The sequence below is a fragment of the Pseudomonas sp. RIT623 genome (assembly GCF_004519305.1).
Lineage (GTDB): Bacteria > Pseudomonadota > Gammaproteobacteria > Pseudomonadales > Pseudomonadaceae > Aquipseudomonas.
The window spans coordinates 1-56,966 of the sequence record NZ_SOZA01000013.1 but is presented as its reverse complement, the minus strand read 5'-3'; the positions used below and the strand labels follow the sequence as shown (position 1 = coordinate 56,966).

Genomic DNA, 56,966 nt, shown 5'->3' with positions numbered 1-56,966 from the left:
GTGCCGGTCAAGGCGCGCCGGTAATCGGTTCACGATCGCCGGGCCGCTTTGCGGCCCTTTCGCGGCACAAGGCCGCTCCTACAAGAGGCTCTATCCCCTGTAGGAGCGGCCTTGTGCCGCGAAAGGACTGCGCAGCAGTACCATGCGCTCAATTACTTGTAGCGGTGGATGTTGGAGAGCTGCTTGTTCGGCTGCGGATTCTTGCGGTAGATCAGCGCTTTCTTGCCGATGGTCTGCACCAGCTCGGCGCGGCCAGCCTTGCACAGTTCGGCGATGGCTGCGGCACGTTCCTCGCGATCTTCCGAGCGGATCTCGACCTTGATCAGTTCGTGGTCGGTCAGGGCGCGTTCCAGTTCGGCGATGACGCCTTCATTCAAACCATTGCCTGCGACGATCAGAACCGGCTTCAGGTCGTGACCAATCGATTTGTACTGCTTCTTCTGCTCGTTATTGAGCGGCATAATCTGACCCTTTTCGTCTGATTCTGTAAAATTGACGGGCATTTTACCCGAGGGCCTGTGGCTCCGCCCAGTCAAACACGACGCATATCATCGAGGTGCCCCGTGGTACAACGTTCCAAAAGCAGCGCCAACTGGCTGCGCGAACATTTCAACGACCCTTTTGTGAGGCAAGCACAGAAGGATGGCTACCGCTCGCGCGCTAGCTACAAACTGCTGGAGATCCAGGAGAAAGACCGCCTGATCCGTCCCGGCATGAGCGTCATCGACCTCGGCGCGGCCCCCGGAGGCTGGTCGCAGGTGACCAGTCGTCTGATTGGTGGCCAGGGCCGCCTGATCGCCTCGGACATCCTGGAAATGGACTCGATCCCCGATGTGACCTTCATCCAGGGCGATTTCACCCAGGACGAAGTGCTGCAGCAGATCCTCCAGGCGGTCGGCGATTCGCACGTGGACCTTGTGATTTCCGATATGGCCCCCAATATGAGTGGTACGCCCGCGGTGGACATGCCGCGCGCCATGTTCCTCTGTGAACTGGCCCTGGATCTGGCGACCCGCGTGCTCAAGCCCGGCGGGGATTTCCTGATCAAGATCTTCCAGGGCGAAGGTTTCGACATGTACCTCAAGGACGTGCGCAGCAAGTTCGACAAGGTGCAGATGCGCAAGCCGTCGTCCTCGCGGGATCGCTCCCGCGAACAGTACCTGTTGGGCAAAGGTTTCAAAGGAGTGTGAAAGGCGTGCTGCGGGGTTGCCGATAGTTATTTCCAATCGGCCGCCCCGTCTGGATCGTCCGAACTTCGTGTAGTCTAGCTTTCACAAAGGGTTACAGACGGTGCCTGCGGATGCGTGGGTAATGTAGTAAGTTAGGGCGATGAATATCATGCGAGGCACGGCTGCGTCGTGCGCCGGCCTCAGAGGGTAGCGAATTGAACGACATGGCAAAGAATCTGATCCTCTGGTTGATCATCGCCGCCGTCCTGGTGACGGTGATGAACAACTTCTCCAGCCCTAACGAGCCGCAGACCCTCAACTATTCCGACTTCATCCAGCAGGTCAAGGATGGCAAGGTCGAGCGCGTGACCGTCGACGGCTACATCATTACCGGCAAGCGCACCGATGGCGACAACTTCAAGACCGTGCGCCCGGCCATCACCGACAACGGCCTGATCGGCGACCTGGTCGACAATCATGTCACCGTCGAAGGCAAGCAGCCCGAGCAGCAGAGCATCTGGACCCAACTGCTGGTGGCCAGCTTCCCGATCCTGGTGATCATCGCTGTGTTCATGTTCTTCATGCGTCAGATGCAGGGCGGTGCCGGCGGCAAGGGCGGCCCGATGAGCTTCGGCAAGAGCAAGGCGCGCCTGCTCTCCGAAGACCAGGTCAAGACCACCCTGGCTGACGTCGCGGGCTGCGACGAGGCCAAGGAGGAAGTCGGCGAGCTGGTCGAGTTCCTGCGCGACCCGGGCAAGTTCCAGCGTCTGGGCGGGCGTATTCCGCGCGGCGTGCTGATGGTCGGCCCACCCGGTACCGGTAAGACCCTGCTGGCCAAGGCCATCGCCGGTGAAGCCAAGGTGCCGTTCTTCACCATTTCCGGCTCCGACTTCGTCGAGATGTTCGTCGGCGTGGGTGCCAGCCGTGTCCGTGACATGTTCGAGCAGGCCAAGAAGCACGCGCCGTGCATCATTTTCATCGACGAGATCGATGCCGTCGGTCGCCATCGTGGTGCCGGCATGGGCGGCGGTCACGACGAGCGTGAGCAAACGCTGAACCAGTTGCTGGTGGAGATGGACGGCTTCGAGATGAACGATGGCATCATCGTCATCGCCGCCACCAACCGTCCGGACGTCCTCGACCCGGCGCTGTTGCGTCCAGGTCGCTTCGACCGCCAGGTGGTGGTCGGCCTGCCGGATATCCGTGGTCGCGAGCAGATCCTCAAGGTGCACATGCGCAAGGTACCGGTTGGCGAGAACGTCAACGCTGCGGTCATCGCCCGTGGTACGCCTGGCTTCTCCGGTGCCGACCTGGCCAACCTGGTCAACGAGGCTTCGCTGTTCGCTGCTCGTGCCGGCAAGCGCCTGGTGGAAATGAAGGAGTTCGAGCTGGCCAAGGACAAGATCATGATGGGCGCCGAGCGCAAGACCATGGTCATGTCCGAGAAAGAAAAGCAGAACACTGCCTATCACGAGGCCGGTCACGCCATCGTCGGTCGTGTCGTGCCCGAGCACGACCCGGTTTACAAGGTTTCGATCATTCCCCGTGGCCGTGCCCTGGGCGTGACCATGTTCCTCCCGGAAGAGGACCGCTACAGCCTGTCCAAGCGCGCGCTGATCAGCCAGATCTGTTCGCTTTACGGCGGCCGTATCGCTGAAGAGATGACCCTGGGCTTCGACGGTGTCACCACCGGCGCGTCCAACGACATCATGCGTGCCAGCCAGATTGCCCGGAACATGGTCACCAAGTGGGGCCTGTCCGAGAAACTCGGCCCGCTGATGTACGCCGAAGAAGAGGGCGAGGTGTTCCTCGGTCGCAGTGCCGGCAGTCAGCACGCCAGCGTCTCCGGTGAAACGGCGAAGATGATCGACTCCGAGGTGCGCAGCATCATCGATCAATGCTACGCCACGGCCAAGCAGATCCTCACCGACAACCGCGACAAGCTCGACGCCATGGCCGAGGCCTTGATGAAGTACGAGACCATCGATGCCGATCAGATCGACGACATCATGGCCGGTCGCACCCCGCGCGAGCCGCGCGACTGGGACAACGATGCTGGCACCAGCGGCACGCCGGCTTCCCAGGATGATCGTCCGGAATCGCCGATTGGCGGTCCAGCGGCTCAACACTAAGGGTTTCTATGACCTCACAGCAGTACCCGACCCGGTTGCCTTGCGGCAACCGGGTTCTTGATTTGTCCCGTACCCATGTCATGGGTATCCTCAATATCACCCCCGACTCCTTCTCCGACGGCGGGCGCTATAGCCAGCGAGACGCTGCGTTACGCCATGCCGAGGCGATGGTGGCGGCAGGGGCGACCTTGGTCGATGTCGGTGGCGAATCCACCCGCCCAGGCGCCCGTGCGGTTTCACCGACACAGGAGCTGGAGCGCGTGGCGCCGATCGTCGAGGCGATCAGCAGCCGGCTTGATGTGATCATCTCCGTCGATACCTCGACGCCTGCGGTGATGCGTGAGTCGGCCCGTCTGGGCGCTGGCCTGATCAACGACGTGCGCGCCCTGGAGCGCGATGGTGCGCTGGATGCCGCGGCAGATACCGGCTTGCCGGTGTGCCTGATGCACATGCGTGGCGAGCCGGGCACCATGCAGGACAATCCGCACTACGAGGATGTGACTGCCGATGTCACGCGCTATCTTGAACAGCGTATGGCCGCCTGCGCGACAGCCGGCATCGCTGCCGAACGCATCGTCCTCGACCCAGGCTTCGGTTTTGCCAAGACCCTTGAGCACAACCTCAGCCTGTTCAAGCACATGGAAGCGCTCTATCGCCTTGGGCGCCCGCTGTTGGTGGGTGTTTCGCGCAAGAGCATGATCGGCCTCACGCTGGACCGTCCGGTCGGCGAGCGGCTCTACGGCAGTCTGGCCCTGGCCGCCCTGGCCATGAGCAAGGGCGCGAGCATCCTGCGGGTGCACGACGTGGCGGAAACCGTCGACGTGGTGCGCATGATCGCCGCGGTACAGAACGCCGAATAAGAACATTGGAGTCACTATGAGCAGAAAATACTTTGGCACCGATGGTATCCGTGGTCGCGTCGGCCAATTCCCGATTACCCCCGACTTCATGCTGAAGCTCGGCTGGGCCGCGGGCATGGCCTTCCGCAAGCAGGGTAACTGCCGTGTGCTGGTGGGCAAGGACACGCGAATCTCCGGCTACATGTTCGAATCCGCGCTGGAGGCCGGGCTTTCCGCGGCCGGCGCCGATGTGATGCTGCTTGGGCCGATGCCGACCCCGGCCATCGCCTACCTGACCCGCACCTTCCACGCCGAAGCCGGCATCGTCATCAGTGCTTCGCACAACCCGCACGACGATAACGGCATCAAGTTCTTCTCCGGCGCCGGCACCAAGCTGCCGGACGAAGTCGAACTGATGATCGAGGAACTGCTCGATCAGCCGATGACCGTGGTCGAGTCGAGCAAGCTGGGCAAGGTTTCGCGCATCAATGACGCGGCCGGACGCTATATCGAGTTCTGCAAGAGCAGCGTGCCCAGCAGCACCAGCTTCGAAGGGCTGAAGATCGTCGTCGATTGCGCCCATGGCGCCACCTACAAGGTGGCGCCGAGCGTGTTCCGCGAGTTGGGTGCCGAGGTAACGGTGTTGCACGCGGCGCCGGACGGCCTGAACATCAACGAAGGCTGTGGCTCGACCCATATCGAGTCGTTGCAGGCGGCGGTGCTGGTCGGTCACGCCGACATGGGCATCGCCTTCGATGGTGACGGCGACCGGGTGCTGATGGTCGACCACACCGGCGCCATCGTCGATGGTGACGAACTGCTGTTCATCATCGGTCGCGACATGCAAGAGCGCGGTAAGCTCCAGGGTGGCGTGGTTGGCACGCTGATGAGCAACCTGGGCCTGGAGTTGGCGTTCAAGGAGCTGGATATCCCGTTCGTGCGCGCCAAGGTCGGTGACCGCTATGTCATGGCCGAGCTGCTCGAGCGCGACTGGCTGCTGGGCGGCGAGAACTCTGGCCACGTCGTCTGCGCCAGCCACACCACGACCGGTGATGCGATCATCGCCGCGCTGCAGGTGCTGATGGCGCTCAAGCGTCGCGGCGAGAACCTGGCCCAGGCGCGCCAAGCGGTGCGCAAGTGCCCGCAGGTACTGATCAATGTGCGCTTTGCCGCGGGCAAGGACGATCCGCTGGAAAACCCCCTGGTCAAGGAGGCTAGCGCCAAGGCCACCGAAGCCATGGCCGGGCGCGGGCGCGTGCTGTTGCGCAAGTCTGGCACCGAGCCGTTGGTGCGGGTGATGGTCGAGGGTGACGACGAAAGCCAGGTGCGCGGCCATGCCGAAGCCCTGGCCAAGCTGGTCGAGGAAGTTTGTGCCTGAAAGAGGCTTGCCAGCGCAGATCGGGTTGGGTAAGATCTGCGCCCACTTTGACCGACGAGGTAAAGCATGCGTCGCCCCATGGTAGCTGGTAACTGGAAGATGCACGGTACCCGCGCTAGCGTCGTAGAGCTGACCCAGGGCTTGGGCAATCTGTCCCTGCCAAGCGGTGTGGAAGTCGCGGTGTTTCCACCGTCCTTGTTCATCAATCAAGTGATCGATGGCCTGGAAGGCAAAGGAATCAGCGTAGGCGCACAGAATTCTGCGGTACTGCCTGAACAAGGCGCACTGACCGGCGAAGTTGCCCCGAGTCAGTTGGCTGAAGTCGGTTGCAAGTATGTGCTGGTTGGGCACTCCGAGCGTCGCCAGGTTATTGGCGAAAGTGACGAAGTGCTGAATCAAAAGTTTGCAGCGGCGCAGCAAAGTGGTTTGACGCCAGTGCTCTGTATAGGGGAAACTCTCGCAGAGCGCGAAGCCGGCGAGACGCTTGAAGTTGTAGGGCGTCAACTAAGCAGTGTTATCGATGTGTTCGGTATCAAGGCTTTCGCCAATGCAGTTATTGCCTATGAGCCTGTTTGGGCCATCGGTACTGGTTTGACGGCCTCGCCACAGCAAGCTCAGGATGTGCATGCAGCCATCCGCAAGCAGTTGGCGGCGAAGGACGCCGAAGTTGCAGAAGGTGTGCAGCTTCTCTACGGCGGCAGCGTGAAGGCGGCCAATGCGGCCGAACTGTTCGGCATGCCGGATATCGATGGGGGGCTCATTGGTGGAGCTTCCCTGAACGCAGACGAATTCGGTGCAATTTGTCGCGCCGCAGGAAACTGAACAAATGCTGGAAACAGTCGTAGTTGTTTTTCATCTGTTGGCGGCGCTGTCACTGGTAGTTATGGTGCTGTTGCAACAGGGTAAAGGTGCGGAAGCAGGTGCATCTTTCGGCGCAGGTGCTTCAAATACTGTGTTCGGAAGCCAAGGTTCCGCTACCTTTTTGAGTAAAGTTACTGCTATACTTGCTGCCACTTTCTTTTTGACTGCACTTGGGTTAGGATACTTCGCCAAGCAGCAGGCTCACCAGCTGACTCAAGCTGGTCTGCCAGATCCAGCAGTGCTGGAAGTCAAAGAGTCAAAGCCGGCAGTCAATGATGATGTACCGGTGCTCCAGCAGCAGAAGAGCGAAACCACCAACACTGGTGACGTACCTCCTCCGGCCAAAGAGCAGCAGTAACGGGTTTCAAGAAGTAGTATTGCCGAGGTGGTGGAATTGGTAGACACGCAACCTTGAGGTGGTTGTGCCCATAGGGTGTAGGGGTTCGAGTCCCCTTCTCGGTACCAATTGAAGCATGAGAGCCCGCTTTAGCGGGCTTTCTTGCAGGTGGAGGTTGGATTGACCCTGCACAGGGTTCGGTCTTATACTTTCGCCCCAGCTTTGTCGCGGGGTGGAGCAGCTTGGTAGCTCGTCGGGCTCATAACCCGAAGGTCGTTGGTTCAAATCCAGCCCCCGCAACCAGCTTCAGCAGAGCCCCTTTTCAGGGGCTTTTTGCTAGCCGACAGTTTTCGGCGCCGTTGTCCAACGGCGCTTTCAGGGATGGGCGCTTCGCCCATTTTTTATTTGCACAGCATGCACGAGGGGGTTCAGGTGTCGAGCAAGCTAGAACAGTTGCAGGCCTTGTTGGCCCCGGTGGTCGAGGGTCTGGGCTATCAGTGCTGGGGGATCGAATACGTTTCCCAGGGTAAGCATTCGGTACTGCGCATCTACATCGACAAGGATGGCGGCATCCTGGTGGAGGACTGCGAAGCGGTCAGCCGTCAGGCCAGCGCCATTCTCGACGTGGAAGATCCGATCAGCAGTGAATACACCCTCGAAGTTTCTTCGCCTGGCATGGATCGCCCACTGTTCACTCTGGAACAGTTTGCCTCGCATGCCGGCGAACAAGTGAAGATCAAGCTGCGTTCACCCTTCGAGGGTCGTCGTAACTTCCAGGGCCTTCTCCGTGGTGTGGAGGAGCAGGATGTGGTGGTCCAGGTGGACAACCAGGAGTTCCTGCTGCCGATCGACTCGATCGACAAGGCCAATATTATTCCCAGTTTTGACTGAGACGTGCCGGGCCCGGCGGATGTTCCGGGGCCAATGGCTTGCGCAAGGCGAGGCGTACGATGAGCAAAGAAGTACTGCTGGTTGTTGAATCGGTATCCAACGAGAAAGGTGTACCGCCAGGCGTCATTTTCGAAGCGCTGGAAGTGGCCTTGGCCACTGCAACCAAAAAACGTTTTGAGGACGAAGTCGACCTGCGTGTGGAAATCAACCGCCACACCGGTAGCTACGAGACCTTCCGCCGCTGGACCGTGGTCGACGAAAACGACCTGGACGATCCGGCGATCGAGACCTGGCTGGAAAAGATCCAGGACACGCACCCGGACGCCAAGGTCGGTGACGTGATCGAAGAGAAGATCGAGTCGATCGAATTCGGCCGCATCGCCGCCCAGACCGCCAAGCAGGTCATCGTGCAGAAGGTCCGCGAGGCCGAGCGCGCCCAGGTGGTCGACGCCTACCGCGAGCGTGTCGGCGAGATCATCTCCGGCACCGTGAAGAAAGTCACCCGCGACAACGTCATCGTCGACCTGGGCAACAACGCCGAGGCGTTGCTGGCCCGCGAAGACATCATTCCCCGTGAGACCTTCCGGGTCGGCGTGCGCCTGCGCGCGCTGCTCAAGGAAATCCGTACCGAGAACCGCGGCCCACAGCTGATCCTGTCGCGCACTGCGCCGCAGATGCTGATCGAGCTGTTCCGCATCGAAGTGCCGGAAATCGCCGAAGGCCTCATCGAAGTCATGGCCGCCTCCCGTGATCCGGGTTCGCGTGCCAAGATCGCCGTCCGCTCCAAGGACAAGCGCATCGACCCGCAAGGTGCCTGCATCGGCATGCGCGGTTCGCGCGTCCAGGCCGTATCCGGCGAGCTGGGTGGCGAGCGTGTGGATATCGTCCTGTGGGACGAGAACCCGGCGCAGTTCGTCATCAACGCCATGTCGCCGGCAGAGGTTGCCGCGATCATCGTTGATGAAGATGCCCATGCGATGGACATCGCCGTGGCCGAGGACAACCTGGCCCAGGCCATCGGACGTGGCGGCCAGAACGTCCGTCTGGCCAGCCAGCTGACTGCATGGACCCTGAACGTGATGACCGAGAAGGACATCCAGGCCAAGCAACAGGCTGAGACAGGCGACATCCTGCGTAACTTCATCGAGGAACTGGAAGTCGACGAAGAGCTGGCACAGGTGCTGGTCGACGAAGGCTTCACCAGCCTCGAAGAAATTGCTTACGTACCGTTGGAAGAAATGCTCAACATCGATGGCTTTGACGAGGACATCGTCAATGAGCTGCGCGCTCGTGCCAAGGACCGTTTGTTGACCAAAGCCATCGCTACCGAAGAAAAACTGGCAGACGCCCATCCGGCCGAAGACCTGCTCTCCCTCGAGGGCATGGACAAGGACCTGGCGGCGGAACTGGCGGTGCGCGGCGTGGTTAACCGCGAAGACCTGGCCGAGCAGTCGATTGACGACCTGCTCGACATCGACGGCATCGACGAAGAGCGTGCCGGCAAGTTGATCATGGCCGCCCGAGCCCACTGGTTCGAGTAATTAGGCGCGGCCTGAGGAGAGAAGTGCATGACGCAAGTCACGGTGAAAGAACTGGCCCAAGAGGTCGAGGCACCGGTAGAGCGCCTGCTGCAGCAGATGCGTGAGGCAGGTCTGCCGCACACCGACGCCGGTCAGGTAGTGACCGATAATGAGAAGCAGACCCTGCTGACCCATTTGAAGAGCAGCCACAAGAGCAAGGCGGAAGAGCCGCGCAAGATCACCTTGCAGCGCAAGACCACCAGCACTCTGCGTGTCGCCGGTAGCAAGAGCATCAGCGTAGAAGTACGCAAGAAGAAAGTCTTCGTGCAGCGCAGCCCGGAAGAGATCCAGGCTGAGCAGAAGCGTGAGCAGGAAGAGCGCCGCGCCGCTGAAAACGCCGCGCGCGAGAAGGTCGAGGCCGAAGTGCGCCAGCGCAACGAGGAGCAAGCTCGCCGTCAGGCCGCCGAAGCCCCGGCTGCGGCACCTGCGCCCAAGGCTGAACCTGCCCCTGTCGCTGCCCCGGTAGTGGCCAATGCGCCGGTGTCCGAAGACGCCGCCGCGCGTGCTGCCGAGCGCAAGAAAGACGAGACCCGTCGCAACGAAAGCCGTACCCGTGATGACGATCGTCGCGGTGGTGGCCCAGCGGCTGCCGGCCGTGGCGATGCGCCGCGCATGTCGGTCAAGGTCAAGGTCAAGGAGAAGGAAAAGGCTCCGACCCCTCGCGCCGCGCCCCGTACCACCGACGAAGAAAGCGATGGCTTCCGTCGTGGTCGCGGTGGCAAGGGCAAGGGCAAGAAGCGTAATGCGCATGGCTTCCAGAGCCCGACTGGTCCGGTCATTCGTGACGTGACCATCGGCGAGACCATCACCGTCTCGGAACTGGCGCAACAGATGTCGGTCAAGGCCGCTGAAGTCGTCAAGTTCATGTTCAAGCTGGGCACCCCGGTCACCATCAACCAGGTGCTCGACCAGGAGACCGCGCAGCTGGTCGCCGAAGAGCTGGGCCACAAGGTCACCCTGGTCAGCGACACCGCCCTGGAAGACTCCCTGGCCGAATCGCTGAAGTTCGAAGGCGAGACCACCTCGCGTGCGCCGGTCGTGACCGTCATGGGCCACGTCGACCACGGCAAGACCTCGCTGCTCGACTACATCCGTCGTGCCAAGGTGGCCGCTGGCGAAGCCGGTGGTATCACCCAGCACATCGGTGCCTACCACGTCGAAACCGACCGTGGCATGGTCACCTTCCTCGACACCCCAGGCCACGCTGCGTTTACCCAGATGCGTGCCCGTGGTGCCAAGGCCACCGACATCGTCATCCTGGTGGTGGCGGCGGACGACGGCGTGATGCCGCAGACCCGCGAAGCCGTGCAGCATGCCAAGGCAGCTGGCGTACCGCTGGTGGTAGCCGTGAACAAGATCGACAAGCCAGGTGCAGACCTCGATCGCATCCGTAACGAGCTGTCCGTCGAAGGCGTGACCTCCGAGGAATGGGGTGGTGACACGCCGTTCGTCAAGGTTTCGGCGAAGATGGGTACCGGTGTCGACGAGTTGCTCGAAGCTGTCCTGCTGCAGGCCGAGATCCTCGAACTCAAGGCCACCCCGACCGCTCCAGGTCGTGGCGTGGTGGTCGAGTCGCGTCTGGACAAGGGCCGTGGCCCGGTGGCGACCATCCTGGTTCAGGACGGTACCCTGCGTCAGGGCGACATGGTCCTGGTCGGCTCCAACTATGGCCGCGTGCGCGCCATGCTCGACGAGAACGGCAAGCCTGTGAAGGAAGCTGGCCCGTCGATTCCGGTCGAGATCCTCGGCCTGGATGGCACCCCGGATGCTGGTGAAGAGATGTCGGTGGTTGCCGACGAGAAGAAAGCGCGTGAAGTGGCGCTGTTCCGTCAAGGCAAGTTCCGTGAGGTCAAGCTGGCCCGTGCTCACGCCGGCAAGCTGGAAAACATCTTCGAGACCATGGGGCAGGAAGAGAAGAAGACCCTCAACATCGTCCTCAAGACCGACGTGCGCGGTTCGCTCGAGGCGCTGCAAGGCTCGCTCGGCGGCCTGGGCAACGACGAAGTTCAGGTGCGCGTCATCGGTGGCGGCGTTGGTGGTATCACCGAAAGCGACGCCAACCTGGCGCTGGCTTCGAATGCAGTACTGTTCGGCTTCAACGTGCGTGCCGATGCCGGCGCGCGCAAGATCGTCGAGCAGGAAGGTCTGGATATGCGTTACTACAACGTGATCTACGACATCATCGAAGACGTCAAGAAGGCCCTGACCGGCATGCTCGGCAGCGATGTTCGCGAGAACATCCTGGGTGTCGCCGAAGTGCGTGATGTATTCCGTTCGCCGAAGTTCGGCGCCATCGCTGGCTGTATGGTCATCGAGGGTACCGTGTACCGTAACCGTCCGATCCGCGTATTGCGCGACGACGTGGTGATCTTCGAAGGCGAGCTGGAATCGCTGCGTCGCTTCAAGGACGACGCCGCCGAAGTGCGTAACGGCATGGAGTGCGGTATTGGCGTCAAGAGCTACAACGACGTCAAGGTCGGCGACAAGATCGAAGTCTTCGAGAAAGTCCAGGTGGCTCGTACCCTGTAAGGGCCGAGCGTGGTGCAGGCCCCGCCCCAGGGCGGTCGCCGGCACCTCTGAAGGTAGCGCCCGGTCAGGCTTTTCGCTTGACCGGGCGTTTGCCGCTTTAAGATACAGGTAGCAAGAATGGCAAAAGAATACAGCCGTACCCAACGTATCGGTGATCAGATGCAGCGTGAGCTGGCCGAGCTGATCCGCCGCGAAGTCAAAGACCCGCGCGTCGGCCTGGTGACCATCACCGCCGTCGACGTCAGCCGTGACCTGGGCCACGCCAAGGTGTACATCACCGTGATGGGCCAGGACGGTACCGACGCCGTGCCGCAGACCCTCAAGGCCCTCAACAGCGCCGCGAGCTTCCTGCGCCTGCACCTTGGCCGCGTCATGCAGTTGCGCAGCGTGCCACAGCTGCATTTCCACTTCGATGAGAGCGTCAGCCGTGGTGTCCACCTGTCGGCGCTGATCGAACGTGCGGTGGCAGAAGACCGCCTGCACAAGGATGCCGACGAGCCGGACACCAAGGAGTAAGCGGTGGCCCAGGTCAAACGTATCCGCCGCAACGTCAGTGGCATCATCCTGCTCGACAAGCCGCTGGGGTTCACCTCCAACGCCGCCCTGCAGAAAGTCCGTTGGCTGCTCAATGCCGAGAAGGCCGGCCACACCGGCAGCCTCGACCCCTTGGCCAGCGGCGTGCTGCCGCTGTGCTTCGGCGAGGCGACCAAGTTCTCCCAGTACTTGCTCGATTCCGACAAGGGCTACGAAACGGTCATGCAGATGGGGCAGACTACGACCACGGCGGATGCCGAAGGCGAAGTGCTGCAAACCCGTGAGGTGACCGTTGGTCGTGCCGACATCGAAGCGGTGATTCCGCGTTTTCGTGGCGAAATCAAGCAGGTACCGCCGATGTACTCGGCTCTCAAGCGCGATGGCCAGCCGTTGTACAAACTGGCGCGTGCAGGAGAGGTAGTGGAGCGCGAGGCGCGTTCTGTTACTATTGGCCGCCTGGAGTTGCTCGAGTGCGAAGGCACCCGTGCGCGCCTGTCGGTTGGTTGCAGCAAAGGCACCTATATCCGCACCCTGGTGGAGGATATCGGTGAGGCGTTGGGTTGTGGTGCCTACGTTGCCGAACTGCGCCGGACCCAGGCCGGGCCCTTCGCGCTGGCACAGACCGTGACGCTCGAGGAACTCGAACAGGCCCACGCCGAAGGTGGCAACGAAGCGCTCGATCGCTTCCTGATGCCCTCGGACAGCGGCCTGCAGGATTGGCCCCTGGTGGTGCTTTCCGAGCACAGCGCGTTCTACTGGCTGCATGGTCAGGCGGTACGCGCCCCGGATGCGCCACAGTTCGGCATGGTCCGGGTGCAGGATCACAACGCCCGCTTCATCGGTATCGGTGAGGTGAGCGAGGACGGGCGCATTGCGCCGCGTCGACTGATTCGGTCGGAATGACCGGAACCATCGGTGCAGGCTTCGGCTGAAACCGGCGGACTCGAGGGTGGCTGTTATTAGGCACGGTCACACCTCTTCTTATTAATACGGGGACTTGTCCCTGGCCTATTGGAGACCGTTCGCGGGATCCGTTTATCAGGAGAAGCCAAATGGCCCTCAGCGTCGAAGAAAAAGCCCAGATCGTTGCAGACTATCAGCAAGCCGCCGGCGACACCGGTAGCCCGGAAGTACAGGTTGCTCTGCTGACCTTCAACATCAACAAGCTGCAAGGCCACTTCAAGGCCAACGAAAAAGACCACCACTCCCGTCGTGGTCTGATCCGTATGGTCAACCAGCGTCGTAAGCTGCTGGACTACCTGAAGGGCAAGGACACCACTCGTTACAGCGCCCTGATCGGTCGCCTGGGCCTGCGTCGCTAATAGCGGCCTGGCCAGTGGTGTTGCATGGCGTGTCGCATTCCTCGGCAAGGCTGCCTGGCAGCCCTGCCGTTGGACACGCCGCGCGATCTGCGAGGTTGGCAGCCTGGTCTGCCGAGCGGTTCATCCGCCCGGCGCCAGGCTCCCAGCCTCGTGTTGTATCTGGACGGTCGATGGGGCCGATTCCCCGTGCTGCCCAAGAATTCGCAAGAACCAGTTCCCCCAAGAGCCACTGAAAAAGGTAGGAAACCGTGAACCCGGTAATCAAGACGTTCCAGTTCGGTCAATCGACCGTTACTCTCGAAACGGGCCGCATTGCCCGTCAGGCCACCGGCGCCGTGCTGGTCACCGTCGACAACGATGTCACCGTGCTGGTGACCGTGGTCGGTGCCAAGCAAGCCGACCCGGGCAAGGGCTTCTTCCCGCTGTCCGTGCACTACCAGGAAAAAACCTACGCCGCCGGCAAGATCCCTGGTGGTTTCTTCAAGCGTGAAGGCCGTCCTTCCGAGAAGGAAACCCTGACCTCGCGTCTGATCGACCGTCCGATCCGCCCGCTGTTCCCAGAAGGCTTCATGAACGAAGTGCAGGTTGTCTGCACCGTCGTCTCCACCAGCAAGAAGACCGATCCGGACATCGCTGCGATGATCGGTACCTCGGCTGCCCTGGCCATCTCCGGCATTCCGTTCGAAGGCCCGATCGGCGCTGCCCGCGTCGCCTTCCACGAAAGCACCGGCTACCTGCTGAACCCGACCTACGAGCAACTGGCTGCCTCGAGCCTGGACATGGTCGTCGCCGGTACCGAATCCGCCGTACTGATGGTTGAATCGGAAGCCCAAGAGCTGACCGAAGACCAGATGCTGGGCGCCGTCCTGTTCGCCCACGACGAATTCCAGGCCGTCATCAAGGCGGTCAAGGAGCTGGCTGCCGAAGCCGCCAAGCCGACCTGGGACTGGAAACCTGCCGTTGCCAACACCGAGCTGTTCAACGCCATCCGCGCCGAGTTCGGTGAAGCGGTGTCGCAGGGCTACACCATCACCGTCAAGGCCGACCGCTACGCGCGCCTGGGCGAACTGCGCGACCAGGCCGTTGCCAAGTTCTCCGGCGAGGAAGGCCAGCCATCGGCTGGTGAAGTCAAAGACATCTTCGGCGAAATCGAATACCGCACCGTTCGCGAAAACATCGTCAACGGCAAGCCGCGTATCGACGGTCGTGACACCAAGACCGTGCGTCCGCTGAACATCGAAGTCGGCGTTCTGCCCAAGACCCACGGTTCGGCCCTGTTCACCCGTGGCGAAACCCAGGCCCTGGTCGTCGCGACCCTGGGTACCGCCCGTGACGCCCAGCTGCTGGATACCCTCGAAGGCGAGAAGAAAGACCCCTTCATGCTGCACTACAACTTCCCGCCGTTCTCGGTGGGCGAGTGTGGTCGCATGGGCGGTGCTGGTCGTCGTGAAATCGGCCACGGCCGTCTGGCCCGCCGTTCGGTCCAGGCCATGCTGCCGGCCGCCGACGTGTTCCCGTACACCATCCGCGTGGTCTCGGAAATCACCGAATCCAACGGCTCCAGCTCCATGGCTTCGGTCTGCGGCGCTTCGCTGGCCCTGATGGACGCCGGTGTACCGATGAAAGCTCCGGTTGCCGGTATCGCCATGGGCCTGGTCAAGGAAGGTGACAAGTTCGCCGTCCTGACCGACATCCTCGGTGACGAAGACCACCTGGGCGACATGGACTTCAAGGTAGCTGGTACCGCCAAGGGCGTTACCGCGCTGCAGATGGACATCAAGATCAACGGCATCACCGAAGAGATCATGGAAATCGCCCTGGGCCAGGCCCTGGAAGCGCGCCTGAACATCCTCGGCCAGATGAACCAGATCATCGGCGAATCGCGTACCGAGCTGTCGGCCAACGCCCCGACCATGATCGCGATGAAGATCGACACCGACAAGATCCGTGACGTCATCGGCAAAGGCGGCGCCACCATCCGCGCCATCTGCGAAGAGACCAAGGCCTCGATCGACATCGAAGACGACGGTTCGATCAAGATCTTCGGCGAGACCAAGGAAGCGGCAGATGCTGCCAAGCAGCGCATCCTGGGCATCACCGCCGAGGCCGAAATCGGCAAGATCTACGTCGGCAAGGTCGAGCGCATCGTCGATTTCGGTGCTTTCGTCAACATCCTGCCGGGCAAGGACGGCCTGGTGCACATCTCCATGCTGAGCGATGCTCGCGTCGAGAAAGTCACCGACGTGCTGAAGGAAGGCCAGGAAGTCGAAGTGCTGGTACTGGACGTGGACAACCGCGGCCGTATCAAGCTGTCGATCAAGGATGTTGCCGCTGCCAAGGCATCGGGCGTCTAAGCCCTGAGTGGCTGGAAAAAGGACCCTTCGGGGTCCTTTTTTTTGGCCTGCCGCGGCCCCCGGAGGGCTGGCGAAGCAGGCGGCGCGACGATTGGTTCGCCGGCAAGCCGGCTCCTACGGGGTTTTGGCCTTGCATCTTGCATTCAGGTTTGCGCCGCAGCTTGCAAAATGCACGACGCCAAGCATTTTGGTTTTCTTCTAACTTATTGATTTATAAGGAATCAAGCGAAACGGAAAAACTGGCACAACCCCTGCAACATCACTCCTACCTGACGCCAGGAACCAAGGCGCAGACCTTTCGAAAAACAGGAGTGACTCACATGAAGAAGTTCGCCATTGCTGCCGCTACTGCTACCGCTCTGACCCTGACCATGGCCAACGCAGCTTTCGCTGCTCAGTCCACCCAGGCCCCGATGACGCTTGCGGCCGGTGAGGTGACCAAAGCCAAGGAAGCGACTTCCGACACCTGGATCACCACCAAGGTGAAGGCTGACCTGATGACCGAGAAAGGCGTGCCAGGCAGTGACATCAAAGTCGAAACCAACAAGGGTGTAGTGTCGCTATCCTCGGACGTGGCCATCACCGATGCGCAGAAAGAGATGGCAGTGGCCATCGCCAAGAAGATCAAGGGCGTGCAGGCCGTCTCGGCGGATGGCTTGAAGTCCGAATAAGGAATGTCCCGTCGGCCAAAAGGAGTTGGCCACCCCTTCAAGCAAAAGCCCCGGCCATCGCCGGGGCTTTTCTATTGGCGTTCAGGAAGGCGGCTTCAACTCACCGGGTTTCGGGCGATTACATCGCTCTCGAAGCACACCTGCTCTTCGATCAGCGGTTCCACCAGGGGGCGACTGTCGCGAAAATGCGCGGTCCGGGTATGCGCCTCGTACGCTTCATCGTCTTGGTAGATCTCGTACAGGTAGATGACATCGGCATTCTCCCGGTCCTGCGAGACATCGAATACCAGGCAACCCGGCTCGGTGGCGACCGATGCCGCGGCGTTGGTATTGATGGCTGCCAGGAAGGCATCCGCGGTACCGGGTTTCACGCGCGTCTTGATAAATAGGCAGTACACATGACGCTCCTTTTGTTTTAAATTATGTTGTGAATTGTATACAAAAAAGGAGCCGCGCTCATGTCCGATCTACCTGCCCGCCCAGGCCGCCTCAATGGCCTGCGGCACATCGCCCTGCTGGTCCCCAACCTGGAGGAGTGCGAGCGCTTCTACGTGGATGTGCTGGGCATGGAAGTGCTAAACCGTGCCAACGAAGACCTGGTCTACCTGACCTGCGGCAATGACAACCTGTCGCTCGGGCGCGGCGCAGGCGCGGCCAACGGGCTGCAGACCCTGGATCACTATGGCTTCATTGTCGACAGCGTCGAGGAACTGGAGGCTTGGTACCAGTACTTCAAGGCCCGTGGCGTGACCTTGCTGGATCGTCCGTTCAACCATGGCGATGGCGCGCGCAGCTTCCATTTGCTGGATCCGGCGGGGAACAAGGTGCAGCCGCTGTATCACCCGGCGGTGTCGGGGCAGCGGCTGGTCTGAAGGCTGTACGCCGTAGGAGCCAGCAAGCTGGCTCCTACGAGTCAAGGCAGAGCAGAAGCTTACTCTGCATCCAGGTGCATTGGCGTTACCACGCGCCCGTCACTTTCGGCCTGACCGAGATTGGTGTCGATGAAGTACACCCGGTCATCTTCCAACTGCCCCTTGTCCACCAGGTAATCCTTGATGCTGCTGGCACGCTCCTGGCCGAGGTTGCGCAGCAACACGGCGCTCTCCGCCCAGGACTTGATCACCGCCTCGCGCAGCTTGGCGGTGCGCTCGTCGCGGCCGAGCTTTTCCCACTCGGCAGGCGGCTGCTGCTTGAGGCGGTTGCGGTAGATGCCTTCGAGCATCGGCGGTTTGTCGCTGTCGTCGACCACCAGCAACGATGCGTTGGCCGGAACCTTGTCGCCACGGCGCTGCAGGATCTTGTACCAGGTGGCCTGGTATTCGCGCTCCAGCCGTTGCTGGGCGATCAACGGGCCGTCGCTACTCTGTGCCGCGGTGCCTTCGATCTCCAGGCGCAGCTCAGGGCGCTCCTTGAGCGCCGAAGCCAACTTGTCGAGGGACGATTGCACCTCGGGAGTCAGGTCGCTGGAGCCGGCGGCGAACGAGACGTTGCCCAGGTCCTCGGAACCACCGCCCGAGACCAACCCGCCAAGCAGCTTGAACGGCGCCTGGGCCGCGCGCAGCACCAGGTTGCGCAGGGTCTGCCAGACAATCGGCATCACGCTGAACTGCGGGTTGTTGAGGTCGCCCGATACCGGCAGCTCGATGGAGATCTTGCCTTCGGTGTCCTTGAGCAGGGCCACCGCCAGGCGGATCGGCAGGTCCACCGCGTCCGGGCTGTCGACCTTCTCACCCAACTGCAACTGTTCGACCACCACCTTGTTCTCGGCCTTGAGCTGGCCGTTGGTGATCAGGTAGTGCAGGTCGAGGTTCAGGCGGCCCTTGCGGATACGGAAGCCCGCGAACTTGCCGGAGTAGGGCGTCAGGGTGGTCAGTTCGACGCGCTTGAAGCTGGTGGCGATATCGAGGCTGGCCATCGGGTCGAACGGATTGAGCGCTCCCTTGATGGTCACCGGCGCATAGCGGTCGACCTTGCCCTTGATATCTACCTTGGCCGGCATCGGCTTGCGGTTGTCGATGGTGCCGATCTGGCCGTTGAGTTGTTGCACGGCGGTGGCGAAGTTAGGCGTCAGGGTCAGGTCGGCGAAGTTGGCCGAGCCGTCGTTGATGCTGATCTGGCCGATACGGATACCCAGTTCCTTGCCGCTGCCGGCGGCAGCCGGTTTGCTCGCGGCCGGTGCAGGCTTGCCGGCGGGCTGTGGGATCAGCAGGTCGTCGACGTTGGTGGTGCGGTCTTCGTTGATGATGAAGCGCGCATAGGGCTGCAGCAGGGTCACCTTGTCGATCGACAGGGCGTCGCCGTGCACGTATGCCAGGCCGTCGACGTTGACCTGCTGCCATTTGACGAAGTCGCGGTTCTTGATGGTATCCAGGGTATGCAACTGGTTGGCCTGGGCCTTGCCGGTGATGCTGAAGGCCAGCGGCTCGGTGCTCTTGAGGTCGACCTTTAGGTCGCTGGAGAGCATGCCGCTGCGCAACTCGAGGCGGACGAACGGGCTGATGTAGGCCTGGGCCACGCGCAGGTCGATGTCGCGGGTGGCGACGTCGAGCTTGGCGGTCACCGGCGCCAGATTGACTTGGCCGGCAGCTTGCAGCTTGCCCTGCTTGCCCACCCCGGTGTCGAGCTTGAGGGTAAAGGGCGACTGGTTGAGGCTGTCGAAGTTCTGCAAGTCGAGGTTCAGTGGGCCGACATCCAGCGCCACCGGTTCCTTCTGGCTACGGTCGGCCAGGTGCACCAGGTAGTTGCGCGCCTGTACGTCCTTGAGCAGCACCTGCCAGGGCTTGCTTGGCGTGGCGGCGGCTTTTTCCCTGTCGCTCGGTTCGGCAGTGGCCGGTTCGGCCTTTTCCTTGGCGGCGGCCTTGTCTGGCTGGCTGGCGAACAGCTTTTGCCAGTCGAGCTGGCCGTCTTTCTCCAGGGCGGCCCAGGTCTCGAGCTTTTCACTGCGAATCTTGCCGACCGTGACCAACTGCTTGGCCAGGTCGATGGAGGTCTCGCTCACTTCGAGGCTGGCCAGGCGCGCCAGCGGGCGGCCGTCCGGCGCCTTGATGGCGAAGGGCGCGACCCGCACCGAGGTGTTGTCCAGCAGCAGCTCGGTTTCCTTGGCCAGGTTGAGCTTGTAGTGGGTTTCTAGGCTGACCTTGCCGTCTTCCAGCACCAGCGGCACGGCATCGCGCACATAGGGCCAGAACAGCTTCATCTGGCCATCGCTGATCTTCAGCGTGCCTTGCGAGGCGATCGGCGTCAGGCTCAAGGTGCCGCTCCAGTCGATACGCCCGCCTGCCGGGCCATTGGCCACCAGGGTCATGTCGGCATTGTCGTCTGGCAGGGTGCTGAGGTTCTTCAGCTCCAGGTTCATCGAGTCGTAGAGGAACTCGATGGGCTCGCTCGGGCGCAGGTCCTCGAAGTGCAGGTAGCCTTCGTTGAGCTTGATGCTGGCGATGCGTACCGGGAACGGATCGCTGGGTGGCTCGTCGGCTTTCGGTTCGCTTGGCGGCAGCTTGAACAGCTGCGCCAGGTTGAGGCTGCCGTCCTTGGCGAACAGCAACTCGGTGCGCGGCTTGTCCAACTCTACGGCGTCCAGGCGCAGGGCCTTGGTCCATAGGCTGTCCAGCGACAGGTTGGCGTACAGGCGCTCGAAGCCGACCTGCTCCTTGCCGGGCTCGCCGATCTGCAGGCCCCAGAGCGTCAGCTCGAGGCTGAACGGGTTGAGCTCGATGCGTTGCAGGTGCGCAGGCACCGTGGCGTATTGCGCCAATTGCTGGTTGGCGATGCGCAGGGCGACGCCAGGGAGAATGAGAAAGCCGAGCAGGCTGTACAGGGCCACGAGGGCCAGCAGGGCGCCGAGGGCGCGGGTCAATCCTTTGGGCATGTGTCGCTTCGTCTGTATCAGGCTGGAGTGCTTGGAGTATGGCACGTTAAATCGGTTCCGATGAACGGACCAAAATACCTCATTCGACGCTCATGCGCCGCCTGGCGCGCTGCGCCGAGCCATTGCGCATGGCCCAGCGCAGCATCGGCGCGGTATTGCTCAGGCCCAGGCGGATCATGCGCCGCTCGAGCGCGCCCTGGTGCAAGCCGAGCATTGCGCTGGCCCAGTCCGGCAGCAGGTCGATGCCGGCCTTGAGCATCAGCTTGCCCACTGGCTCGGCGAGGCGGCTGGGGGCCGGGGCCTTGAGCAGGATATCGACCACCTCCAGGCTGCGCGCATCGCACTGCAACTGCGGGCGCATGCGCCGCAGGTAGGCATCCACCTCGGCACAGGAGCGAGGCACGTCGCGCGCGCCCAGGCGTTCGGCGATCAGGGCGATCTCGTTGTAGTAGGCGTCCTGCGCGCTACGCGCCAGACCAGGGTTGCGGTAGCGCAGGTGGGCGGCGAGGAAGCTGCTGACTTCGGCCACATGCACCCAGGTCAGCAGGTCGGGGTCGCTGGCGGCGTAGGGGCGGCCATCGGCCGCGGTGCCGACCACCTTGAGGTGGATGGTGCGGACCTTGTCGATCAGCCACTCGGCGTCACGGGTCGAACCAAAGGTGGTGCCGGAGATGAACTGGCTGGTGCGGCGCAGGCGGCCGAGCAGGTCCTGGCGAAAGTTCGAATGGTCCCAGACCCCGGCCAGGGCCAGCGGATGCAGCAGTTGCAGCATCAGCGCGCTGATTCCGCCCACCAGCATGCTGGGGAAGTCGCCATGCACCTGCCAGCTGATGCTTTGCGGGCCGAACAGGCCGGGATCGCCCTTGGGCGACTCCAGGTCGAGCTGGCCGAGGGCCAGCCCGGTGAGGCTCATGACTTGGGTTTCGATGCGGCGACGCAAGGCTTCCATGGCGACCTGTGCTGGCCGCCATGGCGGCCGTCTATGGGGTTGGGCAATTGTCGTCCAGTCGGGCACTGCCCGGGCTGGTGGGCGCGTGCGTTTCGAACGCGCCGCCCTGCACATGATAAACCGTGGGCTCCTCGGAAAAATATGGTGTCAGGTGGGCCATGAAGACCTGGTGGTCTTCACTGGCCTCGAAACCCGGCGCGTGGTCCTCCAGTGTTTGCCATTGCACGATCAGGTTGAATTGATGGGGGCTCTCGATCCCTTGCGCGAGCATATGGCTGACGTGGCCCTTGGCTCGTCTGAGCAACGGGGCGACCTCGGCGAATGCGTGCGCGAAGGTATCGACGTGGGTCGGACGGATGGGAAGCAGGGCAATTTCGTAGATCATGGCGGTCCTTGAAGTCGAAAAGGGTGACTGGCGCTTCAAGCGCTGGCGGGATCGGCCATGGGCGCGACCGCAATGGCGATCTTCCCTTGCAGGCCATTGTTGGCGCTTTGTAGCCGGGCATGGGCGCGGGGAACCTCGGCGAGGGTGTAGACGGCGCCCACGTGTGGCTTTAGTTGCCCGCGCTCGACCAGCGCGCTCAACTCGTCGAGCTTGCCGCGGTGCTGCCGGGTGAAGACGAAGTGGTAACTCGCGTTGCGGCCCCAGGCCTGGATCAGGTTCTGCGGTTGCGCGATGTCCACGATCGACACCACGCGCCCCAGTTGCGCCAGGACGTCCGGGCTGCGTGCCAGGGTATCGCCACCAATGGTGTCGAAGACCACGTCGACGCCTTGGCCGGCCGTTTCCCGCAGGACGACATCGACATAATCCTGATGCTCATAGTCGATGACCACGTCCGCGCCCATTTGCCGCACGAATTCGGCATTGTCCTCGCGCACGGTGGTGAACACCCTGGCGCCCATGGCCTTGGCCAGCTGGATCGCCACGTGGCCGACACCGCCTGCGCCGCCGTGAACCAGAATGCGCTCGCCCACCCTGAGCGCCGCACGTACTACCAGAGCCTCCCAGGCAGTACCGCCGACCAGGCTAAGGCTGGCGGCCTGCAGATGGCTCAGCGAAGGCGGTTTCAGGCCGATGATGCCTTCGGCGGCGACGTGGTACTCGGCATAGCTGCCCGCCCCATCGAAGATCTGCGGCGTGTACCACACCTCGTCGCCCGGACTGAACGCGGTCACACCTGGCCCGACGGCTTCGACGACGCCGGAAACGTCGTGCCCGGTAATGGCTGGGAGGGGCACCAGGTCAGGGTAGTCGCCACGCCGAACCTGGTAATCCAGGGGGTTGATGGAAGTGGCATGTACCCGGACCAGTACCTGTCCGGCCTGCGCCACCGGTTTGGCGACATCGCGATAGGCGAACGCGTCCGGGCCGCCAAAAGAATCCAGTATCAACGCTTTCATGGTGTTTTCTCGCTTCGATAAAAAGGGATATCGGGAAATATCGATACATAAAGTGAAATGAAGTTGCTGTTCTGTTCCTTGGCACCTGTCAGATGCCGTAGTTGTTGCCTCCGTGGGGTAGAAAAAAATTCGACAAAACGGGATATCGGGAAAAGTCGATATGTAAAGGTAAAAGTGAAACCTACAACTCACTCCCGATCAGCTCGGCGAGCGCGCTGATGGCTGCTTCGTTACGCTTGTAATAGGTCCACTGGCCAATGCGCCGGACTTCGACCAGGCCTGCGCGCTGCAGAGTGGCCAGGTAGTCGGACACCGTCGACTGCGACAGCCCGACGCCTTCCTGGATGCTGCTCACACAGACGCCCACCGTATGAACGTCACCTTCGTCCTGGGGAGGAAAGTGTTTCACCGGGTCTTTCAGGCCTTTGAGGATCTCGAGACGGGTACGGTTCGAGAGTGCCTTGAATATGTCGAGCAGTTCCATGGCGCGATAATATCGGGATTTACCGATATGTCAATGCGGTAAAGGATGATCGGGGCGGCGGTGGCCGCCCCGAGGGCCCTACTGGTTGAGACGCTTGTCGATCAGCCCCTGGACCACGCTGGGGTCGGCGAGGGTGGAGGTATCCCCCAGGTTGTCCAGCTCGTTGCAGGCGATCTTGCGCAGGATGCGCCGCATGATCTTGCCCGAGCGGGTCTTGGGCAGGGCGGGCGCCCACTGGATCAGTTCGGGCTTGGCGAAGCTGCCGATTTCCTTGCTGACCAGGGCCAGCAGTTCGGCCTTGAGCGCATCATCCGGTTCTATGCCGTTCATGGGGGTGACGAAGGCATAGACGCCCTGGCCCTTGAGGTCATGGGGATAACCGACCACCGCCGCTTCGGCGACGCTGTCGTGCAGCACCAGCGCGCTCTCCACCTCGGCGGTGCCGATGCGGTGGCCGGAGACATTGATCACATCGTCGATGCGCCCGGTGATCCAGTAGTCGCCGTCGGCGTCGCGGCGGGCGCCGTCGCCGGTGAAGTAATAGCCGGGCATGGGCTTGAAGTAGGTGTCGACCATGCGCTGGTGATCGCCGTAGACGCTGCGGATCTGCCCCGGCCAGCTGGCTTTGATCGCCAGCAGGCCGGCGCCCGGCCCCTCGATGAGCTTGCCCTTTTCATCCAGCAGCACCGGCTGCACGCCGAACATCGGTTGGGTGGCGCAACCGGGCTTGAGCCTTTGTGTGCCGGGAAGGGGCGTGAGCATGATGCCGCCGGTCTCGGTCTGCCACCAGGTGTCGACGATGGGGCAGCGTTTCTGCCCGACCGCCTCGAAGTACCATTCCCAGGCCTCCGGGTTGATCGGCTCGCCGACACTGCCGAGCAGGCGCAGGCTCTGGCGCGATGTGCCCTGCAGCGGGCCGGAGCCTTCACGCATCAGGGCCCGCAACGCGGTGGGCGCGGTGTAGAAGATGTTCACCTGGTGCTTGTCCACCACCTGCCAGAAACGCGAGGTGTCGGGGTAGTTGGGCACGCCCTCGAACATCAGCGAGATCGCGCCGTTGGCCAGCGGGCCATAGACGATATAGCTGTGGCCGGTGACCCAGCCGACGTCGGCGGTGCACCAGAACACTTCGCCGTCGCGGTAATCGAACACCACCTTGAAGGTCATCGTCGCCTGCAGCAGGTAGCCGGCGGTGCTGTGCAGCACGCCCTTGGGTTTGCCGGTGCTACCGGAGGTGTAGAGGATGAACAGCGGGTCCTCGGCGTTCATCGGTTCGGGCGGGCAGTCGTCGCCGGCCTTTGCCGTTGCCTCGTGGTACCAGAGGTCACGGCCTTCGCTCCAGCTGACGTCACCGCCGGTGCGCTTGACCACGAGCACGCTGCTGACGGCCGGGCAGCTGGCCAGCGCCTTGTCGACATTTTGCTTGAGCGGTATGCGCTTGCCGCCGCGCACCCCTTCGTCGGCAGTGATCAGGGTGCGGCAATCGGCGTCGAGGATACGGTCGCGCAGGGCATCGGGGGAGAAGCCGCCAAACACCACCGAGTGAATGGCGCCGATGCGGGTGCAGGCGAGCATCGCGTAGGCGGCCTCGGGGATCATCGGCATGTAGATGCACACCCGGTCGCCTTTATTCACCCCCCGGGCTTTCAGGGCATTGGCCAGCCGGCACACCTGGCGGTGCAGCTCGCGGTAGCTGATGGCCTTGCTGTCGCTGGGATCGTCGCCCTCCCAGAGCAGGGCGGTCTGTTCGCCGCGCGTGGCCAGGTGGCGATCGATGCAGTTCTGACTGACATTCAGCTGAGCGCCGTCGAACCAGCGCGCACTGCCGGTATTCAGGTCGCATTGCTGCACGCTCGACCAGGGCTTGATCCAGTCCAGGCGCTCGGCCTGCTTGGCCCAGAAGGTGTCGGGGTCGTCCACCGACTGGCGATAGAGGCGATGGTAGTCGTGGTCGGAGAGTGTGGCGGCCTGGCTGACGGCCTGTGCCTCGGGATAGTCGCGGATATCGAACATGGCGGGTGGTCCTGCTCTTGTTAGGGGCGAGGGACTGCAACGGCTATTCGATGGACAGTGTAGAAGGTGGGGGTGCTCCCTGGGGGAAACGCCGTCTGTGTAGGAGCGGCCTTGCGCCGCGAAAGGGCCGCAAAGCGGCCCCAGCAATCAAGGCTTTATTGTTGAAATCCTGGGGCCGCGGTGCGGCCCTTTCGCGGCACAAGGCCGCTCCTACAGACAGAGCGGCTGTCTGGCGTCAGCCGCGGTGACGGCCGCGGAAGTAGTTGATCAGGCCCTGGGTCGAGCCATCCTCGGCGCTGTCTTCCTGAGCGCCGACCAGGCGCTGATACACGCCCTTGCCCAGCTCCTTGCCCAGTTCCACGCCCCACTGGTCGAAGGCGTTGATGCCCCAGACCACGCTCTGCACGAACACCTTGTGCTCATACATCGCCACCAGCGCGCCGAGGCGGCGAGGGCTGATGCGCTCGACCACCAGGGTGTTGCTCGGGCGGTTGCCCGGGATCACCTTGTGCGGCGCCAGCTTGGCGATATCGGCCTCGTTCAGGCCCTTGGCGCGCAGTTCGGCCTCGGCTTCCGCGAGGGTCTTGCCGAGCATCAGCGCCTGGCTCTGCGACAGGCAGTTGGCATACAGCCACTGGTGGTGGTCGGCGACTGGGTTGAAGCTCACCACCGGCACGATGAAGTCAGCCGGGATCAGCTGGGTGCCCTGGTGCAGCAACTGGTGGTAGGCATGCTGGCCATTGCAGCCGACGCCGCCCCAGATTACCGGGCCGGTATCGGTCTTCACCGGGGTGCCGTCGGTCAGCACGCTCTTGCCGTTGGATTCCATGTCCAACTGCTGCAGGTGCTTGGTGATGTTGCGCAGGTAGTGGTCATACGGCAGGATCGCGTGGCTGCGCGCGCCCCAGAAGTTGCCGTACCACACGCCCAGCAGGGCCAGCAGCACCGGCATGTTCTTCTCGAACGGCGCGGTCTGGAAGTGCTGGTCCATGGTGTAGGCACCGGACAGCAGCTCCTTGAAGTTGGCAGTGCCGATGGCCAGGGCGATCGGCAGGCCGATTGCCGACCACAGCGAGTAGCGCCCACCGACCCAGTCCCACATCGGGAAGATGTTCTCTTCGCGAATACCGAAGGCCACGGCGGCGGCCTTGTTGCTCGAAACTGCGATGAAGTGGCGGTACAGCTCGGCTTCCGAGCCGCCTTGGGCCAGGTACCAGGTGCGTGCAGCCTGGGCGTTCTTCAGGGTTTCCAGGGTGTTGAACGACTTCGAAGAGACGATGAACAGGGTGGTTTCGGCGCGCAGCTTGGCCGACAGCTCATGGAATTCGCTGCCGTCGATGTTGGCCAGGTAGTGGCAGCGCACGCCGCGCTGGGCGTAGGGCAGCAGGGCTTCGGACACCAGCTCCGGGCCGAGGAACGAGCCGCCGATGCCGATGTTGACCACGTCGGTGATCGGCTTTTCGCTATAGCCGCGCCACAGGCCGTCATGGATGCGCCCGACCAGTTCGGTGATCTGGTTGAGCACCTTGTGCACGTCGGGCATCACGTTGACGCCATTGACGCTGAGTTTGTCGCCAACCGGACGGCGCAGGGCGGTGTGCAGCACCGGGCGGCCTTCGGAGGCGTTGATGATCTCGCCGTTGAACATCGCCTGGATGGCCGCTTCCAGGTCGACTTCCTTGGCCAGGTTCACCAGCAGGTCGCGGGTCTGCGCGGTAATCAGGTTTTTCGAGTAGTCGAGAAACAGTCCGCAGCTGCTCAAGGAGAACTGCTCGAAGCGCTTGCCGTCGGTGGCGAAGGCTTCGCGCATGCTGAAGCCCTGCATGGCGTCGCGGTGCTGTTGAAGCGCCTGCCAGGCGGGCAGTGCCGTCACATCGTGGGGGTTACGGTAATACGCCATTGCGGGTGGTTTCCTTGGTGCATGGTCAGGCTATGACACTGGCATTCGTTGCCAGTTGCAAGCTGCTCATTATAGGCATTGGCCGGAAACCGGGAATGGGGTAGGGCAGGGTGCGGGATGAAATTTTGTGGGGGCACTCACTCTGTGGGAGCGGCCTTGTGTCGCGAAAGGGCCGCTCACACACGAGTCGAGCTAGGCAGTCTGTGCTTCGAGGTGCAGATACAAGTTGTCGATCAGCCGGGTGTTACCCATGTAGGCCGCGGCGATCACCACCAGGTCACGGTCATCCGCCTGCGCCGGGCGCAGTGTCACGGCATGCCGCACTTCAAGGTAGTCCTTGCCAAAGCCCGCCGCTTCGAGCTGCGCCTGGCCCTCGGCGACCAGCGCCGGGAAATCGCGCTGGCCACGGCGAATCGCCTCGGCCATGCCGCTCAGGACCCGGTACAGCGCTGGCGCGGCGGTGCGTTGCTCGGCACTCAGGTAGCCATTGCGCGACGACAGCGCCAGGCCATCCTCGGCGCGCACGGTCGGCTCGCCGATGATCTGGATCGGCATGTTCAGGTCGCGCACCATGGCGCGGATCACCGCCAGTTGCTGGTAGTCCTTTTCGCCGAATACGGCGAGGTCTGGCTGGACCATGTTGAACAACTTGTTGACCACCGTCGCCACGCCCTCGAAGTGCCCCGGGCGGCTGGCGCCGCACAGGCCTTCGGACAGCTGCGGCACGCTGACCCGGGTTTGCACGGTCATGCCGTCGGGGTACATCTCCTCGACGGTGGGGGCGAACAGCAGGTGGCAGCCGGCCTGGAGCAGTTTTTCCTGGTCGGCGGCGAGGGTGCGCGGGTACTTGTCCAGATCCTCGCCCGCGCCGAACTGCAGCGGGTTGACGAAGATGCTGGCGACCACGAAGTCGGCGCGCTGTGCCGCCTTGGTCACCAGGGCGGCATGGCCGCTGTGCAGGTTGCCCATGGTCGGCACGAAGCCGATGCGCTTGCCTTCGCCACGGGCACGCGCCACGGCGGCGCGCAGTTCACGAACGGTCTTGACGGTATTCATGCGCTGAACCCATGTTCGCTACCGGGGAAGCTGACGTCCTTGACTGCCTGTACGTAGGCGGCCAGGGCGCTCTGGATATCGGGCTGGCCGGCCATGAAGTTCTTCACGAACTTCGGCACGCGGCCGCTCAGCGACAACCCGAGCATGTCGTGCAGCACCAGTACCTGGCCATCGGTGGCGCTGCCGGCGCCGATGCCGATCACCGGAATGCTCACCGCCTGGGTGATTTCCGCGGCCAGTTCGCTGGGCACGCACTCGAGCAGCAGCATGGCGGCGCCTGCCTGTTCCAGGGCAATGGCGTCGGCGCGCATCTGCCGCGCCTGGGCTTCCTGGCGGCCTTGGACCTTGTAGCCACCGAGCACGTTGACGGTCTGCGGGGTCAGGCCCATGTGCGCGCACACCGGCACGCCGCGTTCGGCCAGCAGGCGGATGGTCTCGCCCAGCCAGGCGGCACCTTCGATCTTGACCATGTGGGCGCCGGCGCGCATCAGCTGGGCGGCGTTGGCGAAGGCCAGCTCAGGGGTGGCGTGGGCCATGAACGGCAGGTCGGTGAGGATTAGCGCACCGCTGTTGCCGCGCTTTACGCAAGCGGTGTGGTAGGCCATGTCGTCGTTGCTGACGGGCAGGGTGCTGTCATGGCCCTGCAGGACCATGCCCAGGGAGTCGCCGACCAGCAGGACTTCGACACCCGCATCGCTCGCAGCCTTGGCGAAGGTCGCGTCGTAGCAGGTCAGCATGGTGATTTTTTCACCCTTGGCCTTGAGGCCGTTCAGGGTGGTCAGGGTTACTTCAGGCATGTAGGGGCATCCTCGTTCAGGCGCTGTGAAAGACAACTGCGTACAACGCGTGTATTCATCTTCCGGAGCGGCACATCATCGTTGGTGATGTTCGGGCACAGCTCGGTCCGGGCCTAAATGGGTGATTGCGGCAGAGTGGCGCCGCGGGACGCCTATAGTCGTGAGCGAGGTAAGGGAAGTCAACCAGCGGTGTTACCGCATTGTTACGGTCAGGGTGACACTGGCGTTACCGCCGTCTGGAACGCCCGAATTACAGGCGTTCCAGGCCGACGAACGGGCAATCCTGAAGCAATTGCGCGAGGCTGCGTCCGTCGGCGAGACGGAAGTCAGCCGGTACCAGCTCGGCCAGCGGGTAGAGCACGAAGGGGCGGGCCTGCATGTGGTAGTGGGGCACTTTCAGGCGTGGCACGTCGATGACCTGATCACCGAACAGCAGCATGTCGAGGTCCAGTGTGCGCGGCCCCCAGCGTTCCTGGCGCACGCGGCCCTGGTCGTTCTCGATGCCTTGCAAGGCGTCCAGCAGCGCCAGCGGCGCCAGCGCCGTGTCGATGGCCGCCACGGCATTGGTGTAGCGTGGCTGGCCGGGCAGCAGCGAGTCGCTGGTGTACAGCGCCGAGGCCGCCGCCAGGCGGGTGTCGGCGATCAGGTCGAGGGCCTGCAGGGCGCTGCGCAGTTGCTCGGCAGGCTCGTCGAGGTTACTGCCCAGGCCGATGAAGGCGCGGAGGGTCATGCTCAATCCCACGCCTGGTCGTCTTCACGCTTGCGCTTGCTACCGCTGCGTTTGCGTTTGCGCGGGCCGGCACTGCTGCTGGCGCCATCGTCGCGGCTGCCCAGCTCGCGGATCATGTCGCGGCGCTGGCTGTCGTTGGCATCCTGGTAGTCGGTCCACCATTGGCCCAGGCCGTCGGTTTGCTCGCCGGCGCTTTCACGCAGCAACAGGAAATCGTAGCCGGCGCGGAAGCGCGGGTTGTCCAGCATCACGTCGGCGCGCTTGCCGCTGCGCCGCGGCAAGCGCTCCTGCATGTCCCAGATCTCGCGGATCGGCAGGGTGAAGCGCTTGGGGATGGCGATGCGTTGGCACTGTTCGGCGATCAGGTCGTGAGCCGCGCCGTTCATGGCCGGGATCGGCGGTACGCCCTGGCTCTGCAGGTGCAGCACGCGGCCCGGCAGGGCCGGCCACAGCAAGGCGGCGAACAGGAAGGCCGGGGTCACCGGCTTGCCCTGCTTGACGCGCAGGTCGGTGTTGCTCAGGGCCTGGCTGATCAGGGTATGGGTGTAGGTCGGGCGCTCTTCCAGGGCGTGGCTGCTGGCCGGGAACAGCGGCTCGAACAGTTCCAGGTCGACCAGCATCTCGAAGGTGATCGCGCCCTGGCCGTTGAGGAACAGCTTCAGGCTCTCTTCGAACAGCCGCGCCGGCGGGATGTCGCGCAGCATCGGCGCCAGCTGGCGGATCGGCTGCACGGTGTGCTTCTCGATGCCGAAGTCCAGCTTGGCGGCGAAGCGCACGGCCCGCAGCATGCGCACCGGGTCTTCCTGGTAGCGCTGGGTCGGGTCGCCGATCAGTCGCAACAAGCGGTTGCGGATGTCGTGGACACCGTTGGCGTAGTCGAGAATGCGCTCGCTGACCGGGTCGTAGTACAGGGCGTTGATGGTGAAGTCGCGGCGTTGCGCGTCTTCTTCCAGGGTGCCGTAGACGTTATCGCGCAGGATCCGACCGCTGGCATTGTGCGACGAGCGGTGGCTGTCGGCCTGGTCTTCATCGGAGTGCGGGGCACGGAAGGTGGCGACCTCGATGATCTCGCGACCGAAATGAATATGGACCAGCTTGAAGCGCCGGCCAATGATTCGGGCGTTGCGGAACTCCGCGCGGACCTGTTCGGGCGTGGCGCTGGTGGCGACGTCGAAGTCCTTGGGGGTGATGCCTAGCAACAGGTCGCGCACGCAGCCGCCGACCAGGTAGGCCTGGTAACCGGCCGACTGTAGGCGCTCGACGATGCCCACGGCATGACGGCTGAACTGGCTGCGTTGCAGCGAGTGCTGGCTCTTGTTGATCACTTCAGGCGTGGTGCGCCTGTGGTGCTGGCCACGAACGGGCGGGCGGAACGACTGGAACAGCTTCTTCAGCATGGGATGCACTGTTTGAAGGAATGTTCGGCCAAGGATAGGAGAATGGCCGCATGATGGGCGGGGATTCTAGCATTTACTCGGGGAATGGTGTAGGCGCTATGCCAAGAGGCGATGCAGAAGGGAGAAACGACATGGGGAGCCTAAGCTCCCCATCAAGTCGTTGCGTGCTCTTATTATTTTTTTGTCGGGCTTCTTGTTTTTGTTGAGTGCCCTGTCCACGACGCCTGAAGCGTATGGACGACCCCCAAACCAGGGGTGAAGAGCAAACGGATTGCTTTGGTCGCCGAGTTGATGCTGACCTTGCGGTCCAATCAGTTCAGGTGCTGCTTTTAAGTGCAGTTTTTGTTGTTCTCTGCCTGATCGTGGGGCAAACCCCAAACACAACGCCTCTCCAAAAGAATCAGTTAGCTGCGCCTCCGCCGTCTTGTTTTTATTGTGCGTGAGCCGTTTCGTCTTGTTCTTATTCTGAGTTGCAGTGCTTGTTATTGTTCTTGTACCAGAGATATAGCAGATGCCGTGCCAACTTTTGAAAACCCAATGAAACCGGGGCTTTCGCCGATTCTGGCTGGGTTGGGGCGCGGGCAAATGTAGAAATTTCGTTACCGTACGCCTCGGGAACTGTTACGTCTGACAGCTTGGGTAACAGATTTGCGCAAAGGCTGATGTGTTACCGCACAAACGCAGCGCGGGCGACGCGTCGACCCGAGCAGCCCGCTCCCACGTCACCCTTGCCGAGTACGTGGGAGCGGGCATGTCGGGTCGCCGCATCGCCCGCGATGCATTACGCAGAATCAGTTGTCGCTGGTGGCGTTGCTCTTGCGCCGCGGGATGCCCAGGCGCTGGCGGCGCTCCCACAGGCACTTGCGGCTGACCCCCAGCTTGCGCGCCAGCTCGGTCTCGGTCATGTGGTCCTGGTGTTCGAGCACGAAGTGCTGGAAGTAGTCTTCCAGCGACAGGTCCTCGGTCGGTTCGTGGCTGGCGCTGCTGGCACCGTTGCCCACCAGCGCCGGCAAGCTGTCGAGCACGTCGTCGTCCAGGTCGCTCAGCTCGATGTCGATGCCCAGCAGGTCGGCGGAAATTTCCGCGCTCTCGCTGAGAATCACCGCGCGCTCCACGGCGTTTTCCAGCTCGCGCACGTTACCCGGCCAGCTGTAGTGGCGGATGGCTTGCTCGGCCTCGCTGGAGAAGTGCAGGTCGTCGCGGCCGACCCGCGCGCTCTGGCGCGCGAGGAAGGCGTTGGCAATTTCGTTGACGTCGCTGCCGCGCTCGCGCAGGGCTGGCAGCTTCAGGGCGATCACGTGCAGGCGGTAGTAGAGGTCTTCACGGAACTGTCCGGCCTTGGCCAGGTTCTTCAGGTCGCGGTGGGTCGCGGCGATCAGGCGCACATCGACCTTTTGCGACTGTACCGAGCCGACCCGGCGGATCTCGCCTTCCTGCAGTACGCGCAGCAGGCGGGCCTGGGCTTCCAACGGCAGTTCGCCGATTTCGTCGAGGAACAGCGTACCGCCATCGGCGGCTTCTACCAGGCCGGCACGCCCGGCGCTGGCGCCGGTGAATGCGCCTTTTTCGTGGCCGAACAGTTCGGACTCGATCAGGGTCTCCGGGATCGCCGCGCAGTTCACCGAGATCATCGGCGCCTTGGCCCGGCGCGACAGGTTGTGCAGGGCGCGGGCGACCAGTTCCTTGCCGGTGCCCGACTCGCCCTGGATCAGCACATTGGAGTCGGTGGGCGCGACCTTGCGGATCTTCACGAACAGGTCCTGCATTGGTGCGCAGGAGCCGATGATGCCGATTTCGCCGTTGGCCGCGGCCGGTTTGTCGGCGCCAGCCTTGCCATTGGTGGTTCGCGCTTCGCTGGCGGGCGCCGCGGCCGGTGCGTTCTGGCGATCGCGCAGGATGCGCGCGACGGCCTGGAGCATCTCGTCGTGGTCGAACGGCTTGGCGATGTAGTCCACCGCGCCCATTTTCATCGAGTCCACCGCCGAGCGCAGGCTGGCGTAGCTGGTCATGATCAGCACCGGGGTGCCCTGGCCGAGCTTGATCAGCTCGGTGCCCGGGGCGCCTGGCAGGCGCAGGTCACTGACGATCAGGTCGAAGGTGGCAATGCTGAAGCGTTCCTGGGCTTCCTGCACCGAGCCGGCTTCGCTGACCTGGTACTGGTTGCGTTCGAGCAGGCGGCGCAGGGCCGAACGGATGATGGTTTCGTCTTCGACGATCAGAATGTGCGGCATTGATTCAATTCTCTCGACGGTCGCGAATTTCAGGGGACGTCGCTACGACATGCCGGGGCAGGGTCACGCGGATCCGGGTACCACGTTGGCGCTCGATGTCGGCCGGGCTGTCGATGGTGATTTGCCCATAATGCTCTTCCACGATGGAATAGACCAGAGCGAGCCCCAGTCCGGTGCCTTCGCCCGGGTCCTTGGTGGTGAAGAAGGGTTCGAAGAGGCGGTCCATGATGCTTTTCGGAATGCCGCTGCCTTCGTCCTCGACGATCAGGTCCACGGTGTGCTCGCTGCTTTCGCTGCGCACGCGCACGGCGCTGCCGGGTGGCGAGGCGTCGCGGGCATTGGAAAGCAGGTTGATCAGCACCTGGGCCAGACGTTGCGGGTCGCCCTCGACCCAGTGTTGCGGGTCGCAGAGGTTGAAGAACTGTACTTCGAAATTGCGCCGGTTCAACGCCAGCAGACCAATGGCATCCTGCGCCACCTCGGCCAGGCATACCGGCTCCTCGCTGTTCTGCTGGCTGCCGCCGGCGTGGGCGAAGCTCATCAGCGACTGGACGATGCGCGACACGCGCTTGGTCTGTTCGAGGATCTGGCTGGACAGCTCGATCAGCTCGCCATCGCCCTCGCGTTCTTCGCGCAGGTTCTGCGCCAGGCAGGCGATGCCGGTGATCGGGTTGCCGATCTCGTGGGCCACGCCGGCGGCCAGGCGGCCGATGCTGGCCAGGCGTTCGGAGTGCACCAGCTTGTCTTCCAGGGCCTGGGTTTCGGTCAGGTCCTCGACCAGCAGCACCAGGCCACTGTTGCCCGGGGCCAGCGGCTCGTCGATGGCCGCCTTGTGCAGGTTGAGCCAGCGAGGTTGGCCGTCGAGGGCCAGGCGTTGCTTGTGCAGGTGTTCGTCGGGAAGGTTGATGAAGCCCTGCAGCAGGCCGCGCCACGGTTCGGCGATGGTCACCAGGCGCGAGCCGACCACATGCTTGGCGGCGATCCCGGTGAGCTCCTCCATGGCCTTGTTCCACATCAGGATTTCCTGGTCCTTGGCCAGCGAGCAGACCCCCATGGGTAGCTCTTGCAGGGTCTGGCGGTGGTAGCGGCGCAGGGCGTCGAGCTCGGCGGCAAGGCCGGTGAGGCGCGAGTGATAGTCCTCGAGGCGGCTTTCGATGAAGTGGATGTCCTCGGTGACGTAGTTTTCGTTACCGGACTTGTAGGGCAGGAAGGTTTCGACCATGTCCTGGGCCACGCTTGGGCCCATCAGGCCGGAGAGGTTGGCCTCGATGCGGTCGCGCAGACGGCGCAGGGCGTAGGGGCGGCGCTCATCGAAGGGCAGGTAGAGGTCGCGCAGGGCCTGTTCGACTTCCTTCTGCGCGGCCTTGGCGCCCAGTGGCTTGGCCAGCTGGGTAGCGAACTCCTGGGGCGAGGCTGCGTGCAGTTCGCGGCGTTGCGGCCGGCGCACGTTGTCCACCGCGCACGCCTCGGCGGCGCTGACCTCTTCGCTGCTGGCATTGGTGAACAGCGAGATCAAGGTGAACAGCAACACGTTGGCCGCCAGCGAGGCGATGGCCGCCATGTGCCAGCTGGTGTCGTCCAGCACATAGATCATGTCCAGCAACGGGATGTAGAAGCCCTGCAGGTTGCCCAGCAGCGGCAGCAGCATGGTCACCATCCACACCAGGGTGCCCGCCAGCAGGCCGGCGATGAAACCGCGGCGGTTGGCGGTCGGCCAGTACAGCACCGATAGCACGCCGGGCAGGAACTGCAAGGTGGCGACGAAGGCGACGATGCCCAGGTTGGCCAGGCTCTGGTGGTTGTTCTGGGTCAGGTAGAAGATGAATCCGGCGGTGATGATGGCGACGATCAGCGCTCGACGGGTCCATTTCAGCCAGCGGTAGATATTGCCCTCGGCCGGCGGCTGGTACAGCGGCAGCACCAGGTGGTTCAGGGCCATGCCCGACAGCGCCAGGGTGGTGACGATGATCAGCCCGCTGGCCGCCGACAGCCCGCCGATATAGGCCAGCAAGGCCAGTGCCTCATTGTTGGCGGCAATGCCCAGGCCCAGGGTGAAGTACTCGGGGTTGGTGCTGGCGCCCAGGCGCAGTCCGGCCCACAGCACCAGTGGCACCGCCAGGCTCATCAGCAGCAGGAACAGCGGCAGGCCCCAGCTGGCGCTGACCAGCGAGCGCGGGCTGAGGTTTTCGGTGAATGCCATGTGATACATGTGCGGCATCACGATCGCCGAGGCGAAGAACACCAGCAGCAGGGTGCGCCATGGGCCTTCCTGCAAGGGTGTGTGCAGGGCGGCGAGGGCCGTCTGGTTCTGCAGCAGCCACACTTCCAGGCCGTGGGGGCCGCCGAACACGCCGTACAGCGCGTACAGGCCGATACCGCCCAAAGCCACCAGCTTGATCACCGACTCGAAGGCGATGGCGAACACCAGCCCCTCATGTTTTTCGCGGGTGGCGATATGGCGCGAGCCGAAGAAGATGGTGAACAGGATGATCAGCGCGCAGAAGGCGAACGCCACCCGCGCCTTGACCGGCTCGCCGGTAAGGATGCTGATGGAGTCGGCCACCGCCTGGATTTGCAAGGCCAGCAACGGCAGCACGCCGATCAGCATGATCACCGTGGTCAACGCGCCGGCCCAGGTGCTGCGAAAACGAAACGCCAGCAGGTCGGCCAGTGACGACAACTGGTAGGTGCGGGTGATCTTGAGGATCGGGTAGAGCAGCACCGGCGCCAGCAGGAACGCGCCCGACACCCCCAGGTAACAGGCGAGAAAACCGTAGCCGTACTGGTAGGCCAGGCCCACCGAGCCGTAGAAGGCCCAGGCACTGGCATAGACGCCCAGCGACAGGGTGTAGGTCAGGGGGTGGCGGATGACCGCGCGCGGGATCAGCCCGCGTTCGCTGATCCAGGCCACGCCGAACAGCACCAGCAGGTAGGCGGCGCTGATCAGGATCATCTGGGTCAGGCTAAAGCTCATCGGCATCTCGTTGGCTCTGCAGGATGAAGGTGACGACGATCAGGATCAGCCAGAGCAGGTAAGGGCGATACCAGGCTCCGGTCGGTTCGATCCACCAGTCCATGATGGCCGGGGAGAACAGGTAGATCCCCACGACCAGAAGCAGGACCAAACGATAGATGTACATGCTGGCCTCGAGGGTTGGGCGCTGCGGGTTTGGACTTATTATTGGCGCAAATGATGGCGGCGATGCTAGCGGGAATCGGTAGGGTTAGCCAAGGATTTGAATTTGCTGGGCTTTTGATTGCGTTGAAACACTAGGCTTGCTGCTTTGCGCGGCCCCTGTAGGAGCGGCCTTGTGTCGCGATGGGGCGCGTAGCGGCCCCAGGTTTTCAGTGTTGCCTCAGATATTGCCGGGGCTGCTTTGCAGCCCATCGCGACACAAGGCCGCTCCTACAGGGACCGCGTTGGCCGGTCGGACCAGGACATTAATGCAGTTCAGCCTCGGGCACTGTCATTTGCCGGGCAATATTCTCCGGCCGCCACTGTTGCCTGGCCACGGCAAGCACCTCGGCCGGGCTGGCGCCCGCCAGCGCCGGATCGGTCTGCTGGCCAAGCGCGCGCAGCGCCCGCAAGAGCAACGGCGTGGCCTGGTCGGCCTCCAGCGGCGGCGAGCGATACGACTTGCCCAGCTTGTGCCCGTCGGGCTGCACGATCAGCGGAATATGCAGGTAGCGCGGCTGCGAAAAACCCAGCAACTCCTGCAGGTACAGCTGGCGCGGGGTGTTGTCCAGCAGGTCGGCGCCGCGCACGATGTCGCTGACGCCCTGCCAGGCATCGTCCAGCACCACCGCCAACTGGTAGGCATAGAGCCCGTCGCGGCGCTGGATGACGAAGTCGCCCACCTCGCGGCCCAAGTGCTGTTCGAACGGGCCTTGGACGCGGTCGTTGAAGCGGTAGATCAGTTCCGGCACCCGCAGGCGAATCGCCGCGCCTTCGCGGGCGTGGCCGGCATCGCGGCAAAAGCCTGGGTAGATGCCGTTGTGGCCCTCGAGTTGCTTGCGCGAACAGGTGCAGGCATAGGCCAGGCCCATGCTGAACAAGCGGTCCACGACAGCGGCGTAGGCCTCGTGGCGCTGGCTCTGGAACACTACCTCAGCGTCCCACTCCAGGCCGTAGCGCTCCAAGGTCTGCAGGATCGCGTCGCGGGCGCCAGGCATTTCCCGGGGAGGGTCGGTATCTTCCATGCGCAGCAGCCAGCGCCCGCCGACCGCGCGGGCGTCGAGCCAGGAGGCGAGGGCGGCGACCAGAGAGCCGAAGTGCAGGAAACCACTGGGGGTGGGGGCGAAGCGGCCGATGTAGCGGGAGTCGGTCATGGATTGCGCAGCTATATAAATGAAAACGGGGCGCATGATGCGCCCCGCTTGGGTGGGAAAAGGGTCAGCCTTTGCCGACGGTCTTTTCCTTCTTCTCCGCGATTTCCTTGCAGTCGAAGCACAGGTCGGCGGTAGGACGGGCCTCGAGGCGGCGCAGGCCGATCTCGATGCCACAGGACTCGCACCAGCCGTACTCGTCGGCCTTGATCTTGTCGAGGGTCTTGTCGATCTTCTTGATCAGCTTGCGCTCGCGATCGCGGTTGCGCAGCTCCAGGGCGAATTCTTCTTCCTGGCTGGCTCGGTCGGCCGGGTCGGGGAAGTTGGCTGCTTCGTCCTTCATGTGGTCCACGGTGCGATCGACACTGACCATCAGCTCGCCTTTCCAGGCATTAAGGAGCTTGGTGAAGTGTTTTTTCATGGGCTCGCCCATGTACTCCTCACCCTTGGTCTCTACGTAAGGCTCGACACCGTACATGGTCTGGACTTTTTGCTTTTCTACGGTGGACATGAATAGACCGCCTCTCACTCATCTGATCCAATGCGCAGGCTTGCTTCCATCTCCGGCGCCCGCCGGCCCTGCGACTGCGAGCCGCCGAACTTACCAGATAGATCCGGGGTGCGCTACCCCGCCCTATGCCTGCTATTGACAGCGGCGCGGGCGGCACGTTCGCAGGCCCGCACAGGTAGAATCACCAGTTTAGACCTAATTGAGAGAAGGCCCATGGCTCAGCCACACAGTGCGCGCAGTCGCGCCATCGAACCCTTCCACGTGATGGCCCTGTTGGCGCGCGCCAACGAGCTGCAGGCAGCGGGCCACGACGTGATCCACCTGGAGATCGGCGAGCCCGACTTCACCACCGCCGCGCCGATCGTCGCCGCCGGCCAGGCCGCCCTGGCCGCCGGGCACACCCGTTACACGGCTGCCCGCGGCTTGCCGCAGCTGCGTGAGGCAATCGCCGGGTTCTACGGCCAACGCTACGGCGTGGACCTCGACCCGGAGCGCGTGCTCATCACCCCGGGCGGTTCCGGCGCGCTGCTGCTGGCCAGCAGCCTGTTGGTCGACCCGGGCAAGCACTGGCTGCTGGCCGACCCGGGCTATCCGTGCAACCGCCACTTCCTGCGCCTGGTCGAAGGTGGCGCGCAACTGGTGCCGGTGGGGCCGGAGGTCAATTACCAGCTGACCGCCGACCTGGTCGAGCGCCACTGGGACAAGGACACGGTCGGTGCCCTGGTGGCCTCGCCAGCCAACCCAACGGGCACGGTGCTCGAGCGCGACGAGCTGGCCAGCCTTTCCAAGGCTACCCGCGAGCGCCATGGGCATCTGGTGGTGGACGAGATCTACCACGGCCTCACCTACGGCATGGAGGCGCCGAGCGTGCTGGAAGTCGACGATGAGGCCTTCGTCCTGAACAGTTTTTCCAAATATTTCGGCATGACCGGCTGGCGGCTGGGCTGGCTGGTAGCGCCGCCATCGGCGGTAGCGGACCTGGAAAAGCTGGCGCAGAACCTCTACATCAGTGCTCCGAGCATGGCCCAGCATGCCGCGCTGGCCTGTTTCGAGGCGCAAACCCTGGCCATCCTCGAGGAACGCCGCGCCGAGTTCGCCCGCCGCCGCGACTACCTGTTGCCGGCATTGCGTGAGTTGGGCTTCGGTATCGCCGTGGAGCCGCAAGGCGCCTTCTATCTGTATGCCGATATCAGCGCGTTCGGCGGCGATGCCTTCGCGTTCTGCCGGCACTTCCTCGAAACCGAGCACCTGGCATTCACCCCGGGGCTGGACTTCGGTCGTCATCAGGCCGGCCACCATGTGCGTTTTGCCTACACCCAGAGCCTGCCGCGCCTGGAAGAGGCGGTACAGCGCCTCGCCCGTGGCTTGAAAAGCTGGCAGGGCTGACGGATGTTGTTTCCGCAACTGGAACAGGCGCGCCTGCTGCGCCGCTATAAACGCTTCCTGGCCGACATCGAACTGGCAACTGGCGAGCAGTTGACCATTCACTGCCCCAACACCGGCTCCATGCTCAATTGCATGCGCGAGGGCGGGCAGGTGTGGTTCAGCCGCTCCAACGACCCCAAGCGCAAGCTGCCCGGTACCTGGGAAATCAGCGAGACGCCCCAGGGCCGGCTGGCCTGCGTCAATACCGGGCGGGCCAATGCGGTGGTGGAGGAAGCGCTGCGGGCCGGGGTGATCAGCGAGCTGGCCGGGTTCACCACGCTCAAGCGTGAAGTGGCATATGGCGAGGAACGTAGCCGTATCGACTTCTACCTGGAGTTCGCCAATGGCGACAAAGCCTACGTCGAGGTCAAGAGCGTGACCCTCGGTTATCCCGATACCCCTGTGGCGGCGTTCCCCGACGCCGTTACCCAGCGTGGAGCCAAACACCTGCGCGAGCTGGCCGCCCTGGCACGCCAGGGCATCCGTGCGGTGCAGCTGTATTGCGTGAACCTGACTGGCATCGAGGCCGTGCGCCCGGCCCAGGAGATCGACGCCGCCTACGCCCAGGCACTGCGCGCCGCGGTGGCGGGAGGGGTCGAGGTACTGGCCTACGGCACGCGCCTGGATGCCCGGCAACTGGTCATCGACCGGCCGCTGCCAGTACTGCTCAATCCGTGAACCAGATGCCCTGGCTGTCTTCCCGGCAGTCCAGGGCCTCCAGCCATTCGCCCGCGCAGGGGCCAGTGATGCATTCGCCGCTTTCTACCAGGAACTGGGCCCCGTGATGGGCGCACTGGATCAGGCTCGCGCTGTCATCGAGAAAGCCGTCCGCCGCCCAGTTCAGCGGGATGCCCCGGTGCGGGCAGCGGTTGCGGTAGAGGTGGACCGTGCCCTGGCGGCGCACGCCGAACAGCGCTATGCCGGCTACGCTGAAGGCGCGGCTGTTGCCCTCGGCGAGGTCGTTGGAGGCGCAGAGAAAATGCATCGCAGCGGAGTCTTCCGGTTAAGCCGTGTGACAAAGGGATGGCTTGACGCTTCAATGCGAATAATTATCAAATTGCCCGCATTCGTCGCGCCAGGCTGTCTATGGTGCGCACTTGTGCCGCCCGCCACAAGGTGTGCTGCCCGCCCTCTGCAAAGGAATCCGATGATGCGCCGTCCCGCTGCCTTGATTGCTCTGTGCGCCGGTCTTGCCCTGTCTACCCACACCATGGCCGCCGAGCTGCCACAGCGCTGGGTAAGCGCCGGCGGTGCCTTGAGCGAGTGGATCAGCGCCCTGGGTGGCGAGCAGCGCTTGGTCGGTGTCGACACCACCAGCCAGCACCCCGAGTCACTCAAGGCGCTGCCCAGCATCGGCTACCAGCGCCAGCTGTCGGCCGAGGGCGTGCTCAGCCTGCGCCCGGATGTGCTGGTAGGCACCGAGGAAATGGGGCCACCGCCGGTGCTGGCGCAGATCCGCAAGGCCGGCGTGCGCGTCGAGCTATTCTCCAGCAAGGCCGAGCTGCGGGCGGTGGAGGAAAACCTCAAGCACCTCGGCGCATTGCTGGGCAATGAAAAGCAGGCGAGCGAACTGGCCGGCGACTATCGCCAGCAACTGGAGCAGGTGCACAAGCAGGTCGAGCAAGCCCAGGCCGGGCAGCAGGCGCCGGGCGTGCTGCTGCTGGTCGGGCATGCCGGCGCCAAGCCGATGATCGCCGGGCAGGGCACCGCCGGTGACTGGCTGCTGCGCCAGGCCGGTGGTCGTAACCTGGCCGAGCACCAAGGCTACAAGAATTTCTCGGTGGAGGCCCTGGCCGCGCTGAACCCCGATGTGCTGGTGTTCTCTGACCGCGCCCTCAGCGGCGAGCAGGCGTTGTCGGCGCTGCTCAAGGAAAACCCGGCCCTGGCGGCCTCGCGGGCGGTGCGTGAACAGCGCCTGGTGTCGCTCGATCCGACGCTGTTGGTCGGTGGCCTGGGCCCGCGTCTGCCTGCCACCTTGCATGAGCTGGCAGGCAGCTTCTATCCCGCCGCCAAGGCCAGCCTCAATCCATGATGCCGCGGGTTCGTCCACGTACGTTGTTCATTACCCTGGCCTTGCTGTGCCTGTTGGCGGTGTGGCTGTCGCTGGCGCTGGGGCCGGTCAGCCTGCCGCTGTTCGATACCCTGCGCGCAGGCTTGCGGCTGTTCGGCCTGCCGCTGGCAGGGGATGGCCTGGAACAGGCCGAACTGATCCTGGGGCAGATTCGCCTGCCGCGCACCTTGCTGGGCTTGGCGGTGGGCGCTGTACTGGCGCTGTCGGGCGTGGCGATGCAGGGGTTGTTCCGCAACCCGCTGGCCGACCCGGGGCTGGTGGGGGTGGCCAGTGGCGCGGCGCTGGGTGCGGCGGTGGCGATCGTCGGTGGCAGTTGGCTGGGGGGGATCCCCGAGTGGTTCGCGCCTTACTTGCTGTCGCTGTGTGCCTTTGGCGGCGGCCTCGGGGTGACGGCGATGGTCTACCGCCTGGGGCGGCGCGACGGGCAGACCAACGTGGCGACCATGCTGCTGGCCGGTATTGCGATGACCGCGCTGGGGGGCTCGGCGGTGGGGCTGTTCACCTACCTCGCCGACGACGCCACCCTGCGCACCCTGACATTCTGGAACCTGGGCAGCCTCAACGGTGCCAGCTACGAGCGGCTGTGGCCATTGCTGCTGGTGGCGACGGCGGTAGCGCTGTGGTTGCCGCGGCGGGCCCAGGCGCTCAACGCGTTGCTGCTGGGTGAGTCGGAGGCGCGTCACTTGGGCATCGAAGTGGAGGCGCTCAAGCGCGAACTGGTGTTCTGCACCGCCCTGGGTGTCGGCGCGGCGGTGGCCGCAGCCGGGTTGATCGGCTTCATCGGCCTGGTGGTGCCGCACCTGGTGCGGCTGGTGGCCGGGCCTGACCACCGGGTGCTGCTGCCCGCGTCGTTGCTGGCCGGCGGCACGCTGCTGCTGTTCGCCGACCTGATCGCGCGCCTGGCGCTGGCCCCGGCAGAGCTGCCGATCGGCATCGTCACGGCCTTCATCGGGGCGCCGTTCTTCCTGTTCCTGCTGGTGAAGGTGCGCAACTGATGCTCGATGTTCAAGGCCTGTCTCTGACCCGTGGCGGCAACCAGGTGCTGAGCGATATCACCCTGACGTTGCAGCCAGGGCAGATTCTCGGGGTACTGGGGCCCAATGGCGCCGGCAAGAGCAGCCTGTTGGGCGCGCTGTGCGGTGAGCTGACACCTGGCGCCGGGCATGTTCACCTCGATGGGCGCGCGCTGAGTGACTGGGCCGGGCAGGCGCGGGCCAGGCGCCTGGCGGTGTTGCCGCAAGCCTCCAGCCTGGGTTTTGCCTTCAGCGTCGAGGAGGTCGTCGGCCTGGGGCGTCTACCCCATGCCAGTGGCCGCCAGCGCGACCGCGAGATCGTCGCCGCGGCGTTGGCGGCGGCGGACGCGCAACACCTGGTCGCGCGCAGCTACCTGGCGTTGTCCGGTGGCGAGCGCCAGCGCGTGCACCTGGCCCGGGTGCTGGCGCAGTTGTGGCCGGGCGAGGCCGGCACCACGTTGCTGCTCGACGAGCCGACCTCGGCGCTCGACCCGCTGCATCAGCACACCACCTTGCAGGCCGTACGGGATTTCGCCGATCGTGGCGCGGCGGTGCTGGTGATCCTGCATGACCTCAACCTGGCGGCACGCTACTGTGACCAGATCCTGTTACTGGAGCAGGGCCGCTGCCATGCGCTGGATACCCCCGAACAGGTGTTGACCCCGGTGGCGCTGCGCGCCGTGTTCGGTATCGATGTGCTGGTGCAAGCGCACCCGGAGCGCGGCCATCCGTTGATCATCACTCGCTAGGAGCCCGAGCCATGCGCCATCCCCTGTTGTCCGGCCTGCCGATCTGCCTGGCGCTGGTCTTGGCGGGCTGCCAGGCCAGCCTGCCACCGCTGCCGGCCTGGCAGAGCAGCGAAGGGCATGACAGCACGCAGTTGGGGCAGATCCGCGAGTTGTCCACAGGCAGGCTCCTGAACCCTGAGCAACTGGTCGAACGCCTGGCCGACGCACCCCGGGTACTGGTGGGCGAGAAGCACGACAACCCTGATCACCATGCCTTGCAACTCTGGTTGTTGCAGGCACTGGACAGCCGCAGGCCCCAGGGCAGCCTGCTGCTGGAAATGCTTGAGCCCGGCCAGCAAGCAAGGGTCGACGCGCAAAAGGGCAAGTTCCCTGCGGACCTGCCCAAGGCGCTTGACTGGCAGGTGGGCTGGGGCTGGAACCTGTATGGGCCGATCGTGCGCGAAGCCCTGGCGCGACCCTACCCACTGCTGGCTGCCAACTTGACCCCCGTGGAAATCAAGCAAGCCTACCGTCAACCCTCGACACCGCCAGGCCCGCGGTCCAATGCGCCTGCCGTGGTTCAGGGGCTGCGCGAATACGTGCGCGCAGGCCACTGTGACCTGCTGCCAGCAAGCCAGCTGCCAGCGATGCTCAGTGTTCAGCAGCAGCGTGACCGGCGCATGGCCGAGCGTCTACTCGACGCGCCGCAACCGGCCATGCTGTTCGCCGGCAGCTTCCATGCGCGCAAGGACCTTGGCGTGGCCCTGCACCTGATCGATCTCGGCGCCCGGGGTGAAAGCCAGGTGTTGCTGCTGGCGGAGGTTGGGGAGGTGATCGAGCCGGCCATGGCCGACTACGTCTGGTTTACCGCGGCGCTCCCGGCACAGGACTACTGCGCTCAACTGCGCAAGGCTCCTTGAAATACAGGCAAAAAAAGACCCGGCAAAGTGCCGGGTCAATAACCGTGATTAGCCTGATGAGGAGATAATCTGAGCGTCCGAACCAGGGAGCATTCAGTTTATCCAACCAGTCTCGCGACCAGTTGTGATAATCATAACGATTCTCATTTCGGAGTCAATGCCTTTTGCCAATTTATTTTTCACTCTTCTGTGGCTGGCACTTGGCATCGAGCTGTTGGTTGAGCGCCTGCTTGCGTTCGGCCGGCAGGTCGTTCCAGTGCATGTCCAGCAGGGCGCCCTCGATGGCATACAACAACACCTTCGAAGCCCGGAAACCCCGCGTTCTTACCGCCTGGTAGGCACTCACCGCGCCGAGCCGGCGCAAGTCCGATGCACTGTGGATCCCGACAGCGTGCAGCCATTGCGCGGAGGTCTTGCCAAGGTTTTTCAGATGCTGCAATTCATCGTTCATCGAGCCTCCTTGCGATGGCTGAACGGGTCTTGTGGATAAATCGCGAGCAGGTCAGTGAGGAGTGTAGCGGGGGTTGGCAATTACGCGGCCTTTTGCCATCTGCCGCCGACAGGCTGCCAGTAGCACGCATGCACCACAGGACCGGTCTTGCTGGCGACCAACCGAGTAACGGTTCGCCAGCAAGGCTGGCTCCTACAAGAAACCTCGGGGTCAGCGGGCGGTGCGATAGCGCATGCGCGTGCCGAATTTCACCGACATCAGGATCTCGTCGGCGCTCAGTTCGGCGGGGAAGTAGGTTCCGGAAATCTGCGCATGGGCCAGGCTCGCGCCTTCCAGGCCATTCTCGCGCAGGTCCAGGCCACGCAGGTCGGCAGCGCGGAAATAGGCGTCGGTGAAGTCGATGCCTTGAACATCCAGGGCGCGCAGGTCGAGGCCGCGGAAATCGCCACCGCGAAAATCGATCGAAGGGTGCGCGGCCTTGACCCGGTTGAACTCAGCGATCTTCTCGTCGCGGACCAGGGTGAACAGTTGGTTGTCCAGCTGGCGGGGTTGGTTCATGGCGGCGCCTCCTTGGGGGTGTGATGATATTGTAATGCCATCACTGAAGAGGCGCCTGACTTCAGGCGTGAACTGTCGACTGCTTCACGCCTGGCGGGTCAAAGGCCGGGCAGGCGTTGGCGAATCTGCTCGATCACCTTGTTCATGTTGTTGGCGTCCTGGGTGTCGACGCGGGTGCTTTGCGCCAGCTCTTCGGCATCCAGCGGCTCGCGGCTGGCCTGTTGCGCCTGGATCACCTCCAAGGTGGCATCCGAAGGGTCGATGGCTTCGGCCTGGCGCTGGGCCAGCCAGCTGGCGATCACCGCGTCGGGCGCCTGGCAGTCGAGGATCAGCAACGGCACGCCGGTTTCGCTGGCGACCTGCGCCGCTGCCTTGCGCTGGTCTTGCTTGAGGTAGGTAGCGTCGATCACTACCGGGAAACCGGCGTGCAGGATGATCGCGGCCAGTTCATGCAGGCGCTGGTAGGTGGCAGCGCTGGCTTCTTTATCGTAGATGCCGGTCTCGAGTTGGCCTGCGTTGTCTGCCGATTGTTTGCCGAACAGGCGCTTGCGCTCGACATCCGAACGCACGCGCACCGCGCCCAGCGCCTCGACCAGGCGCATGGCCACGTGGCTCTTGCCCACTGCCGAGACGCCCTGGGTGATGGCCAGCAGGCGCGAAGGGATGGCGCTGTAGCTTTCGGCCAGGTTGGCATAGTTGCGGTAGGTGCGCAGGGTAGTGGCGCGCTGCACGCCATCGGCGTCCGGCGCCAGGCTGAACAGCGCGACCTTGGCCCGCACCAGGGCGCGATAAGCCTTGTAGAAGTTCAGCAGTTCCAGGCCTTGGTAGTCACCGGTCAGCTCCAGGTACTGGCTGATGAAACGCCGCGACAGGCACTTCAGGCCGCGGTCCTCGAGGTCCATGGCCAGGAAGCCGACATCGGCATAGACGTCGGTCAGGCGGAACGGCTCGTTGAACTCGATGCAGTCGAAGATCACCACCTTGCCGTCGATCAGGGTGGCGTTGCCCAGGTGGATGTCGCCGTGGCATTCGCGAATGAAACCGTTGGCCTTGCGCGCCTCGAGCAGGCCGTGCAGGCGCTTGAAGCTGTCCTGGGCCCAGGCTTGCAGGTTGTCCAGTTGTTGCAGATCGGCCTTGTCGCTGAGGAATGGGCGGATCTGCTCGAAGTTCTGCTCCACCGGTGCCATCACCGCGTCCGGGGTGCCCAGCGGGTGGTCGACCGACACTCTCGGCGCCTGCAGGTGGAACTCGGCGATCTGCTGGGCCATCTGGTCGATGTGCCCGGCGTTCAGTTCGCCGTTGGCCTGCAGGGTGCTGAGCATCTGGCCCTGGGGGAACTGGCGCATTTTCAGGGCGTACTCGATAGGCGCACCCTCGCCGTTCAGCACAGGGGCCTCGGCGCTGCCGGTAATCGGCAGCACTTCCAGGTACAAGCCTTCGGTCAGGCGTTGGTTCAGGCGCAGCTCTTCGTTACAAAAATGCCCGCGCTGGTCGAGGCCGGTGAAGTCGAGGAAGCCGAAGTTCATCGGCTTCTTGATCTTGTAGGCGTATTCGCCAGTGAGCAAAACCCAGGAGATATGCGTCTCGATGAGCTGGAAGCCCGCGACGGGGTGCGGATAGAGGGCGGGGTTCTGCAGCGCGCTGATCAGGGCTTGGCTCACGGATCATCCTTCATGGGTCAGGGAATTCGAATCGGACATTATGGTCAATGGTGCCGTCCCTGCAAACCGCCGAGGGGCGCCTGCCCCCCTTTTCCAAAGTGCGTATAATCCGCCGCCATGACACGAACCCGAAATTCCCGCACCCCCAAAAAACGCCCGTCCGGCCGCTCCCGCGCCTGGCTAGGCTGGGCGCTCAAGCTCAGCCTGGTCGGCCTGGTGGTGATCGCCGGTTTCGCGGTCTACCTCGATGCCACCGTCCAGGAAAAGTTCTCCGGCAAGCGCTGGACCATCCCGGCCAAGGTGTATGCCCGGCCGCTGGAGCTGTTCGTCGGCCAGAAACTGAGCAAGAACGACTTCCTCACCGAGCTCGATGCCTTGGGTTATCGCCGCGAAAGTGTGGCCAATGGCCCTGGCGCCGCGTCGGTCAACGGCAACAATGTCGATCTCAACACCCGCGGCTTCCAGTTCTATGAAGGGATCGAACCGGCGCAGTTCGTACGCGTGCGTTTCTCTGGCGACTACGTTGCCGGCCTCAGCGGCGCCAATGGCGGCAAGCTCGACGTGGTGCGCCTCGAGCCGCTGATGATCGGCGGCATCTACCCGAAGAATCTTGAAGACCGCATCCTGGTCAAGATCGACCAGGTGCCACCGTATCTGCTGGAAACCCTGATCGCCACCGAGGACCGCGACTTCTACAGCCACTTCGGCGTGTCGCCCAAGTCCATCGCCCGGGCCGTCTGGGTGAACACCTCCTCGGGGGCCATGCGCCAGGGCGGCAGTACCCTGACCCAGCAGTTGGTGAAGAACTTCTTCCTCACCAACGAGCGCAGTCTCAGTCGCAAGCTGACCGAAGCTATGATGTCGCTGCTCCTGGAAGTGCACTACGACAAGCAGGAGATCCTCGAGGCCTACCTGAACGAAGTGTTCATCGGGCAGGACGGCCAGCGCGCCGTGCACGGCTTCGGTCTGGCCAGCCAGTTCTTCTTCAGCCAGCCGCTGCAGGAGCTCAAGCTGCACCAGATCGCCCTGCTGGTGGGCATGGTCAAGGGCCCGTCATACTACAACCCACGCCGCCACCCCGAGCGCGCCTTGCAACGGCGCAACCTGGTGCTCGACCTGCTCGCCGAGCAAGGCGTGGCCACTCAGGACGTGGTCGATGCGGCGAAGAAAATGCCCCTGGGCGTGACCAAGCGCGGCAGCCTGGCCGACAGCTCGTTCCCGGCCTTCCTCGACCTGGTCAAGCGTCAGCTGCGCCAGGACTACCGCGATGAAGACTTGACCGAAGAAGGCCTGCGCATCTTCACCAGTTTCGACCCGATCCTGCAGATGAAGGCCGAAACCGCCATGAGCGAGACCTTCAAGCGCCTGGCCGGGCGCAAGGGCGCCGACGAAGTCGAATCGGCGATGGTCGTCACCAACCCGGAAACCGGTGAGGTGCAAGCGCTGATCGGCAGCCGCCAGTCGGGCTTCGCCGGTTTCAACCGCGCCATCGATGCGGTGCGGCCGATCGGCTCGCTGGTCAAGCCGGCTGTCTACCTGACCGCGCTGGAACAGCCGAGCAAGTTCACCCTGACCACCTGGGTGCAAGACGAGCCGTTCTCGGTCAAGGGCGCCGATGGCCAGGTCTGGCGGCCACAGAACTACGACCGTCGCCCCCACGGCACCATCTACCTGTACCAGGGCCTGGCCAACTCCTACAACCTGTCCACCGCCAAGCTCGGCCTGGAAGTGGGCGTGCCGAACGTGATCAAGACCATCGGTCGGCTGGGTGTGCAGGTCGACTGGCCGGCGTTCCCGTCGATGCTGCTGGGGGCCGGTGGCATGTCGCCGATGCAGGTCGCGACCATGTACCAGACCATCGCCAATGGCGGTTTCAATACGCCGATGCGCGGTATCCGCAGCGTGCTCACCGCCGAAGGCGAGCCGCTCAAGCGCTACCCGTTCCAGATCCAGCAGACGTTCGACCCGGGCTCCATCTACCTGGTGCAGAACGCCATGCAGCGGGTGATGCGCGAAGGCACTGGCCGCTCGGTGTACAGCCAGCTGCCGAGCTCGCTGACCCTGGCCGGCAAGACCGGCACCAGCAACGACTCGCGCGACAGCTGGTTCTCTGGCTTCAGCCAGGACCTGCTGGCGGTGGTCTGGCTGGGCCGCGACGACAACGGCAAGACGCCGTTCACTGGCGCCACCGGTGCGCTGCAGGTGTGGACCAGCTTCATGAAGAAGGCCGATCCGCTGCCGCTGGACATGCCGCAGCCGGATAACGTGGTGCAGGCCTGGATCGACCCGTACAGCGGCCAAGGCTCCGACGGTAGCTGTCCGGGAGCGGTGCAGATGCCGTATATTCGCGGCAGTGAACCACCCGCTGGCGCCACCTGTGGTGGCGAGCAGAACCCGGCCGAATCGGTGATGGACTGGGTCAAGGGCTGGATGAATTGAGCACGAGCTTTGAAGAGGGTGTGAAGTGAACAAGTGGTGGATTCCTGCCTTGACCGCGGTGGCCGTATTGCACGGCTGTGCCAGTGTCCCGCGTGGCAACATCCCGGTGGTGGATTCGAGCACCCGGGTTTCCGACAACGAGCGGGTCATGGCCAAGCGCAACGCGGCCTACCCGACCAGCGGTGGCAGCCGCCAGTCGCAGGCGTTGCCGGAAGACTCCGGTGTCACCGTGATGATCCCGCAGGGCACCGGCGGCGCGCCGATCCAGTCGTTCCCGGCCGGTAGCAGCGCGGCGCCGATCAGCACCGGCCCGATCACTCCGGGCCCGGTCAGCAGTGGGCCGATCACCACCAATCCCAACCCGATTGCCGACGAACCGTTCGACATCGCCTCGATGAGCAAGCCGGCGCCTGCCAGTAGCGCGCCGACCGGCATCCCGCGCGCCAGCGGCGGCCTGTCTGCCGACGAGCAGCTCGACGGCCCGGTGCTGGCGCTGCTGACCACAGCCCAGCAGCAGCAGGGCAGTGGCGACTTCAACGGTGCTGCCTCCAGCCTGGAGCGTGCCCAGCGCATCGCCCCGCGCGAGCCGCAGGTGCTGTTCCGCCTGGCCCAGGTGCGCCTGTCCCAGGGCGATGCGGCGCAGGCCGAGCAACTGGCCCGCCGCGCGCTGACCTACGCCAACGGTCGTCCCGACCTGCAGGCGCAGTTGTGGAACACCATCGCCCAGGCCCGCGAGAAGCAGGGTGACAGCGCCGGCGCGGCGCTGGCGCGGCAGAAGGCGCGAGTCAACCTGTGATGGAACAGCGCATTCTCGATATCGCCGATCAACTATTGCTGATCGAGCAGGAGCTCAAGGTCCAGGGCTGGTGGAGCGACGCCCCCCCCAGTGCCGAGGCGTTGGCCAGCGTGGAGCCGTTCGCGGTGGACCGCATGAGCTTCGAACAGTGGCTGCAATGGATCTTCCTGCCGCGCATGAAGCTGATTCTCGAGCATGGGCACCCGTTGCCGAACGCCTCTGGCATCCTGGTGATGGCCGAGACGGTGTTCGTCGACCGCCCGGAACAAAGCCGCGAGCTACGGCGTTTGCTCGCAACTTTCGACCAATTGATCGCGCCTTCCGCCTGATTTCTACCGTTTTTCCTTCAAGGGCCGCAGATTGTGGCCCTTTTTTATGGAAATCTTATTTTTCCTGCTGCTGCTCGCGCCATTAGTGGTGGTGAGAATTCATCTTGATGAAAAATTGGCAATAATTTCTCTTGACTTGTGAGCGCCGAATCACAAGAATCCAGATTCCGCTGTAGAGGGACTGCCAGAAGCAGACCCGCTAAGCAGATCATGAGGCGCACACCCGCGCCGACTTGCTACACCCCGCAACGCGTTACCTCGCGCTGGGTGGGAAAGCCCGCAACACACCAGGGTATTCCCAATACTTGCTCAGTCAGTGCTGACGTTCGCTCATGCTCTGCTTGGCAGTAAACCTAATAAGACCCGCTCAGTGAGGGCGGTATTCTGGCGTTTTAGAGGTGAACAACGTGGAGCTCTTATCCGGCGCTGAAATGGTCGTCCGCTTCTTGCGCGACGAAGGCGTTAAGCACATCTACGGGTACCCTGGCGGTGCTCTCCTGCATGTTTACGATGCCTTGTTCAAGGAACCGGAAGTCCAGCACATCCTGGTTCGCCACGAACAGGCTGCCACCCATATGGCGGACGGATACGCCCGTGCCACCGGCAAGGCCGGCGTGGTACTGGTGACTTCCGGTCCAGGCGCGACCAATGCCATCACCGGCATTGCCACCGCCTACATGGATTCCATCCCGATGGTCATCCTGTCTGGCCAGGTGCCCAGCACCATGGTCGGCACCGATGCCTTCCAGGAAACCGACATGATCGGTATCTCGCGGCCGATCGTGAAGCACAGCTTCATGGTCAAGCATGCCTCGGAAATTCCTGAAGTCCTGAAAAAAGCCTTCTATCTGGCGCAATCCGGCCGTCCCGGTCCGGTGGTGGTCGACATTCCAAAAGATATGACCAACCCGGCCGAGAAGTTCGAGTACATCTACCCGAAAAAGGTCAAACTGCGCTCGTATAGCCCGGCCCTGCGTGGCCACTCCGGGCAGATCCGCAAGGCAGCCGAAATGCTCCTGGCGGCCAAGCGGCCAATCGTCTATGCCGGTGGCGGCGTGATTCTCGGCGGTGGCTCCGAAGCCCTCACCGAAATCGCCAAGTCGCTGAACCTGCCAGTCACCAACACCCTCATGGGCCTCGGTGGCTTCCCAGGTACCGACCGCCAGTTCCTCGGCATGCTCGGCATGCACGGCAGCTACACCGCCAACCTGGCCATGCACAACGCCGACGTGATCTTCGCCGTCGGTGCGCGCTTCGACGACCGCGTGGTCAACGGCCCGGCCAAGTTCTGCCCGAACGCCAAGATCATCCATATCGACATCGACCCGGCGTCGATCTCGAAGATGATCAAGGCCGACGTGCCGATCGTCGGCCCGGTCGAGAGCGTGCTCAGCGAAATGCTCGGCATCCTCAAGGAAATCGGCGAACAGCCCGACAAGGCAGCGCTGGATGCCTGGTGGAAGCAGATCGACGAATGGCGTGGCGATGGCGAGCTGTTCCCCTACGACAAGGGCGACGGCAACATCATCAAGCCGCAACAGGTCATCGAGACCCTGTGCGAAGTGACCAAGGGCGATGCCTTCGTCACCTCCGACGTTGGCCAGCACCAGATGTTCGCGGCGCAGTACTACCGCTTCAACAAACCCAACCGCTGGATCAACTCCGGTGGCCTGGGCACCATGGGCTTCGGTTTCCCGGCGGCCATGGGCATCAAGCTCAACTTCCCCGACCAGGACGTGGCCTGCGTGACCGGTGAAGGCAGCATCCAGATGAACATCCAGGAGCTGTCCACCTGCATGCAGTACGGCTTGCCGGTGAAGATCGTCAACCTGAACAACGGTGTGTTGGGCATGGTCCGCCAATGGCAGGACATGGCCTACAACGGCCGCCACTCGCACTCCTATGTCGAGTCGCTGCCGGACTTCGTCAAGCTGGCCGAGGCCTATGGCCATGTGGGTATCCGCATCACCAGCCTGAAGGACCTCAAGCCCAAGCTCGAGGAAGCCTTCGCGATGAAGGATCGCCTGGTGTTCATCGATATCGCGGTCGACCGTACCGAGCACGTCTATCCGATGCAGATCAAGGATGGCTCGATGCGTGACATGTGGCTGAGCAAGACGGAGCGTACCTGATATGCGGCATATCATTTCCCTGCTGCTGGAAAACGAACCCGGTGCCTTGTCTCGCGTGGTCGGCCTGTTCTCCCAGCGCAACTACAACATTGAAAGCCTGACCGTGGCACCGACCGAAGACCCGACCCTGTCGCGTCTGACGCTGACCACCGTTGGCCATGACGAGGTGATCGAGCAGATCACCAAGAACCTCAACAAGCTGGTCGAAGTGGTCAAGCTTGTCGACCTCTCGGAAAGCGCTCACATCGAGCGTGAACTGATGTTGGTCAAGGTCAAGGCCACCGGCGCCCAGCGGGCCGAGATCAAGCGCACCACGGATATTTTCCGTGGCCAGATCGTCGATGTGACCGCCAGCGTGTACACCGTGCAACTGAGCGGCACCAGCGACAAACTGGACAGCTTCATCCAGGCCATCGGTACCGCATCGATTCTCGAAACCGTGCGCAGTGGCGTCACCGGCATTGCCCGTGGCGACAAAGTGCTCAGCATCTAACTTCAAAAATAGCGATGGCTCCGCAGGGGCCGAGATATAACCAGGGGTATTTTCATGAAAGTTTTCTACGACAAAGACTGCGACCTCTCCATCATCCAGGGCAAGAAAGTCGCCATCATCGGCTACGGCTCCCAAGGCCACGCCCAGGCGTGCAACCTGAAGGACTCCGGTGTGGACGTTACCGTCGGTCTGCGTAAAGGTTCGGCTACCGTTGCCAAGGCTGAAGCCCACGGCCTGAAAGTGGCCGACGTGGCCAGCGCCGTCGCTGCCGCCGACCTGGTCATGATCCTGACCCCGGACGAGTTCCAGGGCCAGCTGTACAAGAACGAGATCGAGCCGAACATCAAGAAGGGCGCCACCCTGGCCTTCTCCCACGGCTTCTCGATCCACTACAACCAGGTCGTGCCGCGCGCCGACCTCGACGTGATCATGATCGCGCCGAAGGCCCCGGGCCACACCGTGCGCTCCGAGTTCGTCAAGGGTGGCGGCATCCCTGACCTGATCGCCATCTACCAGGACGCCTCGGGCAACGCCAAGAACGTCGCCCTGTCGTACGCCGCTGGCGTCGGTGGCGGCCGTACCGGCATCATCGAAACCACCTTCAAGGACGAGACCGAAACCGACCTGTTCGGTGAGCAGGCCGTGCTCTGCGGCGGTACCGTCGAGCTGGTCAAGGCCGGTTTCGAAACCCTGGTCGAGGCGGGCTACGCCCCAGAGATGGCCTACTTCGAGTGCTTGCACGAGCTGAAGCTGATCGTCGACCTCATGTACGAAGGCGGTATCGCCAACATGAACTACTCGATCTCCAACAACGCCGAGTACGGTGAGTACGTCACCGGCCCTGAAGTCATCAACGAAGAATCCCGCAAGGCCATGCGCAATGCTCTGAAGCGCATCCAGGACGGCGAATACGCGAAGATGTTCATCAGCGAAGGCGCCACCAACTATCCTTCGATGACCGCCAAGCGTCGCAACAACGCCGCCCACGGCATCGAGATCATCGGCGAGCAACTGCGTTCGATGATGCCGTGGATTTCGGCCAACAAGATCGTCGACAAGACCAAGAACTAAGGTCTGGCTCGATAGATGAAAAACGCGGCTTCGGCCGCGTTTTTTCGTTTGCGCGGCCAGCTTCTGGTATAAAGCGACCAGTGGCTCGCCGTCAGAACCTGTTTCGCGGGCCCATGTCGAACATATTCCACACTGTTGCAAGGTACTTTTCATGAGCGAACGTCCCGAAGAGCCGAACAAGCCCTCCGACGCCGAAAGCCTGCTACCTGTCGATGAGCACGTTGAAGAAGGTCATGACGCCGAAGGGCGCAAGGTCCGTCACCGCGGCATCTACCTGCTGCCCAACCTGTTCACTACCGCGAACCTGTTCGCCGGCTTCTATTCCATCATCAGCTCGATGAGCGCGCAGAGCGCCCTGAGTGCCGGCGACCCGCGCGAGGCGAGCAAGTATTTCGCCTTCGCCGCCATCGCCATCTTCGTCGCCATGGTCCTCGACGGTCTCGATGGCCGCGTGGCGCGCATGACCAACACGCAAAGTGCATTCGGCGCCGAGTACGACTCGCTGTCGGACATGGTCGCCTTCGGCGTGGCTCCGGCCTTGCTGGCATTCGGTTGGGCGCTGGGGGACATGGGCAAGGTCGGCTGGATGGTCGCCTTCATTTATGTAGCCGGTGCGGCACTGCGCCTGGCGCGTTTCAACACCCAGGTCGGCACCGCCGACAAGCGCTACTTCATCGGCCTGGCCAGCCCGGCTGCGGCAGGCGTGGTGGCGGGTACCGTGTGGGCATTCAGCGACTACGGCATCCAGGGCTCCAAGCTGTCGTTCCTGGTGGCGCTGCTGGTCGCCGCCGCCGGCATGCTGATGGTCAGCAACATCAAGTACAACAGCTTCAAGGAGCTCGATCTCAAGGGCCGCGTGCCGTTTGTCGCAATCCTTGCCGTGGTGCTGGTGTTCGCGGTGGTGTTCAGCGATCCACCGCGCATCCTGCTGCTGATCTTCCTGGCCTATGCTGCATCGGGGCCGATCCAGTTCCTGTTGCGGGCGCGCCGTCGCAAATCCTGACAAGGATTTAATCGCGGAATAACCTGCCGGCTCCATAGTCTTACGTGTACATCAGTTGCCCGTGCTATGGAGCCACCATGCTCATCAAGCTTCCCCGATCATCCGACTGCAAAGCATCGGAGATCACCCCCGAACATCTCTACCTCTCTCGCCGCTCGTTGCTGGGTGCTGGCCTGGCGGGTATCGCCCTGGGCGGATTGCCACGCTTGAGCCTGGGGGCAGAGATGTCCCGCTACGCCAACGTCGAAGCAGGGAATGCCCCAGGTTGGTTCAGCGACAAGCTCGCCAGTGCCCGTTGGCAGGCGGTGACGGTCAGCGGCGAGGCGATCACGCCATTCAAGGATGCCACCCACTACAACAACTTCTATGAGTTCGGGCCTGACAAGGGCGATCCGGCGGCCAATGCCGGCAGCCTCAAGACCGAGCCGTGGAGTCTGGTGGTCGATGGTGAAGTGGCCAAGCCCGGTCGCTATGCGTTGGAAGATTTCATCAAGCCCTACCAGCTCGAAGAGCGCATCTACCGGCTGCGCTGCGTCGAGGCCTGGTCGATGGTCATTCCGTGGTTGGGGTTTCCGTTGGCCGAGGTGCTCAAGCAGGTGGAGCCGACTTCGAAGGCACGCTACATCCGCTTCGAAACTCTGCAGGATTCGCAGCATATGCCGGGTCAACGTTCCGGTTTCGCCCTGATCAACTGGCCCTATGTGGAAGGGCTGCGCCTGGATGAAGCGATGAATCCGCTGGCGATCCTGGCGGTGGGCATGTATGGCCGTGAACTGGCCAACCAGAACGGCGCGCCACTAAGGCTGGTGGTGCCGTGGAAGTATGGCTTCAAGAGCATCAAGTCCATCGTGCGCATCAGCCTGGTGGCGCAGCAGCCGCATACCACCTGGCAAGGGCTGGCGCCGGAGGAGTATGGCTTCTATGCCAACGTCAATCCGACCGTGGATCACCCGCGCTGGACCCAGGCGCGGGAGCGGCGTTTGCCCAGTGGGCTGTTCAGTCCGAATGTGCGCGATACATTGATGTTCAATGGCTATGCCGATGAGGTGGCTTCTTTATATAGCGGGCTGGATCTACGGAAAAACTACTGATGCGCTATCCCTGGTTTCGCCTGGGCATTTTCATTGCAGGTTGCCTGTTTCCTGCCTGGTGGTTGTATGAGGCGTTGACGGGCTTGCTCGATCCGGATCCGGGAAAAGTGCTCATGGACCGTCTCGGCCTGGGAGCGTTGGTGTTCTTGTTGATCACCTTGAGCATGACGCCGCTGCAGCGGATCAGTGGCTGGTCGGGGTGGATCGTGGTGCGGCGGCAGCTGGGGTTGTGGTGCTTTGCTTATATAGTGCTGCACTTGATGGCTTACCTGGTGTTCATCCTGGGGCTGGACTGGGGGCAGTTCGGGGTGGAGTTGCGCAAGCGGCCTTACATTATTGTGGGGGCGCTGGGCTTTCTTGGGTTGCTGGTTTTGGCGGCCACCTCCAACCGCTATAGCCAGAAGCGCTTGGGTGCGCGGTGGAAGAAGCTGCACAAGCTGGTGTATGTGATTTTGGGGTTGGGGTTGCTGCATTTTTTGTGGATTGTGCGTTCGGATATACGCGAGTGGGCGATTTATGCGG

Annotated in this window: 53 protein-coding genes and 2 tRNA genes (1 of these 55 running past the window's edge); 33 read left to right on the top strand and 22 right to left on the bottom strand. The window is 63.3% G+C overall.

What is annotated here, in order from left to right; translation table 11 throughout:
- Positions 1-24, top strand: partial view of an MFS transporter gene (locus tag E3U47_RS11620; RefSeq protein WP_134691582.1) — the 3' end only. It extends 417 nt beyond the left edge of the window; only the last 24 of its 441 coding nucleotides appear in the window; its start codon lies beyond the left edge, outside the window; the stop codon is at positions 22-24.
- Positions 25-152: 128 nt separating this feature from the next.
- On the opposite strand, the gene yhbY is transcribed toward E3U47_RS11620, so the two are convergent.
- Positions 153-461, bottom strand: coding sequence for a ribosome assembly RNA-binding protein YhbY (gene yhbY / locus E3U47_RS11615; protein WP_023378620.1), 309 nt, complete (start codon positions 459-461; stop codon positions 153-155).
- Positions 462-563: 102 nt separating this feature from the next.
- Here yhbY and rlmE point away from each other — a divergent pair, with 102 nt between their 5' ends.
- The 16 genes from rlmE to E3U47_RS11535 all read left to right on the top strand — a co-directional run bounded on the left by rlmE (position 564) and on the right by E3U47_RS11535 (position 16,597).
- On the top strand, positions 564-1,190 hold the full coding sequence (rlmE, locus tag E3U47_RS11610; RefSeq protein WP_134691581.1) for a 23S rRNA (uridine(2552)-2'-O)-methyltransferase RlmE: 627 nt from the start codon (positions 564-566) through the stop codon (positions 1,188-1,190).
- Between the two features lie 203 nt (positions 1,191-1,393).
- On the top strand, positions 1,394-3,301 hold the full coding sequence (ftsH, locus tag E3U47_RS11605; RefSeq protein ID WP_134691580.1) for an ATP-dependent zinc metalloprotease FtsH: 1,908 nt from the start codon (positions 1,394-1,396) through the stop codon (positions 3,299-3,301).
- Between the two features lie 8 nt (positions 3,302-3,309).
- Positions 3,310-4,161: a dihydropteroate synthase gene (folP, locus tag E3U47_RS11600; protein WP_134691579.1), complete on the top strand. Its 852-nt coding sequence runs from the start codon at positions 3,310-3,312 to the stop codon at positions 4,159-4,161.
- A 16-nt stretch (positions 4,162-4,177) separates the two neighbouring features.
- Positions 4,178-5,518 (top strand): phosphoglucosamine mutase, encoded by a 1,341-nt coding sequence (glmM, locus tag E3U47_RS11595; protein WP_134691578.1) that lies wholly within the window; start codon positions 4,178-4,180, stop codon positions 5,516-5,518.
- A 66-nt stretch (positions 5,519-5,584) separates the two neighbouring features.
- A complete protein-coding gene (tpiA, locus tag E3U47_RS11590) occupies positions 5,585-6,340 on the top strand; it encodes a triose-phosphate isomerase (RefSeq protein ID WP_134691577.1) in 756 nt (251 codons plus the stop codon).
- A 4-nt stretch (positions 6,341-6,344) separates the two neighbouring features.
- Entirely contained in the window at positions 6,345-6,737 is a 393-nt protein-coding gene (secG, locus tag E3U47_RS11585; protein ID WP_134691576.1) for a preprotein translocase subunit SecG, read from the top strand.
- Positions 6,738-6,758: 21 nt separating this feature from the next.
- A tRNA-Leu gene (locus tag E3U47_RS11580) sits at positions 6,759-6,844 on the top strand.
- A gap of 98 nt (positions 6,845-6,942) precedes the next feature.
- Positions 6,943-7,019, top strand: a tRNA-Met gene (locus tag E3U47_RS11575).
- Positions 7,020-7,148: 129 nt separating this feature from the next.
- The gene (rimP, locus tag E3U47_RS11570; RefSeq protein WP_167659473.1) at positions 7,149-7,607 is read left to right on the top strand and encodes a ribosome maturation factor RimP; all 459 of its coding nucleotides are present in this window, start codon (positions 7,149-7,151) and stop codon (positions 7,605-7,607) included.
- Between the two features lie 59 nt (positions 7,608-7,666).
- Complete coding sequence (gene nusA / locus E3U47_RS11565; protein ID WP_134691574.1) at positions 7,667-9,148, top strand: transcription termination factor NusA; 1,482 nt, start codon at positions 7,667-7,669, stop codon at positions 9,146-9,148.
- A gap of 27 nt (positions 9,149-9,175) precedes the next feature.
- A complete protein-coding gene (gene infB, locus E3U47_RS11560; protein ID WP_134691573.1) occupies positions 9,176-11,716 on the top strand; it encodes a translation initiation factor IF-2 in 2,541 nt (846 codons plus the stop codon).
- 117 nt (positions 11,717-11,833) lie between these two features.
- Complete coding sequence (rbfA, locus tag E3U47_RS11555) at positions 11,834-12,232, top strand: 30S ribosome-binding factor RbfA (RefSeq protein ID WP_134691572.1); 399 nt, start codon at positions 11,834-11,836, stop codon at positions 12,230-12,232.
- A 3-nt stretch (positions 12,233-12,235) separates the two neighbouring features.
- A complete protein-coding gene (gene truB, locus E3U47_RS11550; protein ID WP_134691571.1) occupies positions 12,236-13,153 on the top strand; it encodes a tRNA pseudouridine(55) synthase TruB in 918 nt (305 codons plus the stop codon).
- Between the two features lie 149 nt (positions 13,154-13,302).
- Positions 13,303-13,572, top strand: coding sequence for a 30S ribosomal protein S15 (gene rpsO / locus E3U47_RS11545; RefSeq protein ID WP_023629335.1), 270 nt, complete (start codon positions 13,303-13,305; stop codon positions 13,570-13,572).
- Positions 13,573-13,820: 248 nt separating this feature from the next.
- Positions 13,821-15,926 (top strand): polyribonucleotide nucleotidyltransferase, encoded by a 2,106-nt coding sequence (gene pnp, locus E3U47_RS11540; RefSeq protein WP_134691570.1) that lies wholly within the window; start codon positions 13,821-13,823, stop codon positions 15,924-15,926.
- A 320-nt stretch (positions 15,927-16,246) separates the two neighbouring features.
- Complete coding sequence (locus tag E3U47_RS11535) at positions 16,247-16,597, top strand: BON domain-containing protein (RefSeq protein ID WP_028691248.1); 351 nt, start codon at positions 16,247-16,249, stop codon at positions 16,595-16,597.
- A 95-nt stretch (positions 16,598-16,692) separates the two neighbouring features.
- On the opposite strand, the gene E3U47_RS11530 is transcribed toward E3U47_RS11535, so the two are convergent.
- On the bottom strand, positions 16,693-16,995 hold the full coding sequence (locus E3U47_RS11530; RefSeq protein WP_134691569.1) for a putative quinol monooxygenase: 303 nt from the start codon (positions 16,993-16,995) through the stop codon (positions 16,693-16,695).
- 60 nt (positions 16,996-17,055) lie between these two features.
- Between E3U47_RS11530 and E3U47_RS11525 the strand changes: the two genes are divergently transcribed.
- Positions 17,056-17,469, top strand: coding sequence for a VOC family protein (locus E3U47_RS11525; RefSeq protein ID WP_134691568.1), 414 nt, complete (start codon positions 17,056-17,058; stop codon positions 17,467-17,469).
- A 59-nt stretch (positions 17,470-17,528) separates the two neighbouring features.
- Here the strand turns inward: E3U47_RS11525 and E3U47_RS11520 are convergent, their stop codons facing one another.
- The 16 genes from E3U47_RS11520 to dksA all read right to left on the bottom strand — a co-directional run bounded on the left by E3U47_RS11520 (position 17,529) and on the right by dksA (position 38,263).
- Positions 17,529-20,465 (bottom strand): DUF748 domain-containing protein, encoded by a 2,937-nt coding sequence (locus tag E3U47_RS11520; RefSeq protein ID WP_134691567.1) that lies wholly within the window; start codon positions 20,463-20,465, stop codon positions 17,529-17,531.
- Positions 20,466-20,544: 79 nt separating this feature from the next.
- Positions 20,545-21,414, bottom strand: coding sequence for an oxygenase MpaB family protein (locus tag E3U47_RS11515; protein WP_134691566.1), 870 nt, complete (start codon positions 21,412-21,414; stop codon positions 20,545-20,547).
- A gap of 31 nt (positions 21,415-21,445) precedes the next feature.
- Positions 21,446-21,799, bottom strand: a complete 354-nt coding sequence (locus E3U47_RS11510) for an antibiotic biosynthesis monooxygenase (RefSeq protein ID WP_134691565.1) — start codon at positions 21,797-21,799, stop codon at positions 21,446-21,448.
- 35 nt (positions 21,800-21,834) lie between these two features.
- On the bottom strand, positions 21,835-22,818 hold the full coding sequence (locus tag E3U47_RS11505) for a zinc-dependent alcohol dehydrogenase family protein (RefSeq protein WP_134691564.1): 984 nt from the start codon (positions 22,816-22,818) through the stop codon (positions 21,835-21,837).
- A 181-nt stretch (positions 22,819-22,999) separates the two neighbouring features.
- Positions 23,000-23,302 carry a helix-turn-helix transcriptional regulator gene (locus E3U47_RS11500; RefSeq protein ID WP_023631021.1) on the bottom strand — a complete coding sequence of 101 codons (303 nt, stop codon included), beginning with the start codon at positions 23,300-23,302 and terminating at the stop codon, positions 23,000-23,002.
- A 78-nt stretch (positions 23,303-23,380) separates the two neighbouring features.
- On the bottom strand, positions 23,381-25,315 hold the full coding sequence (gene acs, locus E3U47_RS11495) for an acetate--CoA ligase (RefSeq protein ID WP_134691563.1): 1,935 nt from the start codon (positions 25,313-25,315) through the stop codon (positions 23,381-23,383).
- Between the two features lie 235 nt (positions 25,316-25,550).
- The gene (pgi, locus tag E3U47_RS11490) at positions 25,551-27,215 is read right to left on the bottom strand and encodes a glucose-6-phosphate isomerase (RefSeq protein ID WP_134691562.1); all 1,665 of its coding nucleotides are present in this window, start codon (positions 27,213-27,215) and stop codon (positions 25,551-25,553) included.
- Positions 27,216-27,407: 192 nt separating this feature from the next.
- A complete protein-coding gene (gene panC, locus E3U47_RS11485; protein ID WP_134691561.1) occupies positions 27,408-28,271 on the bottom strand; it encodes a pantoate--beta-alanine ligase in 864 nt (287 codons plus the stop codon).
- Positions 28,268-29,068, bottom strand: a complete 801-nt coding sequence (gene panB / locus E3U47_RS11480; RefSeq protein WP_134691560.1) for a 3-methyl-2-oxobutanoate hydroxymethyltransferase — start codon at positions 29,066-29,068, stop codon at positions 28,268-28,270. Before panB ends, panC begins: the two co-directional genes overlap by 4 nt.
- A 250-nt stretch (positions 29,069-29,318) precedes the next feature.
- Positions 29,319-29,798 carry a 2-amino-4-hydroxy-6-hydroxymethyldihydropteridine diphosphokinase gene (folK, locus tag E3U47_RS11475; RefSeq protein WP_134691559.1) on the bottom strand — a complete coding sequence of 160 codons (480 nt, stop codon included), beginning with the start codon at positions 29,796-29,798 and terminating at the stop codon, positions 29,319-29,321.
- A gap of 2 nt (positions 29,799-29,800) precedes the next feature.
- Positions 29,801-31,195 carry a polynucleotide adenylyltransferase PcnB gene (locus E3U47_RS11470; RefSeq protein WP_134691558.1) on the bottom strand — a complete coding sequence of 465 codons (1,395 nt, stop codon included), beginning with the start codon at positions 31,193-31,195 and terminating at the stop codon, positions 29,801-29,803.
- 791 nt (positions 31,196-31,986) lie between these two features.
- On the bottom strand, positions 31,987-33,426 hold the full coding sequence (locus tag E3U47_RS11465; RefSeq protein WP_134691557.1) for a sigma-54 dependent transcriptional regulator: 1,440 nt from the start codon (positions 33,424-33,426) through the stop codon (positions 31,987-31,989).
- 4 nt (positions 33,427-33,430) lie between these two features.
- Positions 33,431-36,406 (bottom strand): sensor histidine kinase, encoded by a 2,976-nt coding sequence (locus tag E3U47_RS11460; RefSeq protein ID WP_167659472.1) that lies wholly within the window; start codon positions 36,404-36,406, stop codon positions 33,431-33,433.
- A complete protein-coding gene (locus E3U47_RS11455) occupies positions 36,390-36,566 on the bottom strand; it encodes a hypothetical protein (RefSeq protein WP_003250005.1) in 177 nt (58 codons plus the stop codon). The genes E3U47_RS11460 and E3U47_RS11455 overlap by 17 nt, the downstream gene beginning before the upstream one ends.
- Positions 36,567-36,867: 301 nt before the next feature.
- Entirely contained in the window at positions 36,868-37,755 is an 888-nt protein-coding gene (gluQRS, locus tag E3U47_RS11450; RefSeq protein WP_134691555.1) for a tRNA glutamyl-Q(34) synthetase GluQRS, read from the bottom strand.
- Between the two features lie 64 nt (positions 37,756-37,819).
- Positions 37,820-38,263, bottom strand: a complete 444-nt coding sequence (gene dksA, locus E3U47_RS11445; protein ID WP_134691554.1) for an RNA polymerase-binding protein DksA — start codon at positions 38,261-38,263, stop codon at positions 37,820-37,822.
- Between the two features lie 213 nt (positions 38,264-38,476).
- Here dksA and E3U47_RS11440 point away from each other — a divergent pair, with 213 nt between their 5' ends.
- Together E3U47_RS11440 and sfsA are read left to right on the top strand one after the other, a co-directional pair.
- The gene (locus E3U47_RS11440; protein ID WP_134691553.1) at positions 38,477-39,649 is read left to right on the top strand and encodes a pyridoxal phosphate-dependent aminotransferase; all 1,173 of its coding nucleotides are present in this window, start codon (positions 38,477-38,479) and stop codon (positions 39,647-39,649) included.
- Between the two features lie 3 nt (positions 39,650-39,652).
- Positions 39,653-40,366 (top strand): DNA/RNA nuclease SfsA, encoded by a 714-nt coding sequence (gene sfsA, locus E3U47_RS11435; protein WP_134691552.1) that lies wholly within the window; start codon positions 39,653-39,655, stop codon positions 40,364-40,366.
- On the opposite strand, the gene E3U47_RS11430 is transcribed toward sfsA, so the two are convergent.
- On the bottom strand, positions 40,356-40,673 hold the full coding sequence (locus tag E3U47_RS11430; RefSeq protein ID WP_134691551.1) for a Rieske (2Fe-2S) protein: 318 nt from the start codon (positions 40,671-40,673) through the stop codon (positions 40,356-40,358). The two genes, sfsA and E3U47_RS11430, sit on opposite strands and share 11 nt — an antisense overlap.
- A gap of 162 nt (positions 40,674-40,835) precedes the next feature.
- On the opposite strand from E3U47_RS11430, the gene E3U47_RS11425 reads away from it, so the two are divergent.
- From E3U47_RS11425 to E3U47_RS11410, 4 genes are read left to right on the top strand one after another with little or no spacing between them, the layout of a single operon-like run.
- Positions 40,836-41,720 (top strand): hemin ABC transporter substrate-binding protein, encoded by an 885-nt coding sequence (locus E3U47_RS11425; protein ID WP_134691550.1) that lies wholly within the window; start codon positions 40,836-40,838, stop codon positions 41,718-41,720.
- Positions 41,721-41,770: 50 nt separating this feature from the next.
- Positions 41,771-42,754 (top strand): iron ABC transporter permease, encoded by a 984-nt coding sequence (locus E3U47_RS11420; RefSeq protein ID WP_167659475.1) that lies wholly within the window; start codon positions 41,771-41,773, stop codon positions 42,752-42,754.
- On the top strand, positions 42,754-43,521 hold the full coding sequence (locus E3U47_RS11415; protein WP_134691548.1) for a heme ABC transporter ATP-binding protein: 768 nt from the start codon (positions 42,754-42,756) through the stop codon (positions 43,519-43,521). Before E3U47_RS11420 ends, E3U47_RS11415 begins: the two co-directional genes overlap by 1 nt.
- A gap of 11 nt (positions 43,522-43,532) precedes the next feature.
- Complete coding sequence (locus tag E3U47_RS11410; RefSeq protein WP_134691547.1) at positions 43,533-44,420, top strand: ChaN family lipoprotein; 888 nt, start codon at positions 43,533-43,535, stop codon at positions 44,418-44,420.
- A 172-nt stretch (positions 44,421-44,592) separates the two neighbouring features.
- Here the strand turns inward: E3U47_RS11410 and E3U47_RS11405 are convergent, their stop codons facing one another.
- From E3U47_RS11405 to E3U47_RS11395, 3 genes are all read right to left on the bottom strand, one after another.
- On the bottom strand, positions 44,593-44,871 hold the full coding sequence (locus E3U47_RS11405; RefSeq protein WP_134691546.1) for a TfoX/Sxy family protein: 279 nt from the start codon (positions 44,869-44,871) through the stop codon (positions 44,593-44,595).
- A 210-nt stretch (positions 44,872-45,081) separates the two neighbouring features.
- Positions 45,082-45,429 (bottom strand): pentapeptide repeat-containing protein, encoded by a 348-nt coding sequence (locus E3U47_RS11400; RefSeq protein ID WP_134691545.1) that lies wholly within the window; start codon positions 45,427-45,429, stop codon positions 45,082-45,084.
- A gap of 98 nt (positions 45,430-45,527) precedes the next feature.
- Entirely contained in the window at positions 45,528-47,090 is a 1,563-nt protein-coding gene (locus tag E3U47_RS11395; RefSeq protein WP_134691544.1) for a bifunctional aminoglycoside phosphotransferase/ATP-binding protein, read from the bottom strand.
- Positions 47,091-47,207: 117 nt separating this feature from the next.
- Here E3U47_RS11395 and mrcB point away from each other — a divergent pair, with 117 nt between their 5' ends.
- The 9 genes from mrcB to msrQ form a co-directional block, all read left to right on the top strand.
- On the top strand, positions 47,208-49,529 hold the full coding sequence (gene mrcB / locus E3U47_RS11390) for a penicillin-binding protein 1B (RefSeq protein WP_134691543.1): 2,322 nt from the start codon (positions 47,208-47,210) through the stop codon (positions 49,527-49,529).
- A 25-nt stretch (positions 49,530-49,554) separates the two neighbouring features.
- On the top strand, positions 49,555-50,325 hold the full coding sequence (locus tag E3U47_RS11385; RefSeq protein WP_134691542.1) for a M48 family metallopeptidase: 771 nt from the start codon (positions 49,555-49,557) through the stop codon (positions 50,323-50,325).
- A complete protein-coding gene (locus E3U47_RS11380; protein WP_134691541.1) occupies positions 50,322-50,654 on the top strand; it encodes a YqcC family protein in 333 nt (110 codons plus the stop codon). The genes E3U47_RS11385 and E3U47_RS11380 overlap by 4 nt, the downstream gene beginning before the upstream one ends.
- Before the next feature lie 407 nt (positions 50,655-51,061).
- The gene (locus E3U47_RS11375; RefSeq protein ID WP_134691540.1) at positions 51,062-52,786 is read left to right on the top strand and encodes an acetolactate synthase 3 large subunit; all 1,725 of its coding nucleotides are present in this window, start codon (positions 51,062-51,064) and stop codon (positions 52,784-52,786) included.
- 1 nt (position 52,787) lies between these two features.
- Positions 52,788-53,279, top strand: a complete 492-nt coding sequence (gene ilvN / locus E3U47_RS11370; RefSeq protein ID WP_003250040.1) for an acetolactate synthase small subunit — start codon at positions 52,788-52,790, stop codon at positions 53,277-53,279.
- A gap of 54 nt (positions 53,280-53,333) precedes the next feature.
- Positions 53,334-54,350, top strand: a complete 1,017-nt coding sequence (gene ilvC, locus E3U47_RS11365) for a ketol-acid reductoisomerase (protein ID WP_038706849.1) — start codon at positions 53,334-53,336, stop codon at positions 54,348-54,350.
- Positions 54,351-54,501: 151 nt separating this feature from the next.
- The gene (pssA, locus tag E3U47_RS11360) at positions 54,502-55,353 is read left to right on the top strand and encodes a CDP-diacylglycerol--serine O-phosphatidyltransferase (protein ID WP_028691215.1); all 852 of its coding nucleotides are present in this window, start codon (positions 54,502-54,504) and stop codon (positions 55,351-55,353) included.
- Positions 55,354-55,430: 77 nt separating this feature from the next.
- Entirely contained in the window at positions 55,431-56,444 is a 1,014-nt protein-coding gene (gene msrP, locus E3U47_RS11355; RefSeq protein ID WP_134691539.1) for a protein-methionine-sulfoxide reductase catalytic subunit MsrP, read from the top strand.
- A partial coding sequence (gene msrQ / locus E3U47_RS11350) for a protein-methionine-sulfoxide reductase heme-binding subunit MsrQ (protein ID WP_134691538.1) occupies positions 56,444-56,966 on the top strand: 523 nt, incomplete at its 3' end. The genes msrP and msrQ, both read left to right, overlap by 1 nt.

Excerpts from the sequence above, each read along its gene's own strand:
- rpsO (WP_023629335.1), top strand. The coding sequence starts at position 13,303 with ATGGCCCTCAGCGTCGAAGAAAAAGCCCAGATCGTTGCAGACTATCAG.
- panC (WP_134691561.1), bottom strand. The coding sequence starts at position 28,271 with ATGAATACCGTCAAGACCGTTCGTGAACTGCGCGCCGCCGTGGCGCGT.
- panB (WP_134691560.1), bottom strand. The coding sequence starts at position 29,068 with ATGCCTGAAGTAACCCTGACCACCCTGAACGGCCTCAAGGCCAAGGGT.
- pssA (WP_028691215.1), top strand. The coding sequence starts at position 54,502 with ATGAGCGAACGTCCCGAAGAGCCGAACAAGCCCTCCGACGCCGAAAGC.
- folK (WP_134691559.1), bottom strand. The coding sequence starts at position 29,798 with ATGACCCTCCGCGCCTTCATCGGCCTGGGCAGTAACCTCGACGAGCCT.
- ftsH (WP_134691580.1), top strand. The coding sequence starts at position 1,394 with ATGGCAAAGAATCTGATCCTCTGGTTGATCATCGCCGCCGTCCTGGTG.
- E3U47_RS11415 (WP_134691548.1), top strand. The coding sequence starts at position 42,754 with ATGCTCGATGTTCAAGGCCTGTCTCTGACCCGTGGCGGCAACCAGGTG.
- E3U47_RS11525 (WP_134691568.1), top strand. The coding sequence starts at position 17,056 with ATGTCCGATCTACCTGCCCGCCCAGGCCGCCTCAATGGCCTGCGGCAC.
- gluQRS (WP_134691555.1), bottom strand. The coding sequence starts at position 37,755 with ATGACCGACTCCCGCTACATCGGCCGCTTCGCCCCCACCCCCAGTGGT.
- ilvN (WP_003250040.1), top strand. The coding sequence starts at position 52,788 with ATGCGGCATATCATTTCCCTGCTGCTGGAAAACGAACCCGGTGCCTTG.
- E3U47_RS11465 (WP_134691557.1), bottom strand. The coding sequence starts at position 33,426 with ATGCCGCACATTCTGATCGTCGAAGACGAAACCATCATCCGTTCGGCC.
- acs (WP_134691563.1), bottom strand. The coding sequence starts at position 25,315 with ATGTTCGATATCCGCGACTATCCCGAGGCACAGGCCGTCAGCCAGGCC.
- E3U47_RS11500 (WP_023631021.1), bottom strand. The coding sequence starts at position 23,302 with ATGGAACTGCTCGACATATTCAAGGCACTCTCGAACCGTACCCGTCTC.
- E3U47_RS11470 (WP_134691558.1), bottom strand. The coding sequence starts at position 31,195 with ATGCTGAAGAAGCTGTTCCAGTCGTTCCGCCCGCCCGTTCGTGGCCAG.
- rbfA (WP_134691572.1), top strand. The coding sequence starts at position 11,834 with ATGGCAAAAGAATACAGCCGTACCCAACGTATCGGTGATCAGATGCAG.
- folP (WP_134691579.1), top strand. The coding sequence starts at position 3,310 with ATGACCTCACAGCAGTACCCGACCCGGTTGCCTTGCGGCAACCGGGTT.
- infB (WP_134691573.1), top strand. The coding sequence starts at position 9,176 with ATGACGCAAGTCACGGTGAAAGAACTGGCCCAAGAGGTCGAGGCACCG.
- E3U47_RS11405 (WP_134691546.1), bottom strand. The coding sequence starts at position 44,871 with ATGAACGATGAATTGCAGCATCTGAAAAACCTTGGCAAGACCTCCGCG.
- E3U47_RS11410 (WP_134691547.1), top strand. The coding sequence starts at position 43,533 with ATGCGCCATCCCCTGTTGTCCGGCCTGCCGATCTGCCTGGCGCTGGTC.
- E3U47_RS11515 (WP_134691566.1), bottom strand. The coding sequence starts at position 21,414 with ATGGAAGCCTTGCGTCGCCGCATCGAAACCCAAGTCATGAGCCTCACC.
- yhbY (WP_023378620.1), bottom strand. The coding sequence starts at position 461 with ATGCCGCTCAATAACGAGCAGAAGAAGCAGTACAAATCGATTGGTCAC.
- E3U47_RS11430 (WP_134691551.1), bottom strand. The coding sequence starts at position 40,673 with ATGCATTTTCTCTGCGCCTCCAACGACCTCGCCGAGGGCAACAGCCGC.
- tpiA (WP_134691577.1), top strand. The coding sequence starts at position 5,585 with ATGCGTCGCCCCATGGTAGCTGGTAACTGGAAGATGCACGGTACCCGC.
- E3U47_RS11505 (WP_134691564.1), bottom strand. The coding sequence starts at position 22,818 with ATGAAAGCGTTGATACTGGATTCTTTTGGCGGCCCGGACGCGTTCGCC.
- glmM (WP_134691578.1), top strand. The coding sequence starts at position 4,178 with ATGAGCAGAAAATACTTTGGCACCGATGGTATCCGTGGTCGCGTCGGC.
- E3U47_RS11440 (WP_134691553.1), top strand. The coding sequence starts at position 38,477 with ATGGCTCAGCCACACAGTGCGCGCAGTCGCGCCATCGAACCCTTCCAC.
- E3U47_RS11520 (WP_134691567.1), bottom strand. The coding sequence starts at position 20,465 with ATGCCCAAAGGATTGACCCGCGCCCTCGGCGCCCTGCTGGCCCTCGTG.
- nusA (WP_134691574.1), top strand. The coding sequence starts at position 7,667 with ATGAGCAAAGAAGTACTGCTGGTTGTTGAATCGGTATCCAACGAGAAA.
- E3U47_RS11400 (WP_134691545.1), bottom strand. The coding sequence starts at position 45,429 with ATGAACCAACCCCGCCAGCTGGACAACCAACTGTTCACCCTGGTCCGC.
- mrcB (WP_134691543.1), top strand. The coding sequence starts at position 47,208 with ATGACACGAACCCGAAATTCCCGCACCCCCAAAAAACGCCCGTCCGGC.
- E3U47_RS11425 (WP_134691550.1), top strand. The coding sequence starts at position 40,836 with ATGATGCGCCGTCCCGCTGCCTTGATTGCTCTGTGCGCCGGTCTTGCC.
- secG (WP_134691576.1), top strand. The coding sequence starts at position 6,345 with ATGCTGGAAACAGTCGTAGTTGTTTTTCATCTGTTGGCGGCGCTGTCA.
- E3U47_RS11460 (WP_167659472.1), bottom strand. The coding sequence starts at position 36,406 with ATGCCGATGAGCTTTAGCCTGACCCAGATGATCCTGATCAGCGCCGCC.
- sfsA (WP_134691552.1), top strand. The coding sequence starts at position 39,653 with ATGTTGTTTCCGCAACTGGAACAGGCGCGCCTGCTGCGCCGCTATAAA.
- msrP (WP_134691539.1), top strand. The coding sequence starts at position 55,431 with ATGCTCATCAAGCTTCCCCGATCATCCGACTGCAAAGCATCGGAGATC.
- E3U47_RS11510 (WP_134691565.1), bottom strand. The coding sequence starts at position 21,799 with ATGATCTACGAAATTGCCCTGCTTCCCATCCGTCCGACCCACGTCGAT.
- pgi (WP_134691562.1), bottom strand. The coding sequence starts at position 27,215 with ATGGCGTATTACCGTAACCCCCACGATGTGACGGCACTGCCCGCCTGG.
- ilvC (WP_038706849.1), top strand. The coding sequence starts at position 53,334 with ATGAAAGTTTTCTACGACAAAGACTGCGACCTCTCCATCATCCAGGGC.
- dksA (WP_134691554.1), bottom strand. The coding sequence starts at position 38,263 with ATGTCCACCGTAGAAAAGCAAAAAGTCCAGACCATGTACGGTGTCGAG.
- E3U47_RS11535 (WP_028691248.1), top strand. The coding sequence starts at position 16,247 with ATGAAGAAGTTCGCCATTGCTGCCGCTACTGCTACCGCTCTGACCCTG.
- E3U47_RS11455 (WP_003250005.1), bottom strand. The coding sequence starts at position 36,566 with ATGTACATCTATCGTTTGGTCCTGCTTCTGGTCGTGGGGATCTACCTG.